Raw genomic sequence first — 56892 nt, forward strand, 5'->3', positions numbered from 1 at the left:
TCCAAGCGCCTGCGCCGCCTCAGTCATGGTATTCAGGACTCGGTCGGCGATATCTCCTCGGCTGCTTCCGAAGCGATCAAGGGTTATCAGGTGGTGCGTATCTTCGGCGGAGCCGAATCGGAGCGCGAGCGTTTCAATCGTGTATCGGAGCGCAATCGTCGCCAGTTCATGAAGATGGTGGTCACGCAATCTATCTCGACTCCGGTCGTGCAGATGCTGGTGGCGTCGGTTGTGGCGATGCTGACCTATATCGCCATGGCACCCAGCCTGCTGGAGGCGATGACCACCGGTGAGTTTATCGCCTTTATCTCAGCGGCTTCTCTGATGGCGAAACCGATCCGTCAGCTCACCGAGATCAACAGCATGGTGCAGAAGGGGATCGCGGCCGCGGAGAGTTTCTTCAAGCTATTTGATGAGCTTCCCGAGATGGACAGCGGCAGTATCGAACTGAAAGAAACTGCTGGTCGTCTGGTGTTCAAGAACGTCTCCTTCCGTTACCCCAAGAGCAGTGAAGATGCCCTGAAGGAGATCGATCTGGTGATCGAACCGGGGCAAACCGTTGCACTGGTCGGGCGTTCCGGCAGCGGCAAGTCGACACTGGTCAGCCTGTTGCCACGCTTTTACGATGTGGAACAAGGGGTGATCTGTCTGGATGATCGTCCGCTGTCGGACTACACCCTGAAAAGTCTGCGCAATCAGATCGCGCTGGTGAATCAGCATGTGGTGCTGTTTGAGGGTACCATTGCTGAGAATATCGCCTATGGTGCGTTGTCTGGTGCCACTCCCAAGCAGATCAAACTGGCCGCTGATGCGGCGCGCGTCACGGAGTTCACCGATCGCCTGCCCGAGGGGCTGCATACGGTGATTGGCGAGAATGGCGTGCTGCTGTCCGGTGGTCAGCGGCAGCGAATCGCGATTGCGCGGGCGATACTGAAAGACTCTCCACTGTTGATTCTGGATGAGGCGACCTCAGCACTGGATACCGAATCCGAACGCTATATCCAGCAGGCGCTGGAGCATGTGATTCAGGATCGTACCACGTTGGTGATTGCTCACCGACTCTCAACCGTAGAGCAGGCCGATAAGATCGTTGTGATGGAACATGGGCGGATCGTTGAGTCCGGCACACATGCCGATCTGATCAGCCATAATGGCGTGTATGCGATGCTCTATCGGATGCAGTTCAACGATACGCCGCCGGTCCCTGCGACCTGATCTTCGCTGCAGAATGAGTACGCCTGTCGTTTTGGTGGAGGGGATGGAGTCATGAGTGTAGCAGGGACGCGAACACAGCCCTTGTCGGGACTGCTGCTCTGGCTGCTGCTGGCCAATGCTCTGCTCTGGACGCTGCTGCCCTGGCTGATCCATCCCACTTTGCCATTGGATGTTGTCGAGGGGATCTTCTGGGGGCAGGAGTGGCAGTGGGGATACTACAAACACCCCCCTTTGCCGGCCTGGCTGGTCAATCTCAGCTTTGAGCTTGTCGGTGGGCTCGGCCCTTACCTGCTCAGTCAGCTGGCGATTCTGCTTACCCTGTTGTTCGTTTATCTGTTGGGCTGTCGTATTTTCGACCGGGAGCTGGCGCTGGTTGGCGTCCTGCTGCTCTATGGTGTCTATTACTTCACCTGGCCGACACCTGAGTTCAATCACAATATCGCTCAGATGCCGATCTGGGCTGCGGCTGTCTACTTCTTCCATCGTGCGCTGCATGAAAACCGTTATCGTGACTGGGCGCTGCTCGGGCTGGTGGTCGGGCTTGGCCTGCTGACCAAGTATGTGATTGCGGTGCTGGTGGCGAGCATGTTCCTGCTGATGCTGCTTCGTGGTGAGTATCGCAGGCGGATTCTCTCCTGGCAGGTGGCAGTGTCGCTGCTGGTGCTGCTGTTGGTGTTTCTGCCGCATTTGCTCTGGTTGATCGAACATGAGTTTCTGCCGTTGCAGTATGCGCGTGATCGCTCGACCGCAGCCAGTGGCTCATGGGTGACACATATCACGATGCCGCTGAAGTTCCTGAGTGTGCAGTTGCTGGATCATCTGCCATTGCTGTTGATACTGGCGGCTGCGGGACTGCTGCGCAGAGGGTTCTGGGCGCGACAAAGTCGTAGTGATGGAGCCGATCGTGATTTTCTGCTGATGCTGGCGCTGGGACCGGCACTGCTGACCGCACTGGCAGCACTGCTGACAGGCATGGGTCTGCGCGATATGTGGGGCACCCCGATGTGGAATCTGTCAGGGCTGCTACTGGTCAGCTATCTGAAACCAGAGGTGCTGAAAGACAAGGCACACAGGCTGTGGCGTGTGACGGCGATCTGGCTGGGTGTGCTGCTGTTGCTCTATGGGCTGGCGGCGATTATCGGTAATCAGTATAAATCCAAACCTTCGCGCACCGCCTGGCCCGACAGGGCGCTGGCCGATGGAGTCCAGCAGCAGTGGCGAGAGGTTACAGGGTGTGATGCGATCGCTATCGTCGCGGGGGATTACTGGCTTGCCGGTCTTGTATCGCTGCGTGCCGAGGGGCGCCCCAGCGTGTTGATCGAGGGTGATCTGGCGCTATCCCCTTGGCTGAAGGAGCAGCAGATAAAACAACAGGGCGTGCTGCTGGTGTGGCAGTCATCTGATGCCAGTGTGCCGGCCATGTTTGAAGATCTGCCCGCGCCGGATGCATTTGGCCAGTTGCAGCTTGAGTGGAGACAAGGTGAGGCACCGTTGTTGATCAACTGGGGGGTGGTTTCGCCTCAGATTGTGTGTGCTGCTGAAGTCAAAGAGTGATCAACTGGGGTTTTGGGCTGAGCCTGACCTGGCACTGCTGCAACAGTTCGGCAAAGGCGTCACTGGCCAGAAAGGCCAATTCTTTGTGACGTGTCAGCGCCATCCCTTTCACTTGGTCTGGATCTGCTTCACCTGGGTGACACATGATCAGGCCACCGGCTGGTAGTTGCTTCAGCCAGCCTTGCAGCAGTGCGGCAAAATCAGTATCAGGCTGCAGTGAGTAGAGCCCGGCAAACTCGCCAGAGAGTTTGAGTCCTGGATACCGATCGACAGCCTGTGCAAAACCTCGCCCCATCAGTTGAATAATCATTGCCTTGAGGCGCGCGTCATGTCCACTCATATCGGGACGAACCTGACGTATCCACGGGGCTTTGTCGGCATAGCGTGAGTCCAGCTCAGCCAGCAGTACATCACGGATGCCGGGGAAGATATGGACATGCTGATGGCCATCGATGAAGTCGGGTATCGAGTGGGTTGTGGCTTCAAAAACATCCAACTGGCGACGCAGTTGTGTGCTCACCCAGACCTTTTCAATACGCCCCGTCAGTGCATGTTGCATCAATTGGGGCAGCTTTTTTGACGCAGACCCCTCGGTCAGATTGAAGTGCAGGCCGATGCTGACAGGTCCGCGCAGTTCCAATAGTGAGGCTGCATCCTGCTGCCAGCTGGGCATGTCTGTCATGCAACTGACAGCACTCAGGCGTCTGGCGCGGCAAAGACTCAGGATGCCCTGGTTGATTGCTGGACTCATGCCGAAATCATCGGCGCAGAGCACGACAGGTTTCAGCCGTGGCTGTTCAGAACTACTCATGGTGCGAAGGCCCAGAAGCGGCTGAGGATAAAGGTCATTACGGCAACGCCTCCCAGCACCAGCAGCAGGGCGAGATCATAGCGCAGCGGTGTGAAGTGCAGCAGCAGCGCATAGCTCGTTTCGTTGACGGCAAAGCTTGCCAGCGCAACACTGGCAAAGCGGGGCAGGGTGCGGCTGTGTTCCAGCCCGTCTGCCTGAAAGGTCAGGCGGCGATGGCCGAAGTAGCTGACATTGAACGCCACCAGAAAGGCAACCACATTCGCCAGCAACGGAGCCATGCCAAAGGGTACCAGCAGCACGACCACCAGCCAGTGTACGATCAGTGCCAGAATGCCGACACCGGAAAAACGCAGTACCTGAGCGATCATGAGGGTTTGCCGGGTGCCTTCTCGGGTGCTGACATAGGTGCCGACTTGGGCGCTTCCTGGGGAGCCGCGTCAGAGTTGTTTTCGGCACCTGCATGGCGCTCATAATCGGAGATCAGATAGACAGGGCGCCCTTTGACTTCCGAGAAAATACGCGCGATATATTCGCCCAGCACACCCACCGAGAGTAGCTGAATACCACCGAGAAAACTGATACTGGCGATCAGTGTTGGCCATCCCGGCACTCTGGTACCCAGAATCAGTGTGCTGAGGATGATCGTCATGGCATAGGCGAAGGCCAGAAACGAGATGCAGGCCCCGATCACCATCCAGATACGCAACGGGGCACTGCTGAAGGCGGTGATGCCGGTCAGTGCCAGCGAGGAAAGACGTCGCAGGCCGAAGCTTGTCTGCCCGCTGTAGCGTGGGTTGACCTTGAAGGGGATGCCGATGCTGCGAAAGCCAACCCAGGCAAACAGACCCTTCATCATGCGCTTGCGCTCGGGCAGAGAACGCAGGGCTCGCACCACCTTTTTATCCATCAGGCGGAAGTCACCGGCGTTGGGCTCGATGCTGACATCAGCACTCTGGCTCAACAGGCGATAAAATTGATTGGTGACGCTGCGCTTGATTCTCCCCTCATCCGAGCGGTCGGCACGCACGCCATAAACCATTTCATAGCCTTGCTGCCAGTGCTGAAAGAACACCTCCAGCATCTCGATCGGATGCTGCAGGTCGGAATCCATCAGAATCACAACATCACCTTCGGCATGATCAAGGCCCGCGCTCATCGCGGCCTCCTTGCCGAAGTTGCGTGACAGGCAGAGCAGCGATACCGGGTAGGTTTCAGCCAGCATTCTGACCACCTCAACCGTATCGTCCCGGCTGCCATCATCAACCACCAGTATTTCAAAACGGGCAGACAGCCGTGGCAGATACTCCGTTAACTGCGGGATCAGGATCTGCAGGTTGGCTGCTTCATTAAAAGCAGGCAGAATGCAGGTAATGCTGGGCTGTTGTTGGCTGTCTGGCATCAGTGGGTCCGGTGTTTCCTGCTGGATGGAATGACAAAAAATCGATAACAGGCTGCAAGTTTAAACGCTGTCGCGTGAAGATGCTAAACTATACGCCATTTTTCAAGCAACCGATTCATGATTCAAGCGGAACTGATGCATGTCGCGCTGGCTTTACACCTTAGTGTTTCACCTGCTGTTGCCGGCGATATTGCTGCGACTCTACTGGCGCGGTGGCAAAGCCCCGGCTTATCGTGAGCGGATTGGTGAGCGCTTTGGTATCACCCCTCCTCTGAGATCCGAAACCCAGGCTCCTCTGTGGATACATGCTGTTTCAGTAGGGGAGGTACAGGCGGCGTCATTACTGATCCGTCATCTGTTACAAGCCTCTCCAGAGTTACCTCTGTTGATAACCACCATGACACCGACCGGTGCGGAGCGGGTCAGGGCGTTGTTCGGCAATCAGGTTGAGCACCGTTATTGTCCCTATGATCTGCCCTGGGCATTGTCATCCTTTCTGAAAAAGACACAACCACGCGCCTGTGTGATTATCGAGACAGAGCTCTGGCCCAATATGCTCAGGCAGTGTCGACGGCAGGGTATCCCGACCCTGCTGGCCAATGCGCGCCTGTCGGAACGCTCGGCAAGGGGGTATGCCCGCATCGGTACGCTTACCCGATCGATGCTCCGGCAGATCGATAGCGTTGCCGTGCAGAACGCCACCGATGGCGAGCGCTTCATGCGCCTTGGGCTGCCTGCCGATCGGCTCAAGGTCACTGGCAGTATAAAGTTCGATGCTGCGATAGATGCTGGCTGGCTCAGGCGTGCGAGAGAGTTGAAGCAAACCTGGGGTGAGCAGCGACCTGTGCTGGTGGCGGGCAGCACGCATGAGGAAGAGGAAGCTCTATTACTGCAGGTCTTCACGCGGTTGCAGCAGGACTTCCCGACCTTGCTGCTGATTCTTGTGCCACGCCATCCTGAGCGCTTCGAGCCGGTCTGGGAGCTTTGTCTGGCCAGCGGTCAAACAGCTCAGCGAATCAGTGATTCCACAGAGATTGAAGCGCAGACAAAACTGCTGCTGGTCGATAGAATGGGGGAGCTGATGACCTACTACGCAACCGCCGATATTGCGCTGGTAGGCGGGGCTTTTATTGAGCGGGGTGGGCATAACCCACTTGAACCTGCATTGCTGGGCAAACCGGTTATCATGGGTCGTCACTGCTTCAACTTTGCTGAAATCTGTACCGGGTTGGCCGCTGCAGGTGGGTTGGTGCAGGTAGCTGACGACGATGATCTGACCCGGCAGCTCAAGCTCTGGTTGCAGATGCCCGATCAGGCACAACTCGCCGGGCAGCATGCAGCGGATTATGTCGCCAGCAATACCGGCGCGGTGGAGCGGGTTGTCGCTCTGCTGCAGCCACTCATGCACAGGTAGCATTTTTTATATGATCAAGTCACATCATGATCACTGAAGAGGGCAGTATGGACGCACAAGCGATTATCCGGGAGATGCGGGTATTACCCGATATCGACGCTGAATTCGAGATTACCCGCCGGGTCAATTTCATCAAATCTCATCTGCTTCACTCCGGCCTGAATACTCTGGTGTTGGGTATCAGTGGCGGGATAGATTCCTGTACGCTGGGGCGGCTGGCACAACTGGCTGTGGATGAGCTGAATCAGGAACATCACGAACGATATCGGTTTGTTGCGGTACGCCTGCCCTATTCCACTCAGGCTGATGAGGCAGATGCTCAGGCATCCATCGACTTTATCCAGCCATCACATACCCTGACGGTCAATGTTCAGCCGGGCGCAGATGCCATTCATGACCAGACCAGTGCTGCTCTGGTGGGGCAGGGCCTGTTGCCACAGGATCCTGGCAAGCAGGATTTTGTCAAAGGTAACACAAAAGCCCGTACCCGCATGACGATTCAGTATGAGATAGCCGGTATGCTGGATGGTCTGGTACTGGGGACAGATCACTCGGCTGAGAATATCACCGGCTTTTACACCAAATATGGTGATGGTGCCTGTGATCTGGCGCCGCTGTTTGGGCTGAATAAGCGACAGGTCCGGCTGCTGGCCAGAACAATGGGTGCACCTGCTCATGTGATCGATAAAGCGCCAACCGCAGATCTTGAGTCACTTAGTCCGCAGAAGACTGATGAAGAGTCACTGGGGCTGAGATACGATCAGATAGATGACTTCCTGGAGGGACGTCTGGTTGAGCCGGAGGTCAGCGAAAAGCTGATTTACATCTACCAGCGCACTCAGCATAAACGTCGCCCGATTCCGACTCTGTATGATGAGCAGTAAGCGCTGCTGAAGAGCATGAAGGGTCTGGAGTGGAAGACATGGCAAGGTTAAGAAGCTGTCTACGATCGTAAACAGCTTCTGGCAGACTTATCGATAAGAGTGCTGTGGCAGCGATGCCGTCAGCTTCATATGCCGGTTCACATCCTTGTACAGCAGGTAGCGGAAGGGACCTGGACCACCGGCATAGCAGGCCTGTGGGCAGAAGGCGCGCAGCCACATGTAATCACCGGCCTCGACCTCAACCCAATCCTGATTCAGGTGGTACACCGCCTTGCCTTCGAGCACATACAGGCCGTGCTCCATGACATGGGTTTCGTCAAATGGGATCACTCCACCAGGCTGAAAGGTCACGATATTCACATGCATGTCGTGACGCATATCGCTTTGATCCACAAATCGCGTGGTGACCCAGGCATTGTTGGTGCCGGGCATCGGGATAGGCTCGACGTCATTTTCATTGGTGACGAAGGCTTCCGGTACATCAATACCCTCCACATGCTCATACGCCTTGCGCAGCCAGTGGAAGCGCACAGGCGTATCAGTGTTGTTGCGCACGTGCCAGTCGCTGGAGGGTGGGATAAAGGCATAACCACCTGGTTCCATAATGTGTTGCTTGCCTTCGAGTGTCAGTGTCAGCTCGCCTTCAACAATAAACAACACACCTTCTGCACCCGGGTCCAGCTCAGGCTTGTTGCTGCCGCCACCGGGAGATACCTCAACGATGTATTGTGAAAAGGTCTCGGAGAAGCCGGTCATGGGGCGGGCAATGACCCACAAACGGGTTTTGTCCCAGAAGGGCAGATAGCTGATGACGATATCGCGCAGTACACCTTTGGGAATGATGGCGTAGGCTTCGGTAAAGACTGCACGATCAGACAGCAGTTGTGTCTGGGGTGGGTGACCACCTTTCGGGGCGTAATAGGTGTTACGGGCCATGTCGTTGTCCTCTTGCAACAGGAATCATTCAACAGAAATGTCGGGTCTGGCATCGCGCCAGCAGATCGTTTCCTGTTTCAGTTAATTTTGTACACAATCATTGTAGTGCAGGTTCAATTGATTTATAAATTAAATAATTGAATGAGAGCCAGTGGGAAAACCACTGAAAGATTGCGATGAATCTGAACACAACCCTCGACCCAGTGCTGCTGCGAAGCTTTGTGGCAGTGGTAGAAACCGGCAGTTTCACCCGTGCCGCCGAAAGCACACATCTGACCCAGTCTACCGTGAGCCAGCAGGTGCGCAAGCTTGAATCCCAGATCGGCTGTGAACTGCTGCACCGTAAGGGGCGCTATGTTACAGCGACCCTGGAAGGGGAGCGGGTACTCAGCTATGCACGGCGGATTCTGCACTTGATGGTCGAGGCGGTCTCCCAGACCAGTCTGAGTGTCGAGCAGCAGAAGATTCGCCTGGGCGTGCCTGAGGATTTTGCCACCCACGCCATCATGCCGACCCTGGCCGACTTCTCCCGCCGCTATCCCGGTATCCGCCTGGAGGTCAAGAGCGGCATGTGCAGCGATATCTGGCGTGAGTTTCAGCGCAATGAACTCGATCTGGCACTGGTCAAGCAGCGCCAGAACAGCCAACCGGGCCTGGCCAGTTGGCCTGAGCCCTTGTGCTGGATCGACAGTCTGGAGGGCAACAATCTGCAACGCGATCCGATTCCACTGGTGACCTTCCCGATTGGCGGCCTGTATCGCAGTGAGATGGCACACACCTTTGATAGTCTGGGTCGCAGCTGGCGCCTGGCATATGTCAGCACCAGTCTGTCCGGTGTCTGCTGCGCCGTGGAAGCGGGTCTTGGCATCTCCCTGTTGCCGAAAAGGCTGGTCACAGCCAAACATCGTATTCTGGATGAGACCGACGGCCTGCCACAGGTGGCTGATCTGGAGTTGACCCTGCACGCCCAGTCGCAGTTATCAGCCTATGACAAGATGTTGGCTGATGAACTGATCGGGGCATGCGAGGAAATGTTCCTGAGATAATTCCTTCCTACTTGCATACTGGTGTTACTCCCGATGGCCAGGGGTTGAGCCGGTGCTGTTGCATGCGTGTTATCCCGTCAGCTGAGTTGAGCTCATCAGGCTTTGATGGCTGCTGACTACCTCAGACTTCGGGTGGGTGAATCCACTGACTCAGCCTATACTTGATCTTGCTTATTCATATTCAGAGAAAAGAATGTCAGGCTGGCTGATGTTTGCAGGAGCACCGGCTGCGAGGTTATCGCCATGATCAAACGTGCGAAGCGGGTTGTCACGTCTGCTCGCCATCAGGTATTTGAACCACTGGATCGCATGGGGCGAGCTGTATTCGATGCCTCACCAAGAGCCATGCTGCTGGCAGAAGCCGTAGAGGGTGATTTTCCAACCCTGGCGGTTAATCCAGCCTGGGAAGCGCAGTTTGGTATATCTCAACAGGAGGTGCTCTCTAAAACCGGGAAGGACTTCAAATGGTGGCTCTCCATGGATGACCGGCACAGGTTTGTGACCCAGCTCTATGAGTCCGGCTGGGTGAATGATTTTGCAGTATGGCAACGCCGAATGGATGGCACACCTTTTCTGGTGAGCGTGTCCGGTGTGGTGCATGATATGGGAGGTTGGCGTCTGACAATCATTGTCTATGATAACATCACACTCACCTACCAGATGCAGCGACGACTGTCAGAACTGAACCATTTTCTGGAACACAAGGTAGAAGAGCGCACGGCCGAGTTGAGTTCGGCCTTGCAGCACCTGCGACATACACAGGATGAGTTGATACAATCATCCAAAATGGCGGCGCTGGGTCAGATGGTGATGGGCATTGCGCACGAGCTTAATACCCCTTTAGGCAATGCCATCACGGCTGCAAGCAGTGTGCAGGCAGAACTTAACCAGTTGCGTGAGGATATTCCTGAAAGGTTGACCCGTTCGAAGTTGATTCAGCAGGTTGATTACGCCTGTGAAGGAACTGGTCTGGTGTTGTCGGGTTTGCAGCGCTCAACCGAGCTGGTCAGCAGTCTGAAGGAGATCAGCTGCGATCAAGACAATCAGGGACAGCAAAAACTGGATTTACATGACCTTGTTAATGAATGGATAGTACTGCATCGATCCCAACTGTTATCCGGAAAGGTTGGTATCAGCGTAGATATAGATAAGAACCTGAGCATCCTTACCTTTCGCACGGCCCTGATCCGGGTACTGGATAAACTGATTGATAATGCTTTCAAGCACGGATTTCAACGGGATCATGGGCCGGCATCTATAGAGATCAGTGCGTCTGCACAAGGGAATGGGCGGGTTGACCTGGTTTTCAAAGATAATGGCAAGGGGCTGGATCTGCCCGATCTGAACAGGATTTTTGAGCCTTTTTTCAAATTATCCATGTCAATACCCGGTAATGGCCTGGGGCTTTTTGTGGCGCATGTGTTGGTCACGGTGGTGCTGAAAGGCACTTTGACTGTCAAGAGCACACCGGGGCAGGGCGCAGAGTTCATTATCAGCCTGCCGCAGCCACATTAGGCGGGTAGGTTTCAGGCTTATACATCTAACCTTACACATCTGCCCCCAGCTGAGGTTATAATCAGCGGTTACTTAATAGTCTGCTGAAGGATGTCGATCGTGAAAAGCCGCTGGCCAGCACTGCTGCTGGGTTTGATGATTCTGGCCGTACTCGGTGGGTGTGGTCAGAAAGGCCCACTGTATCTTCCTGATCAGGAATCGCCTACAGAACAGGCGGAATGAGAGAGATAATGGATAGTTTTGAGTATTACAACGGGCATCTGCACTGCGAAGAGGTGTCGCTGAGCCGGGTGGCTGAGGCGTTTGGTACGCCGACTTATGTCTATTCTCGTGATGCACTGGAGCGGGCGTATCTGTCTTATGCCGATGCGCTGGAAGGTCGCGATGCACTGGTTTGCTACGCCGTGAAGGCCAACAGCAATCTGGCAGTGCTGAATGTGTTGGCACGTCTGGGCGCAGGGTTCGATATTGTATCGCTGGGTGAACTGGAGCGAGTGATCCGTGCCGGTGGCGAGCCGTCCAAGGTGGTGTTCTCGGGCGTGGGTAAGCAGTCGCATGAGATCAAGCGTGCGCTGGAACTGGATATTCTGTGCTTCAATATCGAGTCTGAGGCGGAGCTGGAGCGGGTCAACGCTGTTGCGGCCGAGATGGGCAAGGTGGCGCGTGTCTCTTTTCGCGTCAATCCGGATGTGGATGCCGGTACTCACCCTTATATCTCCACCGGCCTGAAGGAGAACAAGTTCGGGATCAGTATTGATGTCGCACGCCAGGTATATCGCCATGCGGCTTCGCTGTCGGCGGTCGAGATCGTGGGAATGGATTGCCATATCGGCAGTCAGTTAACCGAGATCACACCTTTCCTGGATGCATTGGATCGTCTGCTGATACTGCTGGATGAGCTGGCTGAGGATGGCATCACGATTCATCATCTGGATCTGGGTGGTGGCCTGGGTGTCTGCTACACCGATGAGGAGCCGCCAACACCTCAGGCCTATATTGAAGCGGTGCTGGCGCATCTGGGTGATCGCCCGCTCAAGCTGATTTTTGAGCCGGGGCGTTCGATTGCCGCGAATGCGGGCGTCATGCTGACCAGGGTTGAATATCTGAAGCGCAATGGTGACAAGCATTTTGCGATCATTGATGGCGCGATGAATGACCTGATCCGGCCCTCTCTTTATGGTGCCTATCAGGAGATCGTGCCGGTTGAACTGCGCGAAGTGGGGGAAACCCTGACCTGGGATCTGGTTGGCCCGGTGTGCGAGACCGGCGATTTTCTGGGTAAGGATCGTGCGCTGAATCTGCAGGCAGGTGATCTGCTGGCGGTCTGTTCGGCGGGTGCTTATGGTTTCGTGATGGCCTCTAACTACAACACGCGCGGGCGTCCGGCCGAGGTGATGGTGGATGATGACCAGGTCTATCTGGTGCGTGAGCGTGAGCGCCTGAGTGATCTGATGCGTGGCGAACAGTTACTGCCTGGTGATCGTTGAGGTGGCTGATGTTGAGGTATAGAGCGTAATGCTGGTTAGATTTTCAAAAATGCACGGTCTTGGCAATGACTTCATGGTCATTGATGCCGTGTCTCAACGTGTGCGACTGAATGAACAACTGGTACGCCGTCTGGCGGATCGGCATACCGGTATCGGCTTTGATCAGCTGCTGCTGGTTGAGCCTCCGACCCGGCCGGATCAGGATTTTCGTTACCGTATCTATAATTCTGACGGTTCTGAAGTGGAGCACTGCGGCAATGGCGCGCGCTGTTTTGCCCGCTTCGTGCGTGACAAGCGCCTGACCGCGAAACAGGAGATCAGTGTCGAGACCTCTCAGGGCCAGGCTATCCTGCGTATCCGTGAGGATCGTCAGGTCGAGGTTGATATGGGGGCACCACGATTGAATCCGGTCGAAATCCCCTTTGCGGCCGAGCGGCAAAGTGTCAGTTATCCGCTTGAAGTGGGTGATCAGACCTTTGAGATCAGCGCGGTATCAATGGGTAATCCGCATGCCGTGTTGCTGGTGGAGGATGTCGAGACAGCGCCAGTGACAACACTGGGGCCTCAGATTGAGCGCCATGCGCGCTTCCCACAGCGGGTCAATGTCGGCTTCATGCAGGTGCTGTCACCGGAAGAGATCCGCTTGCGTGTGTTTGAGCGCGGAGCCGGTGAAACTCGCGCCTGTGGCACTGGCGCCTGTGCGGCTGTCGTGGCAGGGCGTCTGCGTGGCTTGCTGGCGGAGAAGGTGCGGGTTCATCTGACCGGTGGTGAGCTGGAGATCGCATGGAAAGGAGAGGGCGAGCCGGTTATCATGACCGGTCCGGCCACAACAGTTTATGAAGGGCAGATCTACATATGAGTGACCAGGCGGATCTTATCTCACCTGAGGGTCTTGATGCCCGGCAGGTAGCCGACTATCTGGCCGAGCATCCCGACTTCTTCAAGGAGCATGCTCACCTGCTGGAAAAACTATATGTGCCACATCAACGCGGCAGCAGCATCTCTCTGGTTGAGCGGCAGACATCGTTGTTGCGTGAGCGCAATCAACTGCTGCACAAGCATCTGACAGATCTGATCGAAGTGGCACGACATAATGACGGCCAGTTTGAAAAGACCAAGCGCATGGTGCTGTCGATGCTGGAGTCATCCACTCTGGATGATGTGGCAGTGTCGATTGAAGAGAGTCTGTGTCAGGATTTCTATGGTGATGTCACCTCATTGCTGCTGTTCAGCGACAATCCGGTGGTGGTCAATAATATCCGCATGCTGTCGCGTGCCGACTGCAGTATTGTGCAGCCACTGATCGAAACCAGTCTGCCCAGCTGTGGACAACTCAGTGAGGCGATGAACCGCTTTCTGTTCCAGGACCAGGCCGTGCGGGTGCAGTCGGCCGCCGTGGTGCCACTGGTCAAGGGTGAAACCCTGGGGTTGCTGGCGATCGGCAGTTTTGACCCGGATTACTTTCAGAGCAGTCAGGGTACTTTGTTCCTGAGCTACGTTGGCGAAGTGCTGAGCCGCGTGCTGAGCCAGATACTGAAAAAATCGTGAGAATGATGTGATGGCCGTGTCTGAAGCACAGTGGCTGGATAACTTCATGCGCTATCTGGCTTCTGAGCGGCAGCTCTCTCCCCATACCCTTTCCAACTATCGGCGTGATCTGATGCAGCTCAGCGAAGAGCTGCAGCGCTGTGACAATCGTGACTGGTCAACGCTGAAAGAGGCTGACCTGCGCCGAGCGGTAGCCGGCTTGCATGGGCAGGGGTTGTCTGGCCGCAGTCTGCGCCGTCTGCTCTCGGCCGTGCGCACCTTTTACCGTTATCTACTGCGTGAGAACCTGGTTACGGATAATCCTGGGCTGGCGATTCAGGCCCCGAAATCGGGTAAACGCCTGCCGCAAACGCTGGATGTGGATCAGATCGGCAGCCTGCTTGATGGCAATGGTAATGGAGCTGAAGGCAGTCAGATTGATGATCCGTTGCTGATTCGTGATCAGGCGATCATGGAGTTGATTTACTCCTCAGGCCTGCGTGTTTCAGAACTGGTCAGTCTTAACCTGAAGGATCTGGATCTCGGCGATGCCATTCTGACTGTGACGGGTAAGGGGAATAAAACCCGACGTCTGCCGATCGGTCGCATGGCGCTGAGTGCGCTGGATCGCTGGCTCAGCGAGCGGGCACTGCTGGCCAAACCGCAGGAATCAGCGGTGTTTGTCGGACGCTATGGCCGACGTCTGGGTGTGCGCTCGGTGGAGCAGCGGCTACGTCAGCGAGGTGAGTCGACCGATACGCAGGGACGTGTCTACCCGCATCGTCTGCGCCACAGCTTTGCCAGCCATCTGCTGGAATCCAGCGGTGATCTGCGCGCGGTGCAGGAGTTGCTGGGGCATGCGGATATCAGTACGACACAGATCTATACTCACCTGGACTTTCAACATTTGATGACGGTGTATGAGCAATCTCACCCTCGAGCAAGGCGGAAAAAATCATGATTAAAGCCATAACCTTTGATCTGGACGATACGCTCTGGGCGGTCGATCCCGTGATAGAGCTGGCCAACCGTTCGCTGTGGGACTGGCTGACAGAGAATGCAGCCCAATACACGGACCGCTTTATTCTGGCGGATCTGGTGGAGGGCTCGGAGATGCGTCGACAACTGCTTGAGCGCCATCCAGAGATCAGCCATAGCGTGACGTTGATTCGTTTGAAGCTGCTGGAGCAGGGGATGCTGCAGTGCGGCTATACAGAGTTTGAGGCCAGTGCCCTGTCGAGTCAGGCGATGGATGTGTTTATTGAAGCCCGCCATCAGGTGGAGCTGTTTGCCCATGCTCGGGCGATGCTGGAAGGGTTGCATGCCAGAGGCTTCAAGCTGGGAGCGCTGAGCAATGGCAATGCGGAAGTGAAACGTACCGGGATCGGTGATCTGTTCGATTTTCAGTTCAATGCCGATCAGGTCGGCCAGATGAAGCCGCATCCGCTGATGTTCGAGAAGGCATTGGAGCATGCCTCGCTACAAGCCGAGCAGGTGATCCATATCGGTGATCATCCGGTGAATGATGTCGAGGGATCACAGAAGGTTGGCATGTGGACCATCTGGGTCAATCTGGACGGCGCCCTGAACTGGCCTGCCGGGCAGAAAAAAGCGGATGCAGAGGTGACCAGTCTGGATCAGATTGATGCTATGGTGGATAAAATCCTGCAGCAAGCGCAGAAGCGGATCAGATTTTAACCGCAGGCGATAGCTGAAAACGGCTTAATCCAGAAACATCTCCAGCAGATCATTCAGAAACAGGCGCCCGTGCTGTGTTGGTTGCAGGCGGCGCGTATCCTCCTCCAGCAAGCCGCGCTGGCGTGCCAGGCTCAACTGCGGTTGCAGGCTCTCCAGTGTCAGGCCAGTGCGCGTCTGTAACAGATCAGATGCAACACCCTGCGTCAGGCGCAGCACATTGAGCATGAACTCAAAGGCCAGCTCCTCCTGACGCACTTGTGTATCGCCAGCCAGTCGTTCCTGAGGTGTGAGATAAGCTTTGGGTTGGCGGGCTTTATGGCGGCGCACAATCTTGAGCTGTCCATCCTGCGACTGACTGATTTTGCCATGCGCCCCGGCACCTATGCCGAGATAGTCGCCAAACTCCCAGTAGTTCAGGTTATGACGACTCTGCTGCCCTTCGCGTGCATAGGCAGAGATCTCGTACTGCTCAAAACCGGAATCAGCCAGCAGGTTCTGCCCCAGTTCCTGTATCGACCAGAGAGCTTCATCAATCGGTAGCTGGGGTGGGCGGGCATGAAACTCGGTATTGGGCTCGATAGTCAGCTGATACCAGGAAAGGTGATCCGGGTTCAGGTCCAGCGCCTGCTGCAGGTCGGCTTCGGCACCGGCGATATCCTGACCCGGCAGGCCATGCATCAGATCCAGATTGAGGCGGTCAAACAGCTCGCGCGCCTGTCCTGCCGCACGCACAGCTTCCCCAGCATTGTGAATCCTGCCCAGCGCCTTGAGCTGGGCATCATTGAAGCTCTGGATGCCGAGCGACAGGCGATTGATACCGGCACGACGAAATCCGGCAAACTTCTCCTGCTCAAAGGTTCCGGGGTTGGCTTCCATGGTGATTTCAGCCCCGCGACTCAGCGTGATCCGCTGTGCGACTCCATCCAGCAGGCGTGCGATTGCATCGGCACTGAACAGGCTGGGGGTGCCGCCACCGATGAAGATGGAGTGGATCTCACGCCCTTGAGCGCCGGGCAGCTCATCTTCCAGATCCTGTAGCAGGGCTGCGACATACTCCGCCTCCGGTAGCGTGTCACGCACGGCATGAGAGTTGAAATCGCAGTAGGGGCATTTGCGTACACACCAGGGTATGTGGATATAGAGTGACAGCGGTGGCAGGGTCATGCGTGGTGCAACTGCTGTTTCAGAGCGTGCAACAGTTCAGCCGCAGCCTTGCCACGATGGCTGTGCTGATGCTTCACGTCGGGTGTCAGTTCGGCTACGCTCATGCCAAGTTCCGGGATAAAGAAGAGTGGATCATAGCCGAAGCCACCCTCTCCACGCGCTTCACGCAGTATCACGCCCTCCCAAAAGCTCTGGCAGATCAGCGGCACTGGATCTTCAGCATGGCGCATGAATACCAGCACGCACTGGTAACGCCCGGTGCGCTCGGCATCAGGAACATTGACCAGTGACTCAAGCAGCTTTTGATTGTTTTTTGTGACTCCGGCTCCCTGGCCGGCAAAGCGCGCCGAGTAGATCCCCGGGGCCCCCTGCAGAGCATCCACCTCAAGGCCGGAATCATCAGCAAGTGCCGGCAGCCCTGTCTCCCGGCACGCATGGCGGGCCTTGATAATGGCATTCTCGACGAAGCTCAGCCCGGTCTCCTCGGCATCTTCCACCTGGAAATTGGATTGTGGCACTACCTCAAGATCCAGTTGAGCCAGCAGGGCGCTGAACTCCTTCAGTTTGCCGGCATTGCTGCTGGCCAGTACAAGTTTGCTGATGCTGTGTGCAGGCATGTTCTCAGTCCGTATAAAAGGTCTGCTCGAAGCGGATACGATAGGTTGAGGGCGCACCTTCAGGGCGCACCGTCAGGTTGATCGTCAGCTGTTCGTCATTGGTGATGCGAAAATCACCGATATAGTAGAGTGCGTTGGCTTCCTCAATCGCGACAAAATTGAGTGTCTGCTGTTGCTGCAGCAGGTTCGATACCTGTCCGTTAACATCGGCAGCCACCACGCGAGTGGTACCGTCGGACTGCTTCTCCAGCACCGTCACGTTCAGCATGGCGCGAACATTGGAGCGTGTCAGGTTGTGGCGCTGTGCCACTTCCGGTAGCAGGAAGGTGGAGTAGAAGGCATTGTAGTGGATCTCATAACGATCATCACTGATCATCTTATCGGCCTGAGCGGTCATGGCAGGAATCAGCAATGACAGCAGGAGCAGCAGGCGGCTGCCAATTCGTGTAAACATGATGCTAAATCTCCACAAACGTTATCGGGTAATCCGGTAGATCGCTATCTCGCCGAGCATATTGGGCCACAGGTGTATCCACCAGCGGTCACGATGCGCATGATCCACAACGGTGCGTTGCAGTATTTTGATGTTACGCTCGACGCACAGTTCCTCAAAATCCTTGAAGGTGAAGAAATGGATGTTGGGTGTGTTATACCAGGTATAGGAAAGAAATTTGGAGACCGGCATCTTGCCACGCAGCGCCAAATAGCCGCGGGCGCGCCAATGGGCGAAGTTAGGGAAGGTGACGATACACTCCTTGCCGATGCGCAGCATCTCCTCCACGATCACATCCGGGCGATGCATGGTCTGCAGTGCCTGAGTCATCACAACTGTATCGAAGCTGTTGTTACGGATCGACGCCAGCCCCTCATCGATATCCTTCTCGATCACATTGACGCCATTCTCGATACAGCGCGTGATATTGTCGTGATCGATTTCGATGCCATAGCCTTTGACCTTCTTCTCGGCAACCAGATGGCTCAGCAGTTCGCCATCGCCACAGCCCAGATCGATAACACGGGATTCGGGTGCTATCCAGTCCCGGATGATTTCCAGATCAGCCCGCATGACGTGCCTCCTCATGGCGGCTGAAATCATTTGCCACTCTGCTCATATAGCTTTGAAAGACTTCCATATAGCGGGGTATCGGTATCAGAAAGGCATCATGGCCGTGTGCTGCGTCTATCTCGGTGTAGCAGACGTCCTTTCCGGCATCCACCAGCGCATCCACTATCTCGCGTGAGCGTTCCGGCGAGAAGCGCCAGTCAGTAGTGAAAGAGGCAACAAAAAAGCGGCAGCTCGCATGGCTCAGGGCCTGGGTCAGATCGTTCTGATAATCAGCGGCCGGGTCAAAGTAGTCCAGTGCCTTGGTCATCAGCAGATAAGTGTTGGCATCAAAGGCAGTGGAAAACTGCTCGCCCTGATACTGCAGGTAGGACTCGATCTCAAACTGCGGTGTAAAATCAAAGTTGATTTTGCCGTCGCGCAGCTCACGTCCGAACTTTTCACGCATGCCATCTTCCGACAGATACGTGATATGGCCGATCATGCGGGCCAGCATCAAGCCGGTTTTGGGTACCACCTCCTCTTCGTAGTAATGGCCCTGATGGAACTGCGGGTCCTTGCTGATCGCTTGGCGTGCCACCTCGTTGAAGGCGATATTCTGTGCCGACAAACGCGGAGCAGCGGCAATGATGACACAGTGGCGTAACCGCTCGGGAAAGCTGATCGCCCACTGCATCGCCTGCATGCCGCCCAGGCTGCCACCGACAATCGCCGCCCATTGCTGGATACCCAGACGATCAGCCAGGCGCACCTGGCTGTTGACCCAGTCGATCACCGTAACGATTGGAAAGTCGGGGCCAAAGGGTTTGCCTGTCGCGGGATTGGTGCTGCGCGGCCCGGTGGAGCCATGGCAACCACCGAGGTTGTTCAGAGACACCACAAAAAAACGGTTGGTGTCGATCGCTTTGCCGGGGCCGATGGCGCTGTCCCACCAGCCGGGTTTCCTGTCTTCCATGCTGTGATAACCGGCAGCATGGTGATGTCCGGACAGGGCATGGCAGATCAGCACCGCATTGTTGCGTTCGGCATTCAGCTCGCCATAGGTTTCAATCACCAGATCATAGGCATCCAGTGTCCGTCCACAGGCGAGTTCAAGTGGGGCGTCAAAGTGCAGGGTCTGAGGTTTAATCAGACCGACTGAGTCTTCGGGTATGACTGTTGGCATCAGACTTCTCTATTAGCTGTCGGAGCGGTGTTCGGTTGCTGTATTGCCTGTACTACACCAGAAATCTGGCCAGCTGCGACTGAATCAGCTGAATCCCCAGCAGAATCACGATCGGCGACAGGTCGAGTCCACCAATGGGAGGAATCACCTTGCGGACGATGGCATAAAGCGGCTCGGTCAACTGCAGCAGTATCTGGGGGGCCGGATGAGGGTTGCCCGGCGCTACCCAGCTGATGATGACGGAGCCGATGGTGGCCCAGAACAGGATGGTCAGGATATTACTGAACACACCCACTGCTGAGAAAATGGCGATCGAGGGTAACGGAAAGCCAGCACCCAGATAGAGGAAAATGATGGCAAAAGCCAGCACTTTCACTAGAAATGCCAGCAAAAGCGGTGAAAAATCAAGGCCCCGGATGCGTAGGCCCATCTTCTGCAGCGGCGCCATCGGTACTTGCGTGATCTTGACCACAGCCTGAGAGATGGGGTTGTAATAGTCTGCCTTGACTGCCTGCAGCAGAAAACGAAGGATGGCAATAAAGGCAAAAATCTCACCGATCGTGCGCACGATTAAAATAATTGGATCCTGTCCCATGATAGTTCCTGTAGTCAGCGGGTTGAGCGACCGTCTATGTGCTGGCCCTGGCTATAAAGCCACGGATTCTGGTCAGAGTATAGTGGCTTTCACGTTACGAATGAACCGGCTCAGGCTTTATCCATCTCCTGCGCCAGTTCTATGGCACGATTACGGCAGGCGGTCAGGGCGCGCAGCACCATAGTATCCAGCCCGTCGGCCTGAAAACTGAGAATCGCCTGTTCGGTTGTGCCCTTGGGAGAGGTGACACGACGACGCAGCTCTGCTGGCTCCTCACCAGTTTCCTGAACCATGCGGGCGGCCCCGGCTGCAGTTTGCAGTGCCAGGGCTTTGGCGGTTTTCCGACTCAGCCCCAGGGCCTCGCCAGCATCAATCATTGCTTCCATCATCAGGAAGTAGTAGGCAGGGCCGGAGCCTGAGACAGCGGTGACGGCGTCTATTTCGCTCTCCTGTGAAACCCAGACGGTGATACCGACGGCGCCGAGGATCTGCTCTGTCTGTTCGCGCTGCAGCTGGCTGACCAGATCATTGGCAAACAGGCCACTGGCACCCGTCTGTACCAGCGAGGGCGTATTGGGCATGCAGCGCACGGTGGGTATTGGGGTACCGATCCAGCGTGTCATGGAGGAGATGGTGACACCTGCTGCCAGGGATATGAGCAGCGGTTTGCGATTCGACAGCGTCTGACTCAGTTCGGTACAGACCTGCCTCATCACCTGAGGTTTGACACCCAGAATCACGATATCCGAGGCAGCGACCGCTGCGTGGCTGTCAGCAGTGGTTTTCAGGCCCTGTGCCTTGAGATCGGCCAGCTTGTCGGCATTGGGTGCTGCAGCCCAGATGTGGTCGGCGGGATAACCGTTTTTAAGCAGGCCGCCGATGATGGCGCGGGCCATGTTTCCGGCGCCGATGAAACTGATGGTGGGGTGCTGATTCACAATGATTTCCTTCAGATCTATCTGTTTCGATATCTATCACGTTCTCAAGTACGGGTTTTGAGACGAGGGCCGAACAGGGCGGTACCGATTCTGACCATCGTTGAGCCTTCCGTAATGGCGGCCTCCAGGTCACCCGACATGCCCATCGACAGAGTATCCAGCGTTGGAACACGCTCTCGTACCTGCTCAAAAAGAGCCCTCATACGGGCAAATGCCTGACGCTGCGTTGCCGGATCGTCTGTGGCTTCTGGAATCGCCATCAGGCCACGCAGACGCAGGTGCGGCAGAGCAGCGATCTGTTCGGCCAGTACTGAGGTTTCTGCTTCGCTGCAGCCGGCTTTGTTGGCTTCATCGCTGATATTGACCTGCAGACAGATGTTCAGGTCGCCCCTGTCCGCCGGACGTTGTTCAGACAAACGCTGGGCTATCTTGAAGCGATCCACACTGTGAACCCAGTCAAATGCTTCGGCGATCGGTCGGGTCTTGTTCGACTGAATCGGGCCGATGAAGTGCCACTCAAGCGGCAGATCTGACAGCTCCTGCATTTTCTGTTGGGCTTCCTGCAGATAGTTTTCGCCGAAAAGGCGCTGTCCTGCCGCATAGGCCTCGCGCAACTCGTCACTCTTGCGTGTTTTGCTCACGGCCAGTAGCGTGACAGAGCCGGGCTCGCGCACTGCCAGCTGCTCACATCGACTGATCTCCTGGCGTACCTCTGACACTTTCTCTGCTATTATTGACATCATGATTATCTGGTTATTCTGATTGGCATGGGCAACCTATTCTGCTAGAACTTAACATTCAATTGAAAGCTTTGTGAGTCTGAACCCATGGATATTACCGAACTCTTGTCATTTGCCGTACAACAGGGTGCATCCGACCTGCATATCACGGCCGGCATGCCGCCGATGATCCGTGTCGATGGCGATGTGCGGCGTATCAAACTGCCAGCGCTTGAGAACAAACAGGTGCAGACGCTGGTATACGATATCATGAATGATAAGCAGCGTAAGGAGTATGAGGAACACATGGAGGCAGACTTCTCGTTTGAAGTGCCGAAAGTATCCCGCTTCCGTGTCAATGCCTTCAACCAGCATCGCGGCGCGGCAGCGGTGTTCCGTACTGTTCCGAGCAAGGTGTTGACCCTTGATGATCTTGGCATGGGCAAGGTGTTCAAGGATCTGTCAGAGAAGCCCAGAGGGCTGGTGCTGGTGACCGGGCCGACAGGCTCGGGTAAGAGTACAACGCTGGCGGCGATGATCGACTATGTCAATGATACCCGCTCTGATCATATTCTGACGATCGAGGACCCGATCGAGTTTGTGCACGAGAGCAAGAAGTGCCTGATCAACCAGCGTGAAGTGCATCGTGATACACACAGCTTCTCCAATGCACTGCGCTCGGCACTGCGTGAAGATCCGGACGTGATTCTGGTGGGCGAGATGCGTGACCTGGAAACCATCCGTCTGGCACTGACGGCAGCCGAGACCGGCCATCTGGTATTCGGTACACTGCATACCACCTCGGCAGCCAAAACCATTGACCGTATCATTGACGTTTTCCCTGCAGCGGAGAAGGATATGGTGCGCTCGATGTTGTCGGAGTCCTTGCAGGGCGTTATTTCGCAGACGCTGATGAAAAAAACCAAGGGTGGCCGAGTGGCGGCGTTTGAGATCATGATCGGCACTCCGGCTATCCGTAACCTGATCCGTGAAGACAAGGTCGCACAGATGTACTCCGCTATACAGACGGGTGCATCAGTCGGTATGAAAACCCTGGATCAGTCATTGACCGAGCTGGTGCAGAAAGGGCTTATTTCGCGTGAAGCTGCCCGCGAAAAGGCCAAAACACCCTCCTCATTCTGATTTGAAAAAGGAGTCCTGCCATGGACTTTACACAACTGCTCAAGGTGATGTCTGATCGCGGCGCGTCAGATCTATTCGTGACGGCGGGTGCTGCACCAGCCATTAAAGTGGATGGTACGATCAAACCACTGACAAAAGAGTCGCTGAAGCCTGCTCAGGCACGCGCTCTGGTATACAGCACGATGAATGACAAGCAATTGGCCGAGTTCGAGGGCACGCATGAGTGCAACTTTGCAATCAGTGCGCCGGGCATCGGACGTTTCCGTGTCAGTGCCTTCATTCAGCGCAATACACCGGGTATGGTGTTGCGCCGAATCGACACCTATATTCCCAGCCTCGAAGAGCTGAATCTGCCGCCGGTGCTGAAAGATCTGTCGATGACGAAGCGCGGCCTGATCCTGTTTGTCGGTGGTACTTCAACCGGTAAATCGACCTCGTTGGCGTCGATGATCGACTATCGTAATGAAAACTATGCCGGTCATATCATCACCATCGAGGATCCGATCGAGTATATCCACAATCACAAGAAGAGCATCATCACTCAGCGTGAGGTGGGGCTGGATACCGATTCCTTTGAAATCGCACTGAAGAATACGCTGCGCCAGGCGCCGGATGTGATTCTGATGGGTGAGATACGCTCCATGGAAACGATGAAGTATGGTCTGCAGTTTGCCGAGACCGGGCATCTGTGTATGGCAACGTTGCATGCCAACAACGCCAACCAGGCGCTGGATCGTATCATCTCTTTTTTCCCGGCGGATCATCATGATCAGTTGTGGATGGACCTGTCACTGAACCTGAAAGCGATTGTGGCGCAGCAACTGTTGCCGACCGTGGATGGCAAGGGCAGACGCGCTGCGATAGAGGTGTTGATCAATACGCCATTGATCAAGGATCTGATCCGCAAGGCTGATGTGCATGAGATCAAGGATGTGATGAAAAAATCCACCAACCTCGGTATGCAGACCTTTGATCAGTCGCTGTTCAAACTCTATAAAGAGGGTGTGATCGCTTACGATGTGGCGCTGACCCATGCCGATTCGGCGAATGATCTGCGTTTGATGATCAAGCTCGATGGCTCCACTAACGTGCCCGAAGGCAAGGGTGGTGGTGACGGCGATATGCCAAGCTTCACCTTGCAGGATGAGGAAGATAACCTGAATATTTCAGGCTCTGTCGACGTTAAGGCGATGTAGTGGTGAGATCAGCCATATCCCGGATACCTTGGTGTGAGGCGCCGGGATGCGCCCCACTATCGCAGAGTTAATACTCCAGTTTCGGAGTTCGCGCCCAGATGAGTGTCGGGTGCCGGGGGTGACTATCCGGGGGAGTCCGCAACAGGGATGTTGCGGTCTAGGCCCCATGGATGGGTTTACGCCGACCCCGGATAGGCGCACCCGGTACCCGGCACGGCCCAATGGCACGATCCTTCATCAATCGCGATACACCACCTTGCCACCCAGCAGTGTCACCTTCACCCTACCAGTCAGTGTTTTACCTGCAAAGGGCGTGTTCCAGCCATTGGAACGCAGCTTTTCGGGATTCAGTGTCCAGGTCTCTGCCGGATCGAAGATGCAGATATCGGCACGGCTGCCAATCTCCAACGTGCCATCATCCAGCCCCAGTATTCTGGCGGGGGCAGAGGTAAGCTTTTCGATCAGTTGCGGCAGGGCTAGCAGTTGCTGTTCAACCAGCTTCAGGCTCAGCGGCAGTAGTGTTTCAAGACCACTCAGGCCCGGCTCCGTATCGGCAAAGGGTGCCTGCTTGGAGATCAGATCCTGCGGTTGATGGTCGGAGCAGATCGCCTGCAGGGTGTCGGTCACCAGCCCCTGACGCAGCCCTGCACGGTCCAGGGGACTGCGCAGTGGCGGGATCAGATGCAGTGCGGCATCAAATTCGCTGACATCTTCATCACACAGCAGAAGATGATGCACAGCGACATCGGCGGTGATGTTCAGGCCGCGTTGCTGTGCGGCTTCGATAAGGCGTATGGAGCGATCACAGCTGAGCTGACCGAAGTGGGCGCGCACACCGGTTTGTTCCACCAGCAGCAAGCAGCGGGCCACTTCAATGGTTTCTGCTGTTTCGGGGATGCTGTTCAGGCCCATGCGGGTGGCATTGGCGCCATCATGAATACAGCCATTGTGCGCCAGAGCAGCATCCTGTGGCTGGAAGATAACCAGCAGATCATGAGTAGCGGCATACTCCAGACAGCGCAGCAGCACCAGTGAGCTGGGCACCGGCTGGCGGGCGTTGGTAAAGGCGATGCAACCTGAGCTGGATAAAGCATGCAGAGGCGCAAGCTGCTCACCGCCCAGATCCCGTGTCAGGGCACCCATCGGCAATACGCGCGCGAAGCCGGCATCTGCTGCACGATCCTGAATCAGTTCGGCAACCGCAGGGTTATCGATGCAGGGACTGGTGGTTGGTGGGGTTACCAGAGTGGTGATGCCGCCTGCTGCTGCGGCCGCTGTTTCGCTGGCAATGGTACCTTTTCGGGTGAAGCCGGGCTCGCGCATGTGTGCGCAGAGATCGATCAGCCCGGCACAGACAACTTTGCCCTGGGCATCGATAACTTCGGCACTGCCAAAACCATCAGGGGCATCGCCGATCGCTACTATCACACCCGAATCGACGTAGAGGTCTGTAATCTGGTCCAGTTCCTGAGTCGGATCGATCACTCGTCCGCCTTCGATTTTGATTTTCATCTTGAGACTTGACCCCTTAAATCAGTTCAGGCTGTTTCTGGATATCGGTGAGCTGTCCGCTCATGGCCATCGACATCACGGCCATCCTCACGGCGATGCCGTTGGTCACCTGATTCATGATCAGGGAGCGAGGGCCGTCTGCCACGGCTGACTCTATCTCGACTCCACGATTGATCGGACCGGGATGCATCACCACAGCATCTGCCTTGGCGTAGGCGAGCTTGTCGTTGGTCAGACCGTAGAGTTTGTAGAACTCGGCTTCGCTCGGCAGCAGGGCGGTTTGCATCCGCTCCTTCTGCAGGCGCAGCATCATCACGACATCAACATCACGCAGCCCTGCCGCCATCTCCTGAAACACCTTGACCCCCATCGCTTCGATATGGGAAGGCAGCAGTGTTTTGGGGGCGATCACACGTATTTCACCAGCACCGAGGATCTTCAGAGCGTGGATCTGGGAGCGTGCAACCCGCGAGTGCAAAATATCGCCGACGATGGCAACTTTCAGATTGGCGAAGTCACCCTTGTGCTGGCGGATGGTCAACATATCCAGCATCGCCTGAGTGGGGTGCGCATGGCGTCCGTCTCCGGCGTTGATGACGGCAACATCGGGTGTGACATGCTGGGCGATGAAGTGAGCCGCCCCACTGCTGGAGTGGCGCACGACAAACATGTCCGAGTGCATCGCACGCAGCGTCATCAGGGTGTCTTTAAGAGTTTCGCCCTTGGATGTCGAGGAGGTGCTGATATTCAGATTCAACACGTCTGCCGACAGGCGCTTGGCGGCGAGCTCGAAGGTGGACAGGGTGCGAGTGCTGGCTTCAAAAAACAGGTTGACCACTGTCTTGCCACGCAGCAGAGGTACCTTTTTCACCTGTTGTGCACTCATATCAACAAAGGAGTCAGCCGTGTCCAGGATCTCTGTCAGCAACTCGCGTGACAGACCTTCAACGGTCAGGAAATGCTTGAGCTGACCGCTGCTGGTCAGTTGGATCGATGCCGGGGCTTCATTCAGTTCAGACATGTCGGTTGGCCTTGGGCTGTCGCGTTCAGTTGCGTTGTTTAATCTCTAGTGTCAGCGGGTCGGGGCCGCAGAGTTTGATCTGCTGCTGCTCGTCGAGCAACAGTGTAGCACCGGTTACGTCTGCCTGAATCGGCAGTTCCCGGCGCTGCAGGTCGAGCAGGGTGACCAGTGTCACGCTGGCAGGGCGCCCGAAATCAAACAGCTCATTCAGTGCGGCACGAATGGTGCGGCCGCTCATCAGCGCATCATCAACCAGGATCAGGTTGCGATCTTCGGTGGCGCAGGGCAGTTGTGAAGGCTGTACCTTGGGGTTCATCCCCACGCGGGTAAAGTCATCCCGGTAAAAGCTGATATCAAGCACTCCCAGCGGACTGCTCAGCTCCAGTTGCTTGTGCAGACGTTCTGCGAGCCAGACACCACCGGTGCGAATTCCGATCATCAGCGGATCGGTGATTCCGCGTTCATGGATCAGCGCTTTCAGATCCTGGCCCATCTTATCGAGGAGCTGATCAACATCAAGGTTTCCCGCTACCATTAAAGGTCCTCCAGTCGGGTGTGGCTTGGAACAGGTGTATCGGAATTGAACCAGTCTTCGAGGATCAACTGAGCGGCAATGCCATCCACTGACTCCTTTTTGAAATTGTTGCCGCCGCCCGCTTCGAGATGAATACGCTTGGCTTCAACACTGGTCAGGCGTTCATCAATGATAAAACAGGGCAATTGATAACGTTCGTTCATGCGGTTGGCGAACTTGCGTGCTCGGTGAGCCATATCGCTGATGCTGCCATCCATGTTCAGCGGAATGCCGACTACCAGAGCCTCCGGTTGCCATTCGGCGATGATCCGTCCAAGCGCATCCCAGTCTGGAATGCCATCGCGTGCCGTTATCGGCTTGAGAGGAGATGCAGTACCGGTCAGAGCCTGTCCATAGGAGATGCCTATTCGGCTGGTGCCGAAGTCAAAGCCCATCACACGTTGGTAGTATTGTTTCATGCACTCACATGTCTGGCGTATCAGGCATGTCCGGCATGAGCAGTCATCAGTTGCAGATTGACACCCAGGACGGACGCAGCAGCCTGAAGTCGCTCCTCGGCTGGAATTTGGAACAGTATATCGGAATTTGCCGGGCAGCTTAACCAGCTGTTTTCGCTTAATTCCTGCTCCAGCTGTCCCGGACCCCAGCCGGCATAGCCCAGTGCCACCAGGAATTTATCCGGCCCTTCACCTATGGCGAGTGCTTCGAGTATATCGACAGAGGTGGTCAGGCTGATATCAGGTGTTACCGCATAGCTGGATAGCCACTTCTGACCTGGTTTATTGAGGTGTAGCACAAAGCCGCGATCCGTGTGCACAGGGCCACCGGCATAGACTGGGGTTGGCTTGAGGGCGAGGCGGGTGTAGTCCAGATCAATATGGTTCAGAAGATCGTGCACCATGATACCGGTGGTCCGATTGATCACTATCCCCATGGCTCCATATTCGCTGTGATCACAGATGTAGGTAACCGTCCTTGAAAAGTGCTGGTCTGCAAGGTGAGGCATGGAAATGAGAAGCTGATCGCGCAGTGTAGTAGGTTCCTGCATGGTATTCACCAACATTGAGATCCTTGTATCTAAGCATTAGTACACCTGGGCTCTTTTCTCAAACTTCCAGGTGCGAATTATCTCCAGAACATCCGTATTTTTTCTCATCTCGATCGTAAAGGGTTGAAAAGGTGCTGCAAGCTGCACAATACGTATGGCGGCATCATCCAGTACCTGATATCCCGAGGACTGCAGTACTTCGATGTTCTGGACGCTGCCATCGGGTTGGATGGCAACCAGCAGGCGCAGACTTCCATGCTGATTATTGCGCCTTGCCTCATCAGGATAGTTGAGGTTTCCGATAGACTCAATTCGGCGCCGCCAGTTATCCAGATACACAGCATCATCATGCTGCATGGTGGAAGCGGCAGTCAGTCGCCTGACTCGCGGTCGCTTGGCCAGGTTTTGCTGTTCCATTTGCAGTTGTGCCTGAAGACTGGCGATCTCCATGCTGCGTGCCAGCAGTGACGTGGAGCCACCGCTGATGGTGGGTGGAGGTGTGCTGGCTGGCTCCAGTTGCTGCTGATCCGGTACCTGCTCGGGCTGCGCACTGGTAGTGGTGACAGTCGTTTCGGTGCCGGGCTGCTCTAATGGTACAGGCTCCGGCTCCGGCTCCGGTTCTGGCAGAGGCTCGGGGATCGGAACCGGCTCTACCGGCTCGGGTTCGGGGATTGGATCTGTGGGTATCTCAAGTGGTGATTGCTCGCTTGTATCCTCACTTTCCAGCGGTGCTTCTTCGCGGGTTGAGGGTGCTGCAACCTCCTCGCTGTCGCCGCTGCCGAGCTGATTGAGTTGTGCAAAGAAGTCGGCATTGTCCGGGGCTTCTTCAGCCACATACTGAGCCAGGGTGATATCAAGAGTGTGATCCGTGGTGGCAGGTTTGGGCAGAGTGAAGCCGACCGACAGAATCAGCAGGCCGTGGGCCGCAAGGGCAATAAACAGATTGAAGCCGAGGCGATTAAGCCCCGGCTCATTCCAGCTTATGTCAGCAGCTCCGTGAGATCTCATCTTTCACGCAATTGTTGCTCTATGCAGTTCATCAGATCCATGCCTATGTTCAATCCAAACTGTGTATCCAGTTCACGGATACAGGTAGGGCTGGTGACATTGATTTCGGTCAGATAATCGCCTATCACATCCAGCCCGACAAACAGCAGCCCTTTTTCGCGCAGAACAGGTGCAACCTGTTCGCAGATCCAACGATCACGATCCGTCAGTGGGCGACCTTCACCACGCCCACCGGCCGCCAGATTGCCGCGAGTCTCGCCAGCGGAGGGAATGCGTGCTAATGCATAGGGAACAGGTTCACCATTAATCATCAGAATGCGTTTGTCGCCTGCAGCGATTTCCGGGATATAGCGCTGTGCCATGATCATCTGCTGACCATGGCGTGTCAGGGTTTCAATCACCACACCCAGATTCATGCCGTCGTCACCGATACGGAATATTGAGGAGCCGCCCATGCCGTCCAGAGGTTTGAAAATGACATCCTTATGTTCGGCATGAAAGCGGCGCAGCAGCGCGTCACTGCGGGAAACCAGCAGCGGTGGACAGCACTGCGGGAAGTGCGTGGCGAAGAGTTTCTCGTTGAAGTCACGCAGGCTCTGAGTACGGTTGACGATCAGAGTACCGGCAGACTCCGCCATGGCGAGCAACTGTGTGCTGTAGAGAAATTCATTGTCAAACGGGGGATCCTTTCGCATCAGGATCACATCCATATCACTCAACGGGCGGTTCTCATACTCACCACGGCTGAACCAGTTACTCGGGTCCATCGCGACTTGCAGTGGTGCCATGCTGGCTTTGGCGCTACCGTTTTCCAGAAAGAGGTGCTGAGGCTCCATGTACCAGAGCTCCCAGCCCTTCTGCTGGGCAGCATGAAGCATCGCCAGAGAGCTGTCCTTCTTGTAGCTGATGGCGTCAATTGGATCCATGACGATGCCAACTTTAATGCGCATGTGAATGTTCCTGTCTGATTCGTTTCTGCGGCTGTTGGGAACCGGGTCTGAGTAAATATTAACCCAGATCACCCCAAAGATACTGCAAAATTGCACTGGCAACGATGGGGGCCGTTTCGGTACGCATGACTCGTGGGCCGAAGCATACGGGGATAAACCCCTTGCTCTTGGCGAGTGTCACCTCATTCTCTGTCAGTCCGCCTTCGGGACCGATCAAGAGTGCGACAGACACGGGGCGTGGAAGGTTCCCCATGGGTTGTGTGTCGTGATGATGCAGGACCAGCTTCAGGTCCGCATCGACCTGATCGAGCCAGTCCGCCAGTGGTTGTGGATGGGCGATGTCGGGGATCTGGTTGCGTTGTGATTGCTCGCAGGCACTGATGGCGATCTGCTGCCAGTGACGCTGGCGCTTGTCCTGGCGTTCGCTGGTCAACTTGACCTCGCAGCGTTCCGTGAACAGTGGAGAAATGACGGCGCATCCCAGCTCGGTGGCTTTCTGTACGGCGAAATCCATGCGCTCACCGCGAGACAGAGTCTGGCCCAGCTCTATTTTCAGTGGAGATTCCGCCGCGCGGACTTCGCGATGCAGAATCCTGACACTGGCATCGCGCTTTCCGGCAGCGCTGATGCTGGCGTAATAGTCATGGCCATCACCATTGAACAGAATCAGTTCGTCGCCGACACGCAGGCGCAGCACACGAATCGCATGCTGCGCGGTGTTTTCACTGAGGCTTATCTCACTGTGCTCTGCCAGCGGCTGCGGCTCATGGAATCGTGGGATACGCATGAGGTCAGATGCCGGCAGCTTTTTTCAGTGCGTCAGCCTTGTCGGTTTTTTCCCAGGTGAAGGCAGTGAAGTGTTCAGTCTGCTCAATACCATCCTGATCAATCCAGCTATAGCTGGTTTCGAAAGGCTCCCGGCCGAAGTGGCCATAAGCTGCTGTCAGCTGGTACATCGGATGCAGCAGGTCCAGCATGCGGGTGATCGCAAAGGGGCGCAGATCGAAATGCTCTCTGACCAGTTCGATGATGCGCTCATCGCTGATTTTACCTGTGCCGAAAGTGTTGATCGACACGGAGGTCGGTTCAGCAACACCGATTGCATAAGACACCTGAATCTCGCAACGATCAGCCAGACCCGCTGCCACCAGGTTTTTTGCAACATAGCGCCCAGCGTAAGCCGCTGAACGGTCAACCTTGGAGGGGTCTTTACCAGAGAAAGCACCGCCGCCATGGCGTGCCATGCCACCGTAAGTATCGACGATGATTTTACGACCGGTCAGACCGCAATCGCCCACTGGGCCACCGATGACGAACTTGCCCGTCGGGTTGATATGAAAACGGGTGGTGTCGCTGAGCCATTCCGCCGGGATCACCTGCTCGATGATCTCGCGCTTGACCATGCGACGCAGCTCTTCCTGATCAATTTCCGGGTCGTGCTGGGTTGAGAGAACGATTGCATCGACGCCGCAGGGCTTGCCCTGGTCATCGTAACGGAAGGTAACCTGACTCTTGGCATCCGGACGCAACCAGGGCAGCAAGCCGCTTTTGCGCAGCTGTGCCTGGCGCTCGACCAGGCGGTGTGCATAGTGGATGGGCGCAGGCATCAGGCTGTCAGTTTCATTGGTGGCGTAGCCGAACATCAGGCCCTGATCACCGGCGCCCTGATCTTCGGGATTGCTGCGATCGACGCCCTGGGCGATATCCAGACTCTGCTTGCCGATCAGGTTGATCACGCCGCAGGTTTCTCCATCGTAGCCAACTCGCGAGGAGGTGTAACCAATCTCCATGATCACGCGGCGAACCAGATCTTCCAGATCGACCCAGGCGCTGGTGCTGATTTCGCCGGCAACGATTGCGACTCCGGTCTTGACCAGTGTTTCACAGGCCACGCGCGCATTTTTGTCGCGTGCGATAATGGCGTCGAGTACGGCATCGGAGATCTGGTCGGCAATCTTGTCCGGGTGGCCTTCTGAAACGGATTCAGAGGTGAACAGAGAATATTCGCTCATTGCGGTTGTAATCCTTGAACTGGGTGATGACTTGGCAAAATGCTCGCGCAACAGAATACGAGCCGATTATGCGAAAAGGATCTATTTTACCGGTACTGGACAGACTTTTCATAACTCTTGCAGGTGTTAATCATGAAAAATTTGCGATATTCATATGAAAATAGCTCTTTTGGTCGCAATTGTATTTGAAGATGAGATCCAACTGCGAGAAAATTGGCGTCCGTTTTTAACCCGAACCAAAACCTCAAATGGGCCAGACCCAGGAGTTGATTGAATGTCCTCTCGTCGAGAACTTGCCAATGCTATTCGTGCACTGAGCATGGATGCCGTACAGAAAGCCAAATCCGGTCATCCAGGTGCACCAATGGGGATGGCGGATATCGCCGAAGTGCTGTGGAACGATTATCTGAAGCATAATCCTGCGAATCCTGACTGGTTTGATCGTGACCGCTTCGTGCTGTCCAATGGTCACGGTTCCATGCTGATCTACTCGCTGCTGCACCTGACCGGTTACGATGTCTCCATCGATGACCTGAAAAACTTCCGCCAGCTGCACAGCAAGACAGCCGGACATCCTGAGTATGGTTACTGTCCAGGCGTTGAGACCACCACCGGTCCATTGGGCCAGGGTGTCAGCAATGCGGTGGGTATGGCGATAGCCGAAAAAGTACTGGCATCCCAGTTCAACCGCGATGGGCACGACATTATCAACCACTACACCTATACCTTCCTGGGCGATGGCTGCCTCATGGAGGGTATATCCCATGAGGTCTGCTCACTCGCCGGAACGCTGGGCCTGGGCAAGCTGATCGCTTTCTGGGATAACAATGGCATCTCCATTGATGGTGAGGTTGAGGGCTGGTTCACGGATGACACGCCTGCGCGCTTTGAGTCCTATGGCTGGCAGGTGATTCGTGATGTCGACGGTCACGATGCTGAGCAGATTGCTGATGCCATTGAGCAGGCCCGCAGCAACACTGAACAGCCGACATTGATCTGCTGCAAGACCATTATAGGTTTTGGTTCACCGAACAAGCAGGGTAAAGAGGATTGCCACGGGGCACCTCTGGGCGAAGACGAAATTCTGCTGGCGCGCGAGCAGTTGCAGTGGCCGCATATGCCGTTTGATGTGCCGGGTGAGCTTTATGAAGACTGGAATGCTGTCAGCTATGGTGAAAAGGTTGAGCAGGAGTGGAATGAGCGCTTGAGTGCTTATCAGCAGGCATTCCCAGAGCTGGCTGCAGAACTGCTGCGCCGTCTGAAGGGTGAGCTGCCAGCAGACTTTGCTCAGCAGACGCATGCCTGGATTCGTGATGTTGCAGCCAAGGGTGAAACCATCGCCTCACGTAAGGCGTCACAGAATGCACTGAACTCTCTCGGTCCTGTTCTGCCTGAGTTTCTGGGTGGCTCTGCTGATCTGGCGGGTTCCAACCTGACGATCTGGTCTGGCTCGAAAGGGGTCAGCCGCGAAGATGCCAGCGGTAACTATCTGTACTATGGTGTGCGCGAGTTCGGTATGAGCGCGATCATGAACGGTATTGCGTTGCATGGTGGTTTCATTCCTTATGGCGCGACCTTCCTGGTATTCATGGAGTATGCCCGTAACGCCGTACGCATGGCTGCGTTGATGAAGCAGCGTGTGATCTTCGTTTACACCCACGATTCTATCGGTCTGGGTGAAGATGGCCCGACTCATCAGCCGATCGAGCAGCTTGCCAGCCTGCGCCAGACACCCAACATGGAAACCTGGAGGCCTTGTGATGCGGTTGAGTCTGCCGTGTCCTGGCAGCAGGCGGTAATGCGGACCGACGGCCCCAGTGCGCTGATCTTCTCTCGCCAGAATCTGCCACATCAGGCGCGCAATGATGACCAGGTGGCACAGATCGAGCGTGGTGGCTATATCCTGCGTGATACCGCTGGTACACCTCATGCGATACTGATCGCGACAGGTTCAGAAGTTTCACTGGCCATGGAAGCGGCAGAGCTGCTGGCGTCAGAAGGTAAGCAGGTGCGTGTCGTATCCATGCCCTGTACCGAACGCTTTGACAAGCAGAATGCGTCTTACCGTGATGCAGTGTTGCCTGCAGCGATCACGACACGAGTGGCAGTTGAAGCGGCTCAGGCCGACTTCTGGTACAAGTATGTCGGTCTCAATGGTGCCATACAGGGTATGAACAGCTTTGGTGAATCGGCACCGGCTGGTGATCTGTTTACACACTTTGGTTTCACTGCTGAGAACGTAGCTGCGAAGGTGCGCGCTCTGCTCTGATCCATTTGATCCGCACACGACAGAAGAGGGGCAGCTGAAGAGGTATCAGAAGCTGATCCCTCTTTTTATCTGGACACACTGATGAGCTTTCGTATTGCAATCAATGGTTATGGCAGGATCGGGCAGAGTGTGCTGCGTGCCATCTATGAGGGTGGCTGGCAGTCACAGTTTAAGGTGGTGGCACTCAATGAACTGTCGGACATTGCTACCGTTGCCTATCTGACCCGCTACGACACGACCCATGGTCGCTTTCCCCTGCCTATTACGCAGGATGGTGACCACCTGCTGATCGCCAATGACCGGATTCAGGTGCTCAATGAGAGCGATCCGGCGCGTTTACCCTGGGGGGAGTTGGAAATCGACCTGGTGCTTGAGTGTTCGGGAGCCTTCTCCAACCGGGCCATGGCGATGCAGCATATCCAGAGTGGAGCAAAACGTTTGCTCTTTTCACAGCCGGCTGAAGCCGACGTGGATGCAACCATCGTGTATGGTTACAACCATGAGCAACTGAAGCCTGCGCACAAGATCGTATCGGCGGCCTCCTGTACCACCAATTGCATCATTCCGGTTCTGGATCTGCTGGATCGTGCCTTTGGCATAGAAAACGGCGTGACCACGACCATCCACTCCGCGATGAATGATCAGCCGGTGATTGACAGCTACCATCGCACGGACCTGCGTCTGACTCGCAGCGCGCTGCAATCCATCATCCCGGTAGACACAGGGCTGGATCGTGGTATTGATCGACTGCTGCCGCATCTGGCAGGACGTTTCCAGTGTTTGCATGTCAGGGTACCGACCATCAATGTGTCACTGATGGATATGTCGATCAATCTGGGTCGTGATACCAGTGTTGCAGAAGTGAACGAGTTGCTCCGGAATGCCTCTGAAGGCGCTTTGCAGGGGCTGTTGGGGTATACGGAAGAGCCGCATGCGTCGGTTGATTTCAATCGTGATGCACGCTCGGGGGTGGTGGATGGCACCCAGACACGTGTATCAGGTGGACGACTGCTGAAGCTTATGTGCTGGTTTGATAACGAATGGGCCTACGCCAACCGAATGCTGGATGTGGCCGGTTACTGGCTGCAGACGCGCTAGAATTTTAATAACTATTTTAAAAACAATTTTAAAACAAGCAGGGCTTATCTTTATGAGCGTACTGAAAATGACAGATCTGGATCTGAGCGGAAAGCGTGTGCTGATCCGTGAAGATCTCAATGTTCCGGTAAAAGATGGCAAAGTGACCTCCGATGCGCGTATCCGTGCAGCCTTGCCAACCATCGAACTGGCACTGAAAGCGGGCGCCAGTGTGATGGTGATGTCTCACCTCGGGCGTCCGGTGGAGGGTGAATACGATGATCAGTACTCATTGTCTCCGGTGGCTGAGCACCTGTCCGGTTTGCTGCAGCGTCCCGTGCCGTTGATCCGTAACTGGCTGGAGGGTAACTTCCAGGTGGGAGCCGGCGAGATTGTGCTGCTTGAAAACGTGCGCTTCAATGCCGGAGAAAAAAAGGATGATGAGGCGCTGTCACGCAAAATGGCGGCCCTGTGTGATATTTATGTGATGGATGCCTTTGGTACAGCTCACCGTGCGCAGGCTTCTACCCACGGGGTTGCGCGCTTTGCCGATTTAGCCTGTGCCGGTCCTCTGCTGGCGAATGAGCTGGAGGCGCTGGAAAAAGCTCTGGCGACACCGGCACAGCCTCTGCTGGCTATTGTTGGTGGCTCCAAGGTTTCAACCAAGTTGGAAGTGCTGGGCGCTTTGTCCGACAAGTGCGATCAGTTGATTCTGGGTGGCGGGATAGCTAACACTTTCCTGGCTGCGGCCGGTAAACCGGTCGGTAAGTCGCTTTACGAGCCGGATCTGATTCCAGTGGCCAAGGCGCTGATGGAGAAGGTGAGTATCCCCCTGCCTGAAGATGTAGTGGTAGCGACAGAGTTTGCCGAAACAGCTGAAGCAACGATCAAGTCGGTCGATGATGTCTCAGAAAATGATATGATTCTGGATATCGGCCCTCGTTCAGCAGAGAAGCTGGCCGAACTGCTGAAAAATGCAGGCACTATCATCTGGAATGGTCCGGTGGGCGTGTTCGAGTTTGATCAGTTTGGTGAAGGCACCCGGGTTATTGCCATGGCGATTGCCGACAACCAGGGTTTCTCGATTGCCGGAGGCGGCGATACTCTGGCAGCGGTGGATAAGTATGGGATTGCGGATCGAGTATCCTACATATCAACAGGCGGTGGCGCTTTCCTTGAGTTTGTCGAGGGTAAGGTACTGCCAGCGGTAGCAATGCTGGAACAGCGTGCTGCCAGCAAGTAATGAACCAGAAATCTGAGGGAAAAACATGGCTCTGATCTCAATGCGTCAGTTGCTCGACCATGCAGCTGAATATGGCTACGGAATTCCGGCATTTAATGTCAATAACCTGGAGCAGATGCGGGCGATCATGGAGGCGGCTGCCAAAACCGATTCCCCGGTGATCGTTCAGGCATCGGCCGGCGCGCGCAAATATGCCGGTTCCAACTTTCTGAAACACATGATTCTGGCGGCGATTGAGGAGTTTCCACATATCCCTGTCTGCATGCATCAGGATCACGGTACCAGCCCTGCAGTCTGTCAGCGCTCCATTGCGCTGGGCTTCTCATCGGTGATGATGGATGGGTCACTTGGTGAGGATGGTAAAACGCCGACAGACTACGATTACAATGTCGATGTGACCCGTCGAACGGTCGAGATGGCGCATGCCTGTGGCGTCTCGGTTGAGGGTGAACTGGGCTGTCTGGGATCGCTGGAGACCGGGCAGGCGGGTGAAGAGGACGGTATCGGAGCTGAAGGTACGCTGACCCATGATCAGATGCTGACCGATCCCGATGAGGCTGCAGAGTTCGTCAAGGCTACTCAAGTGGATGCACTGGCGATTGCGTGCGGTACTTCACACGGTGCCTACAAGTTCTCTCGTCCACCGACTGGCGATATTCTGGCGATCGATCGTATCAAGGCTATCCACAATCGGATTCCTGAAACCCACCTCGTGATGCATGGTTCATCTTCCGTGCCGCAGGAGTGGCTGAAGGTGATCAATGAGTATGGTGGTGAGATTCCCGAAACCTATGGGGTACCGGTTGAGCAGATCGTCGAAGGTATCAAATATGGCGTGCGCAAGGTCAATATCGATACTGACCTGCGTCTGGCCTCAACAGGGGCTGTGCGTCGTTTCATGGCTCAGAACCCATCCGAATTTGATCCTCGCAAGTTCCTGATGGAAACGATCAAGGCGATGAGCGAGATCTGTGTTGATCGTTACGAAGCCTTCGGTACGGCCGGACATGCCAGCAAAATCCGCGCACTGTCGCTGGAGACCATGGCTGATCTTTATGAATCAGGCAAGTTGAACGCCAAAATCAACTGATTATCCCTTTAGACTGGCGGGTTATGCCCGCTGGTCTCTCTCCTTGTGATTCTCTTTTTTTATCATCCCTGCATCTGATGTATCGGTTGTGCCTGTTTTCGGGGCTTTTTTGTTTTGCGGTGCACCATTCTTGTACTTTTTTTACAAATAGAGGTGTATTTTCATCATCAGATGCGCTAATTTCTTATTAGCTTCATTCACTAAGAATAAGTAGAAAAGCTGCATGAATGCTCGTTTCAGGTTTGCCGAAGCGGATCGTAAGAATCTGGCCCGGTAATTGCTAACTGTTATGCGAGTGTTTATGCGCAACACTATCCTGTTGCGTAAAAACAATAATATAAAAAGTCATGGGAGATATGGCATGAAGAAGATTGCAACACTTATCGGCGCTGCTGCGGTACTGACTGCATCTGCAGGTGTGAGTGCTAACACACTTGAAACCGTTAAAAACCGTGGTGCAGTACAGTGTGGTGTGAGTGACGGTCTGGCAGGCTTCTCAGCAACTGACAGCGCTGGTCGCTGGCAGGGTCTGGATGCGGATTTCTGCCGTACTGTTGCTGCTGCTGTGCTGGGTGATGCTGAAAAGGTGAACTTTGTGTCACTGACTGCTACTGAGCGCTTCACAGCTCTGCAGTCCGGCGAAATCGATGTGCTGCCACGTAACACTACCTGGACGCTGACGCGTGACGCATCACTGGGTCTGAACTTCACCGGTGTTAACTACTACGACGGTCAGGGCTTCCTGGTCAGCAAGGACTTGGGCGTTTCCAGTGCCAAGGAGCTGGATGGCGCGTCTGTCTGCATCTCCTCCGGTACGACTACCGAGCTTAACCTGGCTGACTACTTCCGCATGAACGGCATGTCCTATGAGCCGGTTCTGTATGATACGTCTGACCAGACAATCTCCGGTTTCGAAGCAGGACGTTGCGATATCCTGACTTCTGATCAGTCTCAGCTCTACTCTCTGCGTATCGGTATGTCCGATCCAGACAGTGCTGAAGTACTGCCTGAAGTCATCTCCAAGGAGCCTCTGGGGCCTGTTGTCCGCCAAGGTGATGATCAGTGGTTTAACATCGTCAAATGGGCACTCTTCGCTCAGGTTAATGCTGAAGAGTTGGGTGTGACCAGTGCCAATGTTGATGAGATGAAGGGTTCAAATGATCCCAACGTGCAGCGTCTGCTGGGTACCTCAGGCAATATGGGAGAGCTGCTGGGTCTGGACAACGAATGGGCTTACAACATTGTGAAGCAGGTAGGTAACTACGGTGAAGTGTTCGAGCGTACTGTTGGTACAGGCTCACCACTTCAGATCGCGCGTGGTTTGAATGCTCTGTGGACAGACGGTGGTCTGCAATACGCTCCACCTATCCGCTAATTCAAGTACTTAGTACGATAGTTGGATCAGACCGGGAGCGCAGGCTCCCGGTTTGGGTTCTGTCTGTATAATCTGTCGGGCTAAATGCCGACAGTGTAAAAGAGGCATTCTCCCCTCTATGAAACCGAAAAATAATACCGGCCTTCTCCGGCTGGTGTATAACCCAACCGCCCGAAGTATCTTCTACCAGGTGGTGATTGTTGGTCTGCTGCTCTGGTTCGTTCTGAACATCGTCGGCAACGTCATGACCAACCTGGATCAGCGCGGCATCTCCACGGGCTTTCGCTTCCTGAGTCAGCCGGCTGGCTTTGGTATCTCACAATCCCTGATTGAATATGATGAAACCTTCACTTTCGGCAGGACCTTTTTTGTCGGTCTGCTGAACACCCTGCTGATATCGGCGCTGGGTATCATCACTGCGACCATTCTCGGGGTATTTGTCGGCATCAGCCGTTTATCGCCTAACTGGCTGCTGCGCAAACTGTCAATGGTCTACATTGAGATCCTGCGTAACATCCCGCTGCTGCTCCAGATCTTCTTCTGGTACTACGTAGTCTTGCAAGCGATGCCGCGACCGCGAGACAGTATATCGATAGGTGAAGCGATCTTTATCAATGTCAGGGGCATTTCGATGCCCAAGCCGGTGGCCGACTCAGGGTTCGGTATCTATGTGGCATTGATTGTTGCAGCCATCATCGGTGTCATCGTGCTGGCGCGCTGGGCAAACAAGCGAATGATGGATACCGGTCAACAGTTCCCGACCTTCTGGGCTTCTGTCGGTATTCTGCTGGGAACCGTGATCATCGGATTCTTCCTGACTGGTAGACCGCTTGTTCTCGATTACCCGGAGCTGCGAGGCCTTAACTTCCGTGGTGGCATGACGCTGCTGCCTGAGTTGCTGGCGCTTTGGTTTGCGCTGACCATCTATACCAGTACCTATATCGCTGAGATAGTTCGATCTGGTATTGAGTCGGTTTCTCATGGCCAGACGGAAGCTTGTCGTGCATTGGGCCTGAATGAGGGGCAGCGTCTAAAGCTGGTTATTCTGCCGCAGGCGATGCGTGTCATGATCCCACCTATGACCAGTCAGTATCTTAACCTGGCGAAAAACTCCTCCCTGGCAACGGCTATCGGCTATCCGGATCTGGTATCCGTGTTTGCCGGCACAACCCTGAACCAGACCGGACAGGCGATAGAGATCATCAGTATGACCATGCTGGTTTATCTGACGATCAGCCTATCGGTATCGGCTTTCATGAACTGGTTCAACAGGCGCATGGCGTTGGTGGAGCGTTAAGATGACTGAATTTACTCCAAAACCTGCACGTCCTGCACCGCTGAGCGAAGTCGGCCTGCTGGGCTGGATGCGCAAAAACCTTTTCTCGAATATCTCTAACTCGATCGTGACACTTCTGGGTCTGTATATAGTCTGGCAGGTGTTGAGCTGGGCGATCAGTTGGGGACTGCTGAATGCTGACTTTGTCGGTAATCATCGTTCCGACTGTGACAGTGGTGGCGCTTGTTGGGTGTTCATCAGTGTACGCTGGAATCTGTTCATGTATGGATTCTATCCACAAGACAGCTATTGGCGTCCGAACCTTGCGTTTATCCTGCTGATCGGTTTCCTGATCTGGTTGAGCGTGCCACGCATCCCTTTCAAGAAAGTGGGTGCGATTCTGTCCTTAACAGTCTTCCCGGTTGCAGCTTACATCCTGCTGTACGGAGGCATGGGTCTTGATGTGGTGCCAACTCACCGCTGGGGTGGCCTGATGCTGACACTGGTGTTGGCGCTGGTTGGCATAGTGGCAGCGATTCCGATAGGGATTCTGCTGGCGCTGGGGCGTCGCAGTACCAACATGCCGGCCGTGCGGCTGGTGTGTGTGATCTTTATCGAGTTCTGGCGTGGTGTACCACTGATCACCATCCTGTTCATGGCGTCGGTGATGTTGCCGCTGTTCTTTGCCGGTGGTACGGATGCCGACAAACTGATGCGTGCGATGATCGGTATCATCATGTTCCAGTCAGCCTATATGGCGGAGGTGGTGCGTGGTGGTCTGCAGGCGCTCGGTAAAGGTCAGTATGAGGGTGCGGATGCGCTGGGTCTGAGCTACTGGCAGAAGACCAACCTGATCATCCTGCCTCAGGCATTGAAAATCATGATTCCGGGCATAGTGAATACGCTCATCTCTCTGTACAAGGATACCAGTCTGATTCTGATTATCGGTCTGCTAGATGTATTGGGAATGGTGCGGCAGGCGCTGGCTGACCCGGCCTGGCTGGGATATCCCGCTGAAGGTTATATATTTGCCGCCTTCATGTTCTGGATATTCTGTTTCAGCATGTCGCGCTACAGTGCCTATCTGGAGCGACGTCTTAACACCGGCCATAAAAGATAAGTGGAGTCGTGGTCAATGACTACTGAAGATAAGTTTGTAATTACACTCAATAACGTCAATAAGTGGTACGGTGAGTTTCACGTTCTCAAGGATATCAATCTGAACGTCAAGATGGGCGAGAAGATCGTTATCTGTGGACCTTCCGGATCCGGTAAATCAACCATGATCCGTTGTATCAACCACCTGGAAGAGCATCAGGAAGGGGAGATCATCGTTGATGGTGTGGTGCTGAACAATGACCTGAAGAATATCGGTCAGATCCGCAAGGAAGTCGGGATGGTGTTTCAGCACTTCAACCTCTTCCCGCATCTGACAGTGTTGCAGAACTGCACACTGGCACCGATATGGGTACGCAAGATGCCGAAGAAGGAAGCGGAAGCGATCGCGATGAAATATCTCGAGCGCGTCAAGATTCCTGAGCAGGCAAACAAGTACCCCGGTCAGTTGTCAGGCGGTCAGCAGCAACGTGTAGCGATAGCGCGCAGTCTGTGCATGAACCCGCGAGTGATGCTGTTTGATGAGCCGACCTCAGCGCTTGACCCTGAGATGATCAAGGAAGTACTGGATGTCATGGTGCAACTGGCCAGCGAAGGGATGACCATGCTCTGCGTGACGCACGAGATGGGCTTTGCCAAGAAGGTTGCGGATCGCGTAATCTTCATGGATGCCGGTCAGATCGTTGAGGAGAACGAGCCGGAGGAGTTCTTCAACAACCCTCAATCAGATCGTACCAAACTCTTCCTCAGCCAGATTCTTGGTCACTGACCTGCTGGCAGGTCATCGCTGGCAACTGCTCCTGCATTGCCAGCATACTGCACATCCCTGTGCATAAAAGGGCAGCCCATTGGCTGCCCTTTTCGTTATATGGACAGATTTCGGCAAAGGTATCTGCCTTGAGGTGTCGGTTATATACATGATAACTGATTCAAAAGTGAAATTTTCACGTAGACTTGATATAAACCACTGAACGTTAACAGGTGATCCCCGGTGGGTAGGGAACTCTGCTTACAGCCTTCGCTCAAACGGCTGTACAGGGTCTGTTCGCTGTCTGACGTTCAGATTTTGTTATTTTAAGCAGGCAGCCATGTTGCAGAGGCAGACTATTGAAGATTTTAATACTGAAGCTCACTACCCTGTTTAGTCTTGCAACGCTGCTTGCCGCCTGTGGTAATGAAGCTCCTGCACGAACCGGCCCTCCTCCGACGCGTGATCATCTGGTTGAGGTGCATCGTGCCGAGCTGGTCAATGCAGCGATAGAGCGAGTGCGAACTGGCTCACTGCGTGCCAGTACCGAAGTCAAGCTTTTTACCCAGGAAGAGGGGCGTATCACTGCTTTACCTTACTATCCGGGAGATGCTGTCAAACAGGGTGATCTGGTTGCACAACTGGATGACGCACTGTTATCGGCGCAGCTGCAACGGGCAAGGGCGCAGCTGGCTCAGGCTAGGCAGGATCTTGAGCGGGTCAGGTCTCTGGCGCAGCGAAACCTGGTATCAACTGAAGAGCTACTGAGACGTGAAACAGAGCTTGAGAGTGCGCGTGCTGAAGAGGCGATTCTATCAACGCGGTTAAGTTATACCCGGATTCTGGCCCCTTTTGATGGTGTTATCACCGAGCGCCTGAGCGAAACAGGTAATATTGCGCAGCGTTATACTCATCTCCTGACATTGGCTGATCACAGTACACTGGTCGCTGATGTCACCTTGTCGGAACTGGTACTTGCGAATCTGGTTGAAGGTGGCTCGGCCGAGATCACCATCGATGCTCTGGGTGGCGGGGGGCGGTTTACCGGTACGATCAGTCGTATCTATCCCAATGTCGACCCGATTACCCGGCGTGGTCAGATAGAGGTAGCGCTGCATCCGGTGCCTCAGGGGGCAAGGCCTGGTCAGTTGGTACGTGTGAATCTGTCCAGTACTGCCGGTGAGCGTTTGCTGGTGCCGTTCAGTGCACTGCGATTTGATCAGAATGAGTACATGTATGTGATTGATGATGCTGCCTCTGTTGTACGTAAGCCGGTTGTAACCGGGTTGCGTATCGGTGATCAGGTTGAAGTGTTGCAGGGTATTGAGCCTGGCGACAAGATAGTGACACGTGGCTTTCTCGGTTTGACCGAAGGGCGAGAGGTACGGGTGGTGACACCTCTTTCAGAACGCCAGGAAACCTGACAGGAGCACAGCAATGACCAGAGCACCACTTCGGCACGGTTCAGGGTTGGCCGGTTGGTCAATCAAGCATCCAGTCGGTGTCTGCATGATCGCGCTTGCCGTGGTGATACTCGGACTCTTCAGCCTGGGACGCCTTTCGGTTGATCTGCTGCCGCGCCTGATCTATCCCGAAATAAGGGTCACTGTGATCGATCCCGGCGTGCCTGCTCCGGTCATGGAGGACCGAATTACCCGCTATCTGGAGGAGCAACTGGCCGTTACCGAGGACCTGGTCAGTATCCAGTCCACAACCGGTGTTGGTCGCTCCACGGTTGATCTTTCTTTTCCTTATGGCAAGGACATCGATCTGGCATTGCGAGACGCCAGTACCCGGCTTGATCGTGCGCGGCGCTTTCTACCTGACTCGATCGATCAGCCAACCATCTTCAAGCGCGATCCTGCGCAGATCCCTGTGCTGGAGTATGCCATCAGTTCACCTTTGAAAGATCCTGTGGAGCTGCGCAGTTGGACTGATGATGTTTTCTCCAAATGGTTCATTAACCTGCCGGGTGTGGCTGCGGCTGAAACCGGTGGTGGTCTTGAGCGTGAAATACAGATTCTGCCGGATCAGCAGCGACTGGCAGGGCTCGGACTGTCGGTTGAGGATCTGATACAGGCGCTGGATCGTGGCAATCGGCAGGATTCTGCCGGACGCTTGCGCATGGAAGGGCAGGAGATATCCGGTCGTATCAGTGGCCGTTTCGAAACAGTGGCGGAACTAGCGGGTTTACCCCTGAGGTTGTCAGATGGCAGCACAATAGCATTAAGTGAAGTGGCGCAGGTGCTGGATACACACAAGGATGAAGGGCTACGAGTTCGTGCGGATGGTGTGCCCAGCGTTAAACTGTCGATTCAGAAGCAACCACTGGCCAACACCATCTCGGTCGCCAATGTTGTGCAGCAGCGACTTGACTGGCTGTTGGAGCAGGGGTTGCTGCCCGGCGATATTCAGATCACGCCGGTTGCTGATCAGTCCATTTATGTCCGCCAGGCAGTCAATAACTCAGTGCTGGCGGTGATCAGTGGCGCTCTGCTGGCAATGTCGATGGTGTATCTGTTTCTTGGGAATCTGCGTCGGACGCTGATTATCGGCAGCGCCATACCGATTGCCGTGATGGTGACCTTCATCCTTATGGGGATTGGCGGGCTGACCCTGAATATCATGACTCTCGGTGGTTTAGCCCTCGGAGTGGGTATGCTGGTGGATAACACGATAGTCATGCTGGAAAACATCTATCGACATCAGCGCGAAGGGGAGGCATCTGCTGATGATGCCGCCAATGCCGCAGCTGAGGTCAACAGCGCCATCGTCGCGTCCACATCGACCAATCTGGCGGCCGTGCTGCCTTTCCTGTTCGTCGGCGGACTGGTTGGGCTGCTCTTTCGTGAGCTGATAGTGACGATTTCAGCTGCGATTTTTGCATCCATGGTGATTGCACTGACGCTGGTGCCAGCACTTGCATCAAGGGTCAGAACCACTCGTGTGAGCTGGTTCCGGCGCCAGTTTGACCGGTTTATCGGTCTCCTGCAGCGGGGCTACTCCGGTCTGATCCGTCAGGTACTGCGTTTTCGCTGGCCCATTCCGATTCTGTTTCTGACTGGACTGTTTTTCAGTGTTCCAACCTTCACCAGCGGTGAGCAGACGTTTCTGCCGACACTGGATGATGGCCAGATCCAGGTCAGAATGATCGGTGATCCGGGCATGGCGCTGGATGAGATGGATCAACGGGTGTTGATCGTTGAGGAGCTGTTTCGCCAGCAGCCGGAGGTGGAGAGTATTTTCACGGTATCCGGTGGCTGGGTTTTCGGACGGGCATCACGCGAGGCATCCAACCAGGCGACACTGACCGTTCAACTGGTGCCTGTGTCTCAGCGTGAGGCCAGCAGTCAGCAGTGGATCAACCGCATGAATCGAGCAATCGCTGAAAAACAGATGTCCGGGTTGAATGTGCGCATGAGTCAGCGTGGTATCAGAGGGATTCGCACCAGTACGGGTGATGATGATATCAGTATCCGGATTCAGGGGAACGATCTGGAGGTGCTGGATAGTCTGGCACGTCAGGCTATTCGGAATCTGCGTGGTGTAGAGGGTTTACAGAATCTGGCTTACTCCTCAGAGGAGGAGTCGCTGGAGCTGGATATCGTGATTGATCGGGAGCGGGCGAGTGCACTCGGATTTGATGTTGAGGATCTGAACCGTGCCATGCGAGTTGCGCTTGAGGGTCGGGTTGTAACTGACTTCCTTGATGGAGGCCGCTCTTATGATGTGCGGGTCAGGTTGCCCAGGCAGGATGCCAATGATCCACAGGATCTTGAGTCGATACTCCTGTTCCCTGCGAGCAGTGGCAGGCTGCCGGTTTATCTTGGTGATGTGGCCCGTATCGATATGATCCGCTCGCCTGCAACGATCAAACGCGATAGCCAGATGCGTATAGTTGAAGTCAGTGCAACCCTGATGTCCGGTTATACGCTCGGTGGTGTGCTTGCTGATATTGAAACAGCGATGGCACAGACGCCGCTGCCGGAAGGCTACAGTCGTTATGATGGTGGTGCTGCCGAAGTATTGGCGCAGGGGCAGCGAATGACAACGATTCTACTGGGACTGGCGCTGTTTCTGGTGTTTGTCGTCATGGCGGTGCAGTATGAGTCACTGCGTAACCCTCTGGTGATTATTATCAGCGTGCCTTTTGCGGCGATAGGTGTGGCCCTGGGTATCAATATTCTGGGTATGCCGATCTCCATGCCGGTTTGGCTGGGAATGATCATGCTGGCTGGGATCGTGGTGAATAATGCCATCGTACTCGTTGAGTATATCGAGCTGGCGCGTGACAAGGGCCGCAGCCGGGATGAGGCGATCTTAGAAGCTGCTCGCCTGCGCATGAGGCCGATCATGATGACGACCATGACGACAGTCGCCGGTATGATGCCGCTGGCGATCGGTATTGGCGAGGGCTCAGAAATGTTGCAGCCACTGGCTGTGGCGATCGTATGGGGGTTGAGCTTCTCCATGCTGGTCGGGCTGCTGCTGGTACCAGTGATCTACTCCCTGTTGCACCCGGAACGGAAACCCGGCAGCATCGTGCATACTGAGCCTGCGATACAAAGTTGAACTTATGGCTGACTCTGCTGACGTAAACATATCGTTCAGTGGCTTCATTCTGTACTGACTCTGATATAAGATGCTCTGCTTGAAGGAGTAGTGTATCGAATAGGATGTCTGAGAACAGAATTCAGTCGAATGGGGAGCCGGTGCTCCCCATTCGTGCGTTTAAACCTTAGTTAAAAGTAATCAGGCTATAACCGGATGCGTTATCTTCCAGTCAGTTTCAACCCAACCAACTCCAACCTGTTCAACTGCAATCCGATCTGTTTCAAGTCTGTTCAGCTTGTACTGATTATAGTGTTTTCTCTGATACTGGCTGGTTGTCAGTCCAGCAACAGGGATATCGAACTGTCTGAGATGATTCAGCGCAGCCTGATGGATCATCAGCGCCAGATGACGTTGACCTTTGAAGAGTCGCAGCAACGGCTCCAGGCACAGCAATTGAATCAGCAGTCTGAACTGCTGCGCCTCTCCTCGCGCTTGGAGCTGCTGGGACAACAACTGGACCGTCAGCAGGCAGCTGAAGAGGAGCGGTTTCGCAAGCTGCTGGCCAGAAGCCAGAGCCCGACGACCAGTCCCATGCTAACTCCACCACGTACAGCATCCGGGCCAGTGAACGGTGTCACCCGTTCTGAAAAACTACTGTTGGGGCGTTCCGAATGGTTGGGCTTCCCGTTACAGCGGTTGGTACTGGCGGCACGTATCGATTCGGGTGCTAATACCTCATCACTGGACGCTCAGGATCTGGTCGATTTTGAGCGGGATGGTCAGCAGTGGGTGCGTTTCAGTGTGCATTTTCAGGATGGTGAGCAGGCACGCCAGGTAGAGATCGAGGCACCGGTTATCCGGCGTGTCAGGATACGCCAGGCGGTGGGTAGCGAGAGTCGGCCCGTTGTGCAGTTGCCGGTCCGCATAGGTCAGTCCAACCACAAGGTGGAGTTTACTCTGACTGATCGAGGTGAGTTGACTTACCCTGCCTTGCTGGGGCGCCGTTTCATGATGGATGTTGCGGTGGTGGATGTGTCGAAAACCTTTATACAAGGACGGCCAGAGTTTGAGCATCAGGGAGAGGATGCCACGACTCAGGGGCAGACACTATTGCCAGTAGAGCTGGATACCGATCTTTAACGCACTCTGCAGTTGATGCTGCAGAAAACACCTCATCTGAGAGTAACTGTTGTTGTGATGTACGCCAATAAACGTCTGTTCTGGACTGCTCTGATTCTGATTCTGATTGGTGCCGCACATAGCTATTATCGCTATGCCGTGCACCATGTGCCTTTTTTGCCAGGCACCTACAGCGAGTTCTGGGATGTCGAAGCCAAGGTTGAATTTGTAGCACGCGGCACGCCAGTCAGCGTGCGTCTGACACTGCCGAGATCTCAGCCAGGATTCCTGCTTGGTGCTGAGCATACCGCCTCTTCCGGCTATGGCCTGCATATCTCCGATCAGGACTCTCGTATGGCGGAGTGGACGATCCGGGAAGTGGATGGCCCGCAGGTACTCTATTACCGCGCGCAGTTTCAGGTGGATGACGCCGGGGATTCAGTCAGAGTTGGGCAGCCACCTCGCATTCAGCCTGTTATCTGGTCGCCGGCGCTGGAAACTGCGGCTCATCAATTACTGACCGAAGCCTGGCGTGAGTCAGCAGACCCTTTCAGTCTGGCTCGAGCCTTACAGCAACGCCTGTCCAGTCGTAATCACCAGCATGTCCAGTTGCTTTTGAGTGAGTACTCACTTGCAGAAGTAATGGTGATGTTGCTGAATCAGGCTGATGTGCCATCTCGTGTATTGCATGGCCTCAGCCTGGAAGATGGTCGACGGCAGCAGACTCTGCAGCCCATCGTACAGGTGTTTTCAGGTGACCACTGGCAGCTGTTTGATCCTGCAACTGATCTGGGGCAGCGTGAGACACACCCCTTTCTGCTCTGGCAACAGAGTGCCATGCCAATCCTGGAGGTCGTGGGAGGCTACGATTCGCGCCTGACCTTCTCCATGTTGAGTACACGGGAGCCGGCTTCCAGCAGTGTGCATGCGCTTGCAATCTCGGATGCTGTGCTGAATCTGTCGATTCACAGTCTGCCAATTTCCGAACAGGCAATATTCAAGATTATTCTGCTGCTGCCACTGGGGGCATTGGTGGTGGTGATGCTGAGGGTGCTGATCGGCCTGAAAACAGCGGGTACCTTCATGCCGGTGCTGATCGCCATGGCTTTTCTGGAGATGACTCTATTGACGGGGATTCTGACGTTTCTGCTGGTCGTCGGAGCAGGTCTGGTGCTGCGGCAGTTTCTTGCTTATCTCAACCTGTTGCTGGTGGCGCGAGTATCGGCTGTTATTGTCTGCGTTATTGGATTGATCTCTCTTTTCTCGGTCCTGAGCTTTCATCTGGGGATCAGTGATGGCATGAAAATGTCGCTTTTTCCGATGGTCATTCTGGCCTGGACGATCGAACGCATGTCGATCCTTTGGGAGGAGGAAGGACCTCGTGATGTCATGGTACAGGGCTTTGGTAGTCTTCTTACTGCGATTCTGGCCTATTTTGTGATGCAGTTCCCCTGGATGCGTTACTGGATGTTCAACTTTCTGGGCCTGCAGCTCGTCGTGCTGGCGCTGATCATGATGTTTGGCAGCTATACCGGCTATCGACTGCTGGAGTTGTGGCGATTCAAGCCGCTGATGGAGCGATCTGATGCCCGGTCCGATTAAGCTGCTGCTGCAGCGCTGGCGGGCACTGCGTGCGGCCGGAGTGCTGGGAATGAATGAGCGCAATATCAGCTATATCGGCGCTTATAACGATCGCAGTCTGTTTCCACTGGTGGATGACAAGCTGAAAACCAAGGTATTGGCTCAGAAGTATCGTATCTCGACGCCTCAGTTGCTGGGTGTGATTCGTACACAGGGCGATATTGCCCAACTGGAAAGTCAGATTCGCGGTGCTGAAGGGTTTGTGATCAAGCCCGCCAAAGGCAGTGGTGGCAAAGGCATTCTGGTTATTCTGAAGCAGGAAGATGGGCGTTTTCAGAAATCCAGCGGAGACTGGGTGGAGCGGCTATATGTCGAGCGCCATCTGTCTAACCTGCTGTCCGGCCTTTACAGTCTGGGTGGTAACCCCGATGTGGCACTGATCGAGGGGCTGATACGCTTTGATCCCAGCTACAGCCACTATACCTTTGAAGGAGTGCCTGATATTCGAGTGATCGTTTACCGGGGATACCCGGTGATGGCGATGATGAGGCTCTCGACGCGCAGCTCTAATGGCAAGGCCAATCTGCATCAGGGGGCGATTGGCGTGGGTATCAGCATCGCTGATGGCCAGGCGGTCAAGGCGATTCAGCATGACCGTCCGGTAACTCATCATCCAGATACCGGGCAGCTGTTGTCGGAACTCAGGATCAGTGGCTGGACGCAACTGTTGGTGCTGGCTGCACGCAGCTATGAGATGACGGGACTTGGCTATCTTGGGGTGGATCTGGTACTGGATCAGTTCAAGGGGCCGCAACTGCTGGAACTCAATGCCCGGCCCGGGCTGGCGATTCAAATGGCGAATGGAACAGGGCTGAGCTTGCGGACCCGTATCATTGATGAGTATCTGTTGCAGTTGGATCATGAAACAGAAACAGCAATGGAAAGGGCTGCCAGTGCACAGCGACTCTTTGCTGCTGGTTCGGAACTCTTTACTGCAACAGAAACTGAAACGCGTTGTAAGGATATGGCGGCACTCGCGACTAAGTGAAAGGCGCTGCTCTACTGAGCAGGCTTTTAACGTCAAGTTGCAGGAGAACCGTCATGCTATCCCTGAGTCTGAAAATCCGCTGTTACGTATTTGCTCTTCTCTGTTTGTTGCTGACTGGCTTCAGTCATGCTGAATCCATCCCTTTTGATGCTGCAGCCTTTGCCGAGGCGCGCCAGCAGGGTAAGCCGGTGCTGGTGGAGGTGGGGGCCGAGTGGTGCACCACTTGCCGAGTACAGCAGCCTATAGTGAACGCACTGGTCCAGCAGCCGGAGTTCGCTGAGTTTGTCGTTTTCAGAGTCGATTTCGATCGTCAGAAAGATGTACTGCAGGAGTTGGGTGTACGGATGCAGAGCACCTTGATTGTCTATCGGGGTGAGGAGGAGGTTTCGCGCTCCATTGCTCAGACAAATCGCCAGGCGATAGCTCAGCAACTGTCTAAAGCGCTCTGAGGATCAGTCATGGAGTTCAGTTCAGCCAGTTATCCGCTGGCACTGGTTGCCGGTAATCTGTCCATTCTATCACCCTGTGTGCTCCCGCTGCTGCCGATTCTGCTCGCGTCGGCAGCCAGTGCTCACCGCCGTGGCCCGCTGGCATTGGCAGCCGGGTTGGCACTCTCTTTTACGCTTACCGGAACCCTGCTGTCCAGCCTGGCCTGGGGTGTGGCTTTCGATGGCTTGCGCTATCTGGCGGCACTGCTGCTTCTGGCCTTCGGTGTCCTGCTGATCTCATCCACCTTGCAACAACGCTTTGCGATGGCCACGGCGGGCCTGAGTGGCAGTGGTAACCAGCTGCTGGCCAGTGTCAATGTTGAAGGGTTGCGTGGGCAATTCGTCCTGGGTGCGTTGCTGGGGCTGGTCTGGAGCCCGTGTGTCGGACCGACCCTGGGGGCAGCGATGTTGCTGGCCAGTCAAGGGGAGCAGCTGTATCAGGTGTTCATGGTGATGCTGATGTTTGGTATTGGTGCGGCCATGCCATTGATCATACTGGGTATGCTGTCGCGTGAGGCGATGTTGAGAATGAAGGGGAAGCTGTTGCTGGCTGGACAGCGGGGCAAGCGTATTCTGGGAGCTCTGATGCTGCTGGTGGGGCTTCTGATGCTCACTGGTGTTGATAAGACCCTTGAGGTCTGGGCGCTGGATCTTCTGCCTGACTGGTATATCCAGATCACGACCCGCTTCTGAAGTGATGGGTCTGAAATGCTGAGAATCTCAGCAGGAGGTACATAATGAAATACATTTACTCATCAGTTTTTCTGGTTTTGTTACTGACAGTGTCCAGCGCACCCCTGGCTCAGGTCATGAATGGGTTTGATCTGTCGGGGGCTTCGATAGACGCCAGCGAGATCCACCATGGTGGTCCTCCCAGAGATGGTATCCCTTCCATAGATCAGCCACGTTTCATAGCAGCGGATGAGGCATCCTTTCTGCAACCGGATGATCGTATCCTGGGTGTTTACCTCGAGGGTATTGCTCGTGCTTATCCTCTGGCCATACTCAACTGGCATGAGGTGGTGAACGATACCTTCGGGGATGTACCGGTGACAGTGACCTTCTGTCCACTGTGTGCATCAGGCATGGCCTTTGCCGCAGAGATAGAGCAGGAGAGGCTGGATTTCGGGGTGTCGGGGTTGCTGTATAACAGCGATGTCCTGCTCTATGATCATCAGAGCGAATCTCTCTGGTCACAGATCATGTCGCAAGCGATCAGTGGGCCGATGAAGGGAGTACAGCTGGAGTTTCTGCCGACATCACATACCAGTTGGGATGAGTGGCGCAGTCGTCATCCCGACACACAGGTGCTCTCGACAGATACGGGCTTCAGACGAGACTATCGTCAGAATCCCTATGCCAGCTATATCAACAGTGACCGCCTCATGTTCCCGGTTGCGATGCAGGACGCGCGCATGCACCCAAAAACCTATGTGATCGGCGTCAATCTGAACGGGGAACAGAAGGCCTACCCCTTTCCTGAGTTGATGGAGCTGACCGACGGGCGGCTGGAGGACAATATCGGGGGCGAGCTCATCTCACTGGAGTTTGATGCTCAGGCCCAGACTGGGCGGGTGTTTGATCATGAGGGTACGGAGTTGCCCAGTCTGATCGCCTTCTGGTTTGCCTGGTTCGGGTTTCATCCCGAAACCCGGGTTTTTGAGCTGCCCTGAATCAACGCCCGGCAGCGACCAGATCAGCCTGCAGCAGTGGGATGCGGTCTGCGCCGAAGTAGATTGCATCCTGCCAGATCAGTGTCGGGGCTCCGAAGGCACCGCGCGCAATTGCTTCATCGGTGTTGCTCTTCAAGGCGTTTTTCGCCTCGGCAGAGTTCGCCTTCTCCAGTGCTGCGGCAGTGAAGACCTGCTGCAGCAGGGCCATATCCGCGACATCCCGTCCATGCCCCCAGTAATGATCAAACAGAGCCAGTGACAGCGACGGCCTGTCTGCGGCAGGCAGGGCTGCCAGGGTGCGCTGGACAGTCAGGGTGTTGGTTGGGAAAACGGTTGGATACTGATAGGGAACGTCATGGTGCCGGGCCAGACGAGGCAGATCCTGCTCGGTCATGTAGCGCTTTTTGGGTGCCAGGCTTAAGGGGGCAGTATTACCCAGTTCACGAAACAGGCCGCCGAGAAAGATCGGTTTCCAGGTCACGCTGGCACCGGTTTCAGCTTCGAGCCGGGCGATCTGTATGGCAGCGAAGTAGCTGTAAGGGCTGACGATATCGTAGTAAAAATCTATCTCGTGTTGCATGTATTATACTCAGTGTCTGAAGGTCGGGTATTATATTTGCTGTTTTGAATATCAGATGCAACTTTTACAGAGTTTGTCTTGCCGAGCCTGGCTTGCAAAAGCTGTCTTTAAGAACCTGTCTTTAAAAACCTGAGCCCAGAGGTTGAACCATGCAATCAGTCAGTAACACGCTGGATGTGCGCAGTTATCAGGCGGATGTCTGTGAGCATCAGCACAGCTATCACCAGATGGTGATGCCTCTGCGTGGCTGTCTGGAGATGGAGATAGATCAGCGCGCCGGTCGTGTGGATGCGCGTCAGGGGGCAGTGGTGCTCGCTGGCAGTGCCCACAGCTTTGCCGCGACACAGGAGAATGGCTTTATTGTTGCTGATCTGTCGGGTGATATGCCTGAAACACTTCAGGATCTGGGTGGTTTTGTTGTGCTGAGTCCATCGCTCAGTGATTATCTGGGCTTTCTGTCGCGTGCTTTACTCTCGGGCGTGTCTGAGGGCAACAAGCAGTTGATGCTGCAACTGTTGCTGCAGTTACTCTGTGAGCAGCCTGAGCGCCGTGTGCAATTGGATCGACGTCTGCAACTGGCGCTGGATTTCATGCAGCAGAATCTTGGTAGTCCCTTGCGTATTCAACAGGTGGCGGGGATGGCGCACCTGAGCAGCCGACAGCTGCAGAATCTGTTTCAGCAGCAACTCGGGCTCTCGCCTCAGCACTATCTGCTGCAATTGCGTATGCAGCATGCGCTGACACTCCTGCAGGACACGGATCTCAGCGTACAGCAGGTTGCCGATGCCTGCGGCTATCAGAACCTCTCGGCATTCAGTGCTCGTTTCAGTACCTATCATGGTTATTCAGCAAGGTGCTTTCGCTAGGCTCTTCCGATCCGGCACATTTTTCTGCGTCTGCAACAAAGTCTCTGGATCTGGCCTGCGTTAGACTGAGTACTCACTGAAACTGCCGAGATATTCAACATGCGATCCCCTACGGCTACCGCGACAGCCATCGGCTCCATCTCCATAGTGCTCTGGGGTGCATTGGCACTGATGACACGACTCACGGGGGGAGAAATTCCACCCTTTCAACTCCTTGCCATGACCTTTACTCTGGCAACCGGCACGATGTTGCTGAAGTGGATCATCAAGGGTGAACATCCCGGCCATTATCTGCGCCAGCCGTTGCCGGTCTGGTTGCTGGGTGTCGGTGGTCTGTTCGGATATCACCTGTTTTATTTTATTGCGATGTCCAAGGCCCCTGCAGTGGAGGTCAGTTTGCTGGCATACCTCTGGCCACTGCTGATTGTGGTATTCACGGCGTTGTTACCCGGAGAGTCGCTGAGCACAAAACACTGGCTGGGAGCACTGATAGCACTGTCTGGTTGTTGGGTGCTGATCGGCAGAGGGGATGGGTTTGAGGCACAGTATCTCCAGGGCTATCTGGCCGCATTGGCTTGTGCCTTGATCTGGTCCAGCTACTCGGTGCTCAGTCGGCTGACCAGGGCTGTACCGACAGATACCGTAGGTGGCTTCTGTGCGGTAACGGCGCTGCTGGCCTGGCTTTGTCATCTGCTGTTTGAGGTGACAGTCTGGCCAGCGACCTCTCTGCAGTGGCTGGGGGTGATCGGGTTGGGCATCGGCCCTGTCGGTATCGCCTTCTTTACCTGGGATTACGGGATCAAGCACGGTAATCTGCAGTTGCTGGGGGTACTGGCCTATGCGGCACCACTGATCTCGACACTATTGCTGATACTGGTGGGTGAGGCAGAGGCCAGCAGCCGAGTGCTTTATGCCTGTATTGCTATCGTACTGGGCGCTTTGGTGGCGGGATGGACGCGACGCAAGCGTCGGGCGGTTAAGCCTGCGTAAAGATTTGTAGTCTATTCTTATTTAAACGCTGCAACGAGCTGATCGACTTTTTTCCATGAAACGAGAAACAAAATGAAAGATTGTTTTTCTTGAAAAAAGTGAGCAACATTAGGGCGTTTGAACGTCAAAAATAAGATAGAGGGAAACGCAATGTTCAAAAAGACATTACTGGGTGCTGCCATTATTGCCGTATCAGCAATTGGCGTGGCTCAGGCGCAAGTTAAGGTTGGTTTTCTGGGTGGATTTACCGGTCCTATTGAGAGCCTGACCCCCCCCATTCTCGCTGGCGCGCAACTGGCTATCAGCCAAGTGAATGAGCAGGGTGGTGTATTGGGTGGCCAGACCATCGAGCTGCTCTCTGCCGATACCACCTGTACAGATGCCTCTGCAGCGATCAACTCTGCAGACCGTCTGATCAATACAGAAAATGTTACGGCCATCGTTGGTGCGCTGTGTTCCGGCGCCACCATCGCTTCAGCCAATAATGTGGCAGTACCAGCGGGTGTTCTGATGGTTTCACCTGCATCCACCTCACCTGCCATCTCCGAGATAGCGGATAACGATCTGGTTTTCCGTACAACCCCGTCCGACTCCTATCAGGGTGAAGTACTGGCTAGACTGCTGCTGTCCAAGGGGATTCAGGATGTAGTCGTTACCTATGTCAACAATGACTATGGTCAGGGGCTGGCGAATGCCTTTACTACAGCATATACGGCTGGCGGTGGTAATGTTGCAGCCAATGATGCACATGAAGATGGCAAGGCGGACTATCGCTCTGAGTTGGGTGGACTGGCCTCCCATGGTGTCGATAACCTGGTTGTACTGGCCTATGCCGATACGTCTGGTCAGACGATTCTGCGTCAGGCATACGAAAGCGGCAACTTTACTCAGTACATCGGTGCCGACGGTATGGTCGGTGATGGTCTGGTACGTGCCGTGGGTGCAGATGTCCTCGAAGGGATGATTGCAACACGCCCGGGTACACCTGATATTCCAGGTGCCGGTATGTATGCTGAAGCAGCTACCGCTGCGGGTATGGACCCTAATGCTGTATTTGCCGGCCAGGCTTATGATGCAGCCTTCCTGATCGCGCTGGCGATCGAGAAGAATGGCAGTGCGGATCGTGCAGGTCTGAATCAGGCACTGCGTGAAGTGGCCTCTCCTCCAGGTGTCGTGATCATGCCGGGTGAGTGGGAGAAAGCAGTCGCACTGATCAAAGAGGGTCAGGATATCAACTACGAAGGCGCTTCCGGCAGCCAGGATTTTGATGAGCAGGGTAACGTTCCCGGTATCATTGAAGAGATGGTCGTTACAGGTGGCTCCTTCACCACTGTTGGTCTGATCGCAGACTGATACTCGTCCTTGTCTGCAAGCCCTCCCTGACTCAGGTCAGCGAGGGCTTTTTTATGCACAGGGATGTGCAGTATGCTGGCAATGCAGGAGCAATTGCCAGTTATGCACAGGGATGTGCAGTATGCTGGCAATGCAGGAGCAATTGCCGGTAATACGGATCAGGCTTCCTTGACTGCAGGTGTGGCAACTGCAGCTGGTTTGCTTGAACCGGACTTGATGAACATCACCGCATTACCCACCAGAATCATCACCAGTCCGAGCACGGCTGGAAGTG

Annotated in this window: 56 protein-coding genes (2 of these 56 running past the window's edge); 33 read left to right on the forward strand and 23 right to left on the reverse strand. The window is 55.0% G+C overall.

Going from position 1 to position 56892, the window contains the following annotated elements; translation table 11 throughout:
- Together msbA and F7R27_RS00545 are read left to right on the forward strand one after the other, a co-directional pair.
- Positions 1-1215, forward strand: the 3' portion of a protein-coding gene (gene msbA, locus F7R27_RS00540) for a lipid A export permease/ATP-binding protein MsbA (RefSeq protein WP_151702275.1). It extends 567 nt beyond the left edge of the window; only the last 1215 of its 1782 coding nucleotides appear in the window; its start codon lies beyond the left edge, outside the window; the stop codon is at positions 1213-1215.
- 51 nt (positions 1216-1266) lie between these two features.
- A complete protein-coding gene (locus F7R27_RS00545; RefSeq protein ID WP_151702276.1) occupies positions 1267-2769 on the forward strand; it encodes a glycosyltransferase family 39 protein in 1503 nt (500 codons plus the stop codon).
- Here the strand turns inward: F7R27_RS00545 and F7R27_RS00550 are convergent.
- The 3 genes from F7R27_RS00550 to F7R27_RS00560 are packed head-to-tail and all read right to left on the reverse strand — an operon-like array spanning position 2759 to position 4979.
- Positions 2759-3580 (reverse strand): ChbG/HpnK family deacetylase, encoded by an 822-nt coding sequence (locus F7R27_RS00550; RefSeq protein WP_151702277.1) that lies wholly within the window; start codon positions 3578-3580, stop codon positions 2759-2761. The two genes, F7R27_RS00545 and F7R27_RS00550, sit on opposite strands and share 11 nt — an antisense overlap.
- Positions 3577-3948 (reverse strand): GtrA family protein, encoded by a 372-nt coding sequence (locus tag F7R27_RS00555; RefSeq protein ID WP_151702278.1) that lies wholly within the window; start codon positions 3946-3948, stop codon positions 3577-3579. Before F7R27_RS00555 ends, F7R27_RS00550 begins: the two co-directional genes overlap by 4 nt.
- Positions 3945-4979: a glycosyltransferase family 2 protein gene (locus F7R27_RS00560; protein ID WP_151702279.1), complete on the reverse strand. Its 1035-nt coding sequence runs from the start codon at positions 4977-4979 to the stop codon at positions 3945-3947. Before F7R27_RS00560 ends, F7R27_RS00555 begins: the two co-directional genes overlap by 4 nt.
- Before the next feature lie 139 nt (positions 4980-5118).
- Between F7R27_RS00560 and waaA the strand changes: the two genes are divergently transcribed.
- A complete protein-coding gene (waaA, locus tag F7R27_RS00565; RefSeq protein WP_151702280.1) occupies positions 5119-6393 on the forward strand; it encodes a lipid IV(A) 3-deoxy-D-manno-octulosonic acid transferase in 1275 nt (424 codons plus the stop codon).
- A gap of 47 nt (positions 6394-6440) precedes the next feature.
- Complete coding sequence (gene nadE / locus F7R27_RS00570; protein ID WP_151702281.1) at positions 6441-7277, forward strand: ammonia-dependent NAD(+) synthetase; 837 nt, start codon at positions 6441-6443, stop codon at positions 7275-7277.
- A gap of 87 nt (positions 7278-7364) precedes the next feature.
- On the opposite strand, the gene F7R27_RS00575 is transcribed toward nadE, so the two are convergent.
- Positions 7365-8213, reverse strand: a complete 849-nt coding sequence (locus tag F7R27_RS00575) for a bifunctional allantoicase/(S)-ureidoglycine aminohydrolase (protein WP_151702282.1) — start codon at positions 8211-8213, stop codon at positions 7365-7367.
- A 176-nt stretch (positions 8214-8389) separates the two neighbouring features.
- Between F7R27_RS00575 and F7R27_RS00580 the strand changes: the two genes are divergently transcribed.
- The 8 genes from F7R27_RS00580 (at position 8390) to F7R27_RS00615 (ending at position 15486) form a co-directional block, all read left to right on the forward strand.
- Entirely contained in the window at positions 8390-9259 is an 870-nt protein-coding gene (locus tag F7R27_RS00580; protein ID WP_151702283.1) for a LysR substrate-binding domain-containing protein, read from the forward strand.
- A 243-nt stretch (positions 9260-9502) separates the two neighbouring features.
- Complete coding sequence (locus F7R27_RS00585) at positions 9503-10774, forward strand: PAS domain-containing sensor histidine kinase (protein ID WP_151702284.1); 1272 nt, start codon at positions 9503-9505, stop codon at positions 10772-10774.
- Between the two features lie 99 nt (positions 10775-10873).
- On the forward strand, positions 10874-10996 hold the full coding sequence (lptM, locus tag F7R27_RS00590) for an LPS translocon maturation chaperone LptM (protein ID WP_206060330.1): 123 nt from the start codon (positions 10874-10876) through the stop codon (positions 10994-10996).
- A gap of 8 nt (positions 10997-11004) precedes the next feature.
- On the forward strand, positions 11005-12261 hold the full coding sequence (lysA, locus tag F7R27_RS00595; protein WP_151702286.1) for a diaminopimelate decarboxylase: 1257 nt from the start codon (positions 11005-11007) through the stop codon (positions 12259-12261).
- 28 nt (positions 12262-12289) lie between these two features.
- Positions 12290-13120, forward strand: a complete 831-nt coding sequence (gene dapF / locus F7R27_RS00600; RefSeq protein WP_151702287.1) for a diaminopimelate epimerase — start codon at positions 12290-12292, stop codon at positions 13118-13120.
- Complete coding sequence (locus F7R27_RS00605) at positions 13117-13809, forward strand: DUF484 family protein (RefSeq protein ID WP_151702288.1); 693 nt, start codon at positions 13117-13119, stop codon at positions 13807-13809. Before dapF ends, F7R27_RS00605 begins: the two co-directional genes overlap by 4 nt.
- Positions 13810-13819: 10 nt before the next feature.
- Positions 13820-14749 carry a tyrosine recombinase XerC gene (gene xerC, locus F7R27_RS00610; protein ID WP_151702289.1) on the forward strand — a complete coding sequence of 310 codons (930 nt, stop codon included), beginning with the start codon at positions 13820-13822 and terminating at the stop codon, positions 14747-14749.
- Positions 14746-15486 carry an HAD family hydrolase gene (locus tag F7R27_RS00615; RefSeq protein ID WP_151702290.1) on the forward strand — a complete coding sequence of 247 codons (741 nt, stop codon included), beginning with the start codon at positions 14746-14748 and terminating at the stop codon, positions 15484-15486. Before xerC ends, F7R27_RS00615 begins: the two co-directional genes overlap by 4 nt.
- A 24-nt stretch (positions 15487-15510) precedes the next feature.
- On the opposite strand, the gene hemW is transcribed toward F7R27_RS00615, so the two are convergent.
- The 8 genes from hemW to F7R27_RS00655 form a co-directional block, all read right to left on the reverse strand.
- On the reverse strand, positions 15511-16650 hold the full coding sequence (gene hemW / locus F7R27_RS00620; RefSeq protein WP_206060331.1) for a radical SAM family heme chaperone HemW: 1140 nt from the start codon (positions 16648-16650) through the stop codon (positions 15511-15513).
- Complete coding sequence (rdgB, locus tag F7R27_RS00625; protein ID WP_151702291.1) at positions 16647-17267, reverse strand: RdgB/HAM1 family non-canonical purine NTP pyrophosphatase; 621 nt, start codon at positions 17265-17267, stop codon at positions 16647-16649. The genes hemW and rdgB overlap by 4 nt, the downstream gene beginning before the upstream one ends.
- A gap of 4 nt (positions 17268-17271) precedes the next feature.
- Positions 17272-17721: a DUF4426 domain-containing protein gene (locus F7R27_RS00630; RefSeq protein ID WP_151702292.1), complete on the reverse strand. Its 450-nt coding sequence runs from the start codon at positions 17719-17721 to the stop codon at positions 17272-17274.
- Positions 17722-17742: 21 nt separating this feature from the next.
- On the reverse strand, positions 17743-18333 hold the full coding sequence (metW, locus tag F7R27_RS00635; protein ID WP_151702293.1) for a methionine biosynthesis protein MetW: 591 nt from the start codon (positions 18331-18333) through the stop codon (positions 17743-17745).
- Positions 18323-19495 (reverse strand): homoserine O-succinyltransferase MetX, encoded by a 1173-nt coding sequence (gene metX / locus F7R27_RS00640; RefSeq protein WP_151702294.1) that lies wholly within the window; start codon positions 19493-19495, stop codon positions 18323-18325. Before metX ends, metW begins: the two co-directional genes overlap by 11 nt.
- Positions 19496-19547: 52 nt before the next feature.
- The gene (locus F7R27_RS00645; protein ID WP_151702295.1) at positions 19548-20090 is read right to left on the reverse strand and encodes a YggT family protein; all 543 of its coding nucleotides are present in this window, start codon (positions 20088-20090) and stop codon (positions 19548-19550) included.
- Between the two features lie 110 nt (positions 20091-20200).
- Complete coding sequence (proC, locus tag F7R27_RS00650; protein ID WP_151702296.1) at positions 20201-21028, reverse strand: pyrroline-5-carboxylate reductase; 828 nt, start codon at positions 21026-21028, stop codon at positions 20201-20203.
- Positions 21029-21072: 44 nt separating this feature from the next.
- On the reverse strand, positions 21073-21768 hold the full coding sequence (locus F7R27_RS00655) for a YggS family pyridoxal phosphate-dependent enzyme (RefSeq protein WP_151702297.1): 696 nt from the start codon (positions 21766-21768) through the stop codon (positions 21073-21075).
- Positions 21769-21855: 87 nt separating this feature from the next.
- On the opposite strand from F7R27_RS00655, the gene F7R27_RS00660 reads away from it, so the two are divergent.
- On the forward strand, positions 21856-22890 hold the full coding sequence (locus F7R27_RS00660; RefSeq protein WP_151702298.1) for a type IV pilus twitching motility protein PilT: 1035 nt from the start codon (positions 21856-21858) through the stop codon (positions 22888-22890).
- 20 nt (positions 22891-22910) lie between these two features.
- Positions 22911-24086 carry a PilT/PilU family type 4a pilus ATPase gene (locus F7R27_RS00665; protein ID WP_151702299.1) on the forward strand — a complete coding sequence of 392 codons (1176 nt, stop codon included), beginning with the start codon at positions 22911-22913 and terminating at the stop codon, positions 24084-24086.
- 237 nt (positions 24087-24323) lie between these two features.
- On the opposite strand, the gene F7R27_RS00670 is transcribed toward F7R27_RS00665, so the two are convergent.
- From F7R27_RS00670 to metK, 9 genes are read right to left on the reverse strand one after another with little or no spacing between them, the layout of a single operon-like run.
- Complete coding sequence (locus F7R27_RS00670) at positions 24324-25598, reverse strand: dihydroorotase (protein ID WP_151702300.1); 1275 nt, start codon at positions 25596-25598, stop codon at positions 24324-24326.
- A gap of 16 nt (positions 25599-25614) precedes the next feature.
- The gene (locus F7R27_RS00675; protein WP_151702301.1) at positions 25615-26619 is read right to left on the reverse strand and encodes an aspartate carbamoyltransferase catalytic subunit; all 1005 of its coding nucleotides are present in this window, start codon (positions 26617-26619) and stop codon (positions 25615-25617) included.
- Positions 26620-26644: 25 nt separating this feature from the next.
- On the reverse strand, positions 26645-27154 hold the full coding sequence (pyrR, locus tag F7R27_RS00680) for a bifunctional pyr operon transcriptional regulator/uracil phosphoribosyltransferase PyrR (RefSeq protein ID WP_151702302.1): 510 nt from the start codon (positions 27152-27154) through the stop codon (positions 26645-26647).
- Positions 27154-27612 (reverse strand): Holliday junction resolvase RuvX, encoded by a 459-nt coding sequence (gene ruvX, locus F7R27_RS00685; protein WP_151702303.1) that lies wholly within the window; start codon positions 27610-27612, stop codon positions 27154-27156. Before ruvX ends, pyrR begins: the two co-directional genes overlap by 1 nt.
- A gap of 20 nt (positions 27613-27632) precedes the next feature.
- Positions 27633-28202 carry a YqgE/AlgH family protein gene (locus tag F7R27_RS00690; RefSeq protein ID WP_151702304.1) on the reverse strand — a complete coding sequence of 190 codons (570 nt, stop codon included), beginning with the start codon at positions 28200-28202 and terminating at the stop codon, positions 27633-27635.
- A gap of 36 nt (positions 28203-28238) precedes the next feature.
- Positions 28239-29210, reverse strand: coding sequence for an energy transducer TonB (locus F7R27_RS00695; protein ID WP_151702305.1), 972 nt, complete (start codon positions 29208-29210; stop codon positions 28239-28241).
- Positions 29207-30160, reverse strand: a complete 954-nt coding sequence (gshB, locus tag F7R27_RS00700) for a glutathione synthase (RefSeq protein WP_151702306.1) — start codon at positions 30158-30160, stop codon at positions 29207-29209. The genes F7R27_RS00695 and gshB overlap by 4 nt, the downstream gene beginning before the upstream one ends.
- Before the next feature lie 58 nt (positions 30161-30218).
- Positions 30219-30947, reverse strand: a complete 729-nt coding sequence (locus F7R27_RS00705) for a 16S rRNA (uracil(1498)-N(3))-methyltransferase (protein WP_151702307.1) — start codon at positions 30945-30947, stop codon at positions 30219-30221.
- 4 nt (positions 30948-30951) lie between these two features.
- Positions 30952-32172: a methionine adenosyltransferase gene (metK, locus tag F7R27_RS00710; protein ID WP_151702308.1), complete on the reverse strand. Its 1221-nt coding sequence runs from the start codon at positions 32170-32172 to the stop codon at positions 30952-30954.
- Between the two features lie 274 nt (positions 32173-32446).
- On the opposite strand from metK, the gene tkt reads away from it, so the two are divergent.
- From tkt to F7R27_RS00790, 16 genes are all read left to right on the forward strand, one after another.
- The gene (gene tkt / locus F7R27_RS00715) at positions 32447-34441 is read left to right on the forward strand and encodes a transketolase (RefSeq protein ID WP_151702309.1); all 1995 of its coding nucleotides are present in this window, start codon (positions 32447-32449) and stop codon (positions 34439-34441) included.
- 81 nt (positions 34442-34522) lie between these two features.
- A complete protein-coding gene (locus F7R27_RS00720; RefSeq protein WP_151702310.1) occupies positions 34523-35539 on the forward strand; it encodes a type I glyceraldehyde-3-phosphate dehydrogenase in 1017 nt (338 codons plus the stop codon).
- 52 nt (positions 35540-35591) lie between these two features.
- Entirely contained in the window at positions 35592-36761 is a 1170-nt protein-coding gene (locus F7R27_RS00725) for a phosphoglycerate kinase (RefSeq protein ID WP_151702311.1), read from the forward strand.
- A 25-nt stretch (positions 36762-36786) separates the two neighbouring features.
- Positions 36787-37851, forward strand: a complete 1065-nt coding sequence (gene fba / locus F7R27_RS00730) for a class II fructose-bisphosphate aldolase (protein WP_151702312.1) — start codon at positions 36787-36789, stop codon at positions 37849-37851.
- Positions 37852-38212: 361 nt separating this feature from the next.
- Positions 38213-39226 carry an amino acid ABC transporter substrate-binding protein gene (locus F7R27_RS00735; protein WP_151702313.1) on the forward strand — a complete coding sequence of 338 codons (1014 nt, stop codon included), beginning with the start codon at positions 38213-38215 and terminating at the stop codon, positions 39224-39226.
- A 118-nt stretch (positions 39227-39344) separates the two neighbouring features.
- A complete protein-coding gene (locus F7R27_RS00740) occupies positions 39345-40523 on the forward strand; it encodes an amino acid ABC transporter permease (RefSeq protein ID WP_151702314.1) in 1179 nt (392 codons plus the stop codon).
- A gap of 1 nt (position 40524) precedes the next feature.
- Entirely contained in the window at positions 40525-41622 is a 1098-nt protein-coding gene (locus tag F7R27_RS00745; RefSeq protein ID WP_151702315.1) for an amino acid ABC transporter permease, read from the forward strand.
- Positions 41623-41637: 15 nt separating this feature from the next.
- Positions 41638-42387 (forward strand): amino acid ABC transporter ATP-binding protein, encoded by a 750-nt coding sequence (locus F7R27_RS00750; protein ID WP_151702316.1) that lies wholly within the window; start codon positions 41638-41640, stop codon positions 42385-42387.
- 338 nt (positions 42388-42725) lie between these two features.
- Entirely contained in the window at positions 42726-43790 is a 1065-nt protein-coding gene (locus tag F7R27_RS00755; protein WP_168927390.1) for an efflux RND transporter periplasmic adaptor subunit, read from the forward strand.
- 13 nt (positions 43791-43803) lie between these two features.
- Positions 43804-46938, forward strand: a complete 3135-nt coding sequence (locus tag F7R27_RS00760) for an efflux RND transporter permease subunit (RefSeq protein ID WP_151702318.1) — start codon at positions 43804-43806, stop codon at positions 46936-46938.
- A 195-nt stretch (positions 46939-47133) separates the two neighbouring features.
- Positions 47134-48060 carry an ATP-dependent zinc protease family protein gene (locus tag F7R27_RS00765; RefSeq protein WP_151702319.1) on the forward strand — a complete coding sequence of 309 codons (927 nt, stop codon included), beginning with the start codon at positions 47134-47136 and terminating at the stop codon, positions 48058-48060.
- Between the two features lie 57 nt (positions 48061-48117).
- On the forward strand, positions 48118-49641 hold the full coding sequence (locus tag F7R27_RS00770; RefSeq protein WP_151702698.1) for an inactive transglutaminase family protein: 1524 nt from the start codon (positions 48118-48120) through the stop codon (positions 49639-49641).
- The gene (locus F7R27_RS00775; RefSeq protein ID WP_151702320.1) at positions 49625-50668 is read left to right on the forward strand and encodes an alpha-L-glutamate ligase-like protein; all 1044 of its coding nucleotides are present in this window, start codon (positions 49625-49627) and stop codon (positions 50666-50668) included. Before F7R27_RS00770 ends, F7R27_RS00775 begins: the two co-directional genes overlap by 17 nt.
- A 53-nt stretch (positions 50669-50721) precedes the next feature.
- Positions 50722-51117 carry a thioredoxin family protein gene (locus tag F7R27_RS00780; RefSeq protein ID WP_151702321.1) on the forward strand — a complete coding sequence of 132 codons (396 nt, stop codon included), beginning with the start codon at positions 50722-50724 and terminating at the stop codon, positions 51115-51117.
- A gap of 9 nt (positions 51118-51126) precedes the next feature.
- Positions 51127-51849 carry a cytochrome c biogenesis CcdA family protein gene (locus F7R27_RS00785; protein WP_151702322.1) on the forward strand — a complete coding sequence of 241 codons (723 nt, stop codon included), beginning with the start codon at positions 51127-51129 and terminating at the stop codon, positions 51847-51849.
- Positions 51850-51893: 44 nt separating this feature from the next.
- The gene (locus F7R27_RS00790) at positions 51894-52829 is read left to right on the forward strand and encodes a DUF3179 domain-containing protein (RefSeq protein ID WP_151702323.1); all 936 of its coding nucleotides are present in this window, start codon (positions 51894-51896) and stop codon (positions 52827-52829) included.
- Between the two features lies 1 nt (position 52830).
- On the opposite strand, the gene F7R27_RS00795 is transcribed toward F7R27_RS00790, so the two are convergent.
- On the reverse strand, positions 52831-53409 hold the full coding sequence (locus F7R27_RS00795; protein WP_151702324.1) for a 2-hydroxychromene-2-carboxylate isomerase: 579 nt from the start codon (positions 53407-53409) through the stop codon (positions 52831-52833).
- A 149-nt stretch (positions 53410-53558) separates the two neighbouring features.
- Between F7R27_RS00795 and F7R27_RS00800 the strand changes: the two genes are divergently transcribed.
- The 3 genes from F7R27_RS00800 to F7R27_RS00810 all read left to right on the forward strand — a co-directional run bounded on the left by F7R27_RS00800 (position 53559) and on the right by F7R27_RS00810 (position 56618).
- Positions 53559-54275 carry a helix-turn-helix domain-containing protein gene (locus tag F7R27_RS00800; protein WP_151702325.1) on the forward strand — a complete coding sequence of 239 codons (717 nt, stop codon included), beginning with the start codon at positions 53559-53561 and terminating at the stop codon, positions 54273-54275.
- Positions 54276-54374: 99 nt separating this feature from the next.
- Positions 54375-55265 carry an aromatic amino acid exporter YddG gene (gene yddG, locus F7R27_RS00805; RefSeq protein WP_151702326.1) on the forward strand — a complete coding sequence of 297 codons (891 nt, stop codon included), beginning with the start codon at positions 54375-54377 and terminating at the stop codon, positions 55263-55265.
- A 150-nt stretch (positions 55266-55415) separates the two neighbouring features.
- The gene (locus F7R27_RS00810) at positions 55416-56618 is read left to right on the forward strand and encodes an ABC transporter substrate-binding protein (protein WP_151702327.1); all 1203 of its coding nucleotides are present in this window, start codon (positions 55416-55418) and stop codon (positions 56616-56618) included.
- A 158-nt stretch (positions 56619-56776) separates the two neighbouring features.
- Here F7R27_RS00810 and F7R27_RS00815 read toward each other — a convergent pair whose 3' ends face one another.
- Positions 56777-56892, reverse strand: partial view of a DMT family transporter gene (locus tag F7R27_RS00815; protein ID WP_151702328.1) — the 3' portion only. The gene runs 799 nt beyond the window's last position; 116 of the gene's 915 nt are visible here — the last part of the coding sequence; its start codon lies off the right edge, out of view; the stop codon is at positions 56777-56779.

It is taken from the genome of Nitrincola alkalilacustris (assembly GCF_008973755.1).
Classification (GTDB): domain Bacteria; phylum Pseudomonadota; class Gammaproteobacteria; order Pseudomonadales; family Balneatricaceae; genus Nitrincola; species Nitrincola alkalilacustris.

What these genes read in the sequence shown, in the direction of transcription:
- F7R27_RS00740 (WP_151702314.1), top strand. Translation starts at nt 39,345, where the DNA reads ATGAAACCGAAAAATAATACCGGCCTTCTCCGGCTGGTGTATAACCCA.
- F7R27_RS00675 (WP_151702301.1), bottom strand. Translation starts at nt 26,619, where the DNA reads ATGTCTGAACTGAATGAAGCCCCGGCATCGATCCAACTGACCAGCAGC.
- F7R27_RS00790 (WP_151702323.1), top strand. Translation starts at nt 51,894, where the DNA reads ATGAAATACATTTACTCATCAGTTTTTCTGGTTTTGTTACTGACAGTG.
- F7R27_RS00745 (WP_151702315.1), top strand. Translation starts at nt 40,525, where the DNA reads ATGACTGAATTTACTCCAAAACCTGCACGTCCTGCACCGCTGAGCGAA.
- F7R27_RS00720 (WP_151702310.1), top strand. Translation starts at nt 34,523, where the DNA reads ATGAGCTTTCGTATTGCAATCAATGGTTATGGCAGGATCGGGCAGAGT.
- F7R27_RS00735 (WP_151702313.1), top strand. Translation starts at nt 38,213, where the DNA reads ATGAAGAAGATTGCAACACTTATCGGCGCTGCTGCGGTACTGACTGCA.
- F7R27_RS00545 (WP_151702276.1), top strand. Translation starts at nt 1,267, where the DNA reads ATGAGTGTAGCAGGGACGCGAACACAGCCCTTGTCGGGACTGCTGCTC.
- F7R27_RS00750 (WP_151702316.1), top strand. Translation starts at nt 41,638, where the DNA reads ATGACTACTGAAGATAAGTTTGTAATTACACTCAATAACGTCAATAAG.
- F7R27_RS00580 (WP_151702283.1), top strand. Translation starts at nt 8,390, where the DNA reads ATGAATCTGAACACAACCCTCGACCCAGTGCTGCTGCGAAGCTTTGTG.
- metX (WP_151702294.1), bottom strand. Translation starts at nt 19,495, where the DNA reads ATGCCAACAGTCATACCCGAAGACTCAGTCGGTCTGATTAAACCTCAG.
- F7R27_RS00795 (WP_151702324.1), bottom strand. Translation starts at nt 53,409, where the DNA reads ATGCAACACGAGATAGATTTTTACTACGATATCGTCAGCCCTTACAGC.
- dapF (WP_151702287.1), top strand. Translation starts at nt 12,290, where the DNA reads ATGCTGGTTAGATTTTCAAAAATGCACGGTCTTGGCAATGACTTCATG.
- F7R27_RS00665 (WP_151702299.1), top strand. Translation starts at nt 22,911, where the DNA reads ATGGACTTTACACAACTGCTCAAGGTGATGTCTGATCGCGGCGCGTCA.
- F7R27_RS00810 (WP_151702327.1), top strand. Translation starts at nt 55,416, where the DNA reads ATGTTCAAAAAGACATTACTGGGTGCTGCCATTATTGCCGTATCAGCA.
- F7R27_RS00800 (WP_151702325.1), top strand. Translation starts at nt 53,559, where the DNA reads ATGCAATCAGTCAGTAACACGCTGGATGTGCGCAGTTATCAGGCGGAT.
- F7R27_RS00725 (WP_151702311.1), top strand. Translation starts at nt 35,592, where the DNA reads ATGAGCGTACTGAAAATGACAGATCTGGATCTGAGCGGAAAGCGTGTG.
- F7R27_RS00555 (WP_151702278.1), bottom strand. Translation starts at nt 3,948, where the DNA reads ATGATCGCTCAGGTACTGCGTTTTTCCGGTGTCGGCATTCTGGCACTG.
- F7R27_RS00770 (WP_151702698.1), top strand. Translation starts at nt 48,118, where the DNA reads ATGTACGCCAATAAACGTCTGTTCTGGACTGCTCTGATTCTGATTCTG.
- metK (WP_151702308.1), bottom strand. Translation starts at nt 32,172, where the DNA reads ATGAGCGAATATTCTCTGTTCACCTCTGAATCCGTTTCAGAAGGCCAC.
- F7R27_RS00655 (WP_151702297.1), bottom strand. Translation starts at nt 21,768, where the DNA reads ATGTCAATAATAGCAGAGAAAGTGTCAGAGGTACGCCAGGAGATCAGT.
- F7R27_RS00690 (WP_151702304.1), bottom strand. Translation starts at nt 28,202, where the DNA reads ATGCAGGAACCTACTACACTGCGCGATCAGCTTCTCATTTCCATGCCT.
- F7R27_RS00605 (WP_151702288.1), top strand. Translation starts at nt 13,117, where the DNA reads ATGAGTGACCAGGCGGATCTTATCTCACCTGAGGGTCTTGATGCCCGG.
- nadE (WP_151702281.1), top strand. Translation starts at nt 6,441, where the DNA reads ATGGACGCACAAGCGATTATCCGGGAGATGCGGGTATTACCCGATATC.
- tkt (WP_151702309.1), top strand. Translation starts at nt 32,447, where the DNA reads ATGTCCTCTCGTCGAGAACTTGCCAATGCTATTCGTGCACTGAGCATG.
- F7R27_RS00705 (WP_151702307.1), bottom strand. Translation starts at nt 30,947, where the DNA reads ATGCGTATCCCACGATTCCATGAGCCGCAGCCGCTGGCAGAGCACAGT.
- yddG (WP_151702326.1), top strand. Translation starts at nt 54,375, where the DNA reads ATGCGATCCCCTACGGCTACCGCGACAGCCATCGGCTCCATCTCCATA.
- F7R27_RS00695 (WP_151702305.1), bottom strand. Translation starts at nt 29,210, where the DNA reads ATGAGATCTCACGGAGCTGCTGACATAAGCTGGAATGAGCCGGGGCTT.
- F7R27_RS00630 (WP_151702292.1), bottom strand. Translation starts at nt 17,721, where the DNA reads ATGTTTACACGAATTGGCAGCCGCCTGCTGCTCCTGCTGTCATTGCTG.
- F7R27_RS00575 (WP_151702282.1), bottom strand. Translation starts at nt 8,213, where the DNA reads ATGGCCCGTAACACCTATTACGCCCCGAAAGGTGGTCACCCACCCCAG.
- F7R27_RS00560 (WP_151702279.1), bottom strand. Translation starts at nt 4,979, where the DNA reads ATGCCAGACAGCCAACAACAGCCCAGCATTACCTGCATTCTGCCTGCT.
- metW (WP_151702293.1), bottom strand. Translation starts at nt 18,333, where the DNA reads ATGCGGGCTGATCTGGAAATCATCCGGGACTGGATAGCACCCGAATCC.
- fba (WP_151702312.1), top strand. Translation starts at nt 36,787, where the DNA reads ATGGCTCTGATCTCAATGCGTCAGTTGCTCGACCATGCAGCTGAATAT.
- xerC (WP_151702289.1), top strand. Translation starts at nt 13,820, where the DNA reads ATGGCCGTGTCTGAAGCACAGTGGCTGGATAACTTCATGCGCTATCTG.
- F7R27_RS00660 (WP_151702298.1), top strand. Translation starts at nt 21,856, where the DNA reads ATGGATATTACCGAACTCTTGTCATTTGCCGTACAACAGGGTGCATCC.
- hemW (WP_206060331.1), bottom strand. Translation starts at nt 16,650, where the DNA reads ATGACCCTGCCACCGCTGTCACTCTATATCCACATACCCTGGTGTGTA.
- ruvX (WP_151702303.1), bottom strand. Translation starts at nt 27,612, where the DNA reads ATGAAACAATACTACCAACGTGTGATGGGCTTTGACTTCGGCACCAGC.
- F7R27_RS00615 (WP_151702290.1), top strand. Translation starts at nt 14,746, where the DNA reads ATGATTAAAGCCATAACCTTTGATCTGGACGATACGCTCTGGGCGGTC.
- pyrR (WP_151702302.1), bottom strand. Translation starts at nt 27,154, where the DNA reads ATGGTAGCGGGAAACCTTGATGTTGATCAGCTCCTCGATAAGATGGGC.
- waaA (WP_151702280.1), top strand. Translation starts at nt 5,119, where the DNA reads ATGTCGCGCTGGCTTTACACCTTAGTGTTTCACCTGCTGTTGCCGGCG.
- F7R27_RS00585 (WP_151702284.1), top strand. Translation starts at nt 9,503, where the DNA reads ATGATCAAACGTGCGAAGCGGGTTGTCACGTCTGCTCGCCATCAGGTA.
- F7R27_RS00760 (WP_151702318.1), top strand. Translation starts at nt 43,804, where the DNA reads ATGACCAGAGCACCACTTCGGCACGGTTCAGGGTTGGCCGGTTGGTCA.
- F7R27_RS00670 (WP_151702300.1), bottom strand. Translation starts at nt 25,598, where the DNA reads ATGAAAATCAAAATCGAAGGCGGACGAGTGATCGATCCGACTCAGGAA.
- F7R27_RS00765 (WP_151702319.1), top strand. Translation starts at nt 47,134, where the DNA reads ATGCGTTATCTTCCAGTCAGTTTCAACCCAACCAACTCCAACCTGTTC.
- lysA (WP_151702286.1), top strand. Translation starts at nt 11,005, where the DNA reads ATGGATAGTTTTGAGTATTACAACGGGCATCTGCACTGCGAAGAGGTG.
- F7R27_RS00550 (WP_151702277.1), bottom strand. Translation starts at nt 3,580, where the DNA reads ATGAGTAGTTCTGAACAGCCACGGCTGAAACCTGTCGTGCTCTGCGCC.
- F7R27_RS00785 (WP_151702322.1), top strand. Translation starts at nt 51,127, where the DNA reads ATGGAGTTCAGTTCAGCCAGTTATCCGCTGGCACTGGTTGCCGGTAAT.
- F7R27_RS00645 (WP_151702295.1), bottom strand. Translation starts at nt 20,090, where the DNA reads ATGGGACAGGATCCAATTATTTTAATCGTGCGCACGATCGGTGAGATT.
- F7R27_RS00780 (WP_151702321.1), top strand. Translation starts at nt 50,722, where the DNA reads ATGCTATCCCTGAGTCTGAAAATCCGCTGTTACGTATTTGCTCTTCTC.
- F7R27_RS00775 (WP_151702320.1), top strand. Translation starts at nt 49,625, where the DNA reads ATGCCCGGTCCGATTAAGCTGCTGCTGCAGCGCTGGCGGGCACTGCGT.
- gshB (WP_151702306.1), bottom strand. Translation starts at nt 30,160, where the DNA reads ATGCGCATTAAAGTTGGCATCGTCATGGATCCAATTGACGCCATCAGC.
- rdgB (WP_151702291.1), bottom strand. Translation starts at nt 17,267, where the DNA reads ATGCCTGCACACAGCATCAGCAAACTTGTACTGGCCAGCAGCAATGCC.